Source organism: Brevibacillus sp. DP1.3A, from assembly GCF_013284245.2.
In the GTDB taxonomy this organism is placed as follows: Bacteria; Bacillota; Bacilli; order Brevibacillales; family Brevibacillaceae; genus Brevibacillus.
Genome location: NZ_CP085876.1, coordinates 4,402,187 through 4,458,702, shown reverse-complemented (window position 1 = coordinate 4,458,702; position 56,516 = coordinate 4,402,187). Strand labels below are relative to the sequence as shown.

The 56,516-nt window shown below is 46.2% G+C and carries 61 protein-coding genes (2 of these 61 running past the window's edge); 36 read left to right on the top strand and 25 right to left on the bottom strand.

Going from position 1 to position 56,516, the window contains the following annotated elements; all coding sequences use genetic code 11:
* On the top strand, positions 1–824 hold the 3' portion of the coding sequence (locus HP399_RS20265) for an ABC transporter permease (protein ID WP_173620888.1). The gene continues 355 nt to the left of window position 1, outside the view; 824 of the gene's 1,179 nt are visible here — the last part of the coding sequence; its start codon lies beyond the left edge, outside the window; the stop codon is at positions 822–824.
* Positions 825–1,009: 185 nt separating this feature from the next.
* A complete protein-coding gene (locus tag HP399_RS20260) occupies positions 1,010–1,522 on the top strand; it encodes a YpuI family protein (protein ID WP_173620887.1) in 513 nt (170 codons plus the stop codon).
* Between the two features lie 115 nt (positions 1,523–1,637).
* Here the strand turns inward: HP399_RS20260 and HP399_RS20255 are convergent, their stop codons facing one another.
* Together HP399_RS20255 and HP399_RS20250 are read right to left on the bottom strand one after the other, a co-directional pair.
* Positions 1,638–1,784 (bottom strand): anti-repressor SinI family protein, encoded by a 147-nt coding sequence (locus HP399_RS20255; protein WP_173620886.1) that lies wholly within the window; start codon positions 1,782–1,784, stop codon positions 1,638–1,640.
* Between the two features lie 195 nt (positions 1,785–1,979).
* Positions 1,980–2,309 (bottom strand): helix-turn-helix domain-containing protein, encoded by a 330-nt coding sequence (locus HP399_RS20250; protein ID WP_173620885.1) that lies wholly within the window; start codon positions 2,307–2,309, stop codon positions 1,980–1,982.
* 680 nt (positions 2,310–2,989) lie between these two features.
* Here HP399_RS20250 and HP399_RS20245 point away from each other — a divergent pair.
* From HP399_RS20245 to HP399_RS20210, 8 genes are all read left to right on the top strand, one after another.
* Positions 2,990–3,736, top strand: a complete 747-nt coding sequence (locus HP399_RS20245; RefSeq protein ID WP_228088297.1) for a hypothetical protein — start codon at positions 2,990–2,992, stop codon at positions 3,734–3,736.
* Positions 3,737–3,758: 22 nt separating this feature from the next.
* Positions 3,759–5,162 carry a glycosyltransferase family 2 protein gene (locus HP399_RS20240; RefSeq protein WP_173620883.1) on the top strand — a complete coding sequence of 468 codons (1,404 nt, stop codon included), beginning with the start codon at positions 3,759–3,761 and terminating at the stop codon, positions 5,160–5,162.
* A 27-nt stretch (positions 5,163–5,189) separates the two neighbouring features.
* Positions 5,190–5,993, top strand: coding sequence for a response regulator transcription factor (locus tag HP399_RS20235; protein ID WP_173620882.1), 804 nt, complete (start codon positions 5,190–5,192; stop codon positions 5,991–5,993).
* A gap of 26 nt (positions 5,994–6,019) precedes the next feature.
* Complete coding sequence (locus tag HP399_RS20230; protein ID WP_173620881.1) at positions 6,020–7,381, top strand: nucleotide sugar dehydrogenase; 1,362 nt, start codon at positions 6,020–6,022, stop codon at positions 7,379–7,381.
* Positions 7,382–7,423: 42 nt separating this feature from the next.
* The gene (glmS, locus tag HP399_RS20225) at positions 7,424–9,256 is read left to right on the top strand and encodes a glutamine--fructose-6-phosphate transaminase (isomerizing) (RefSeq protein WP_173620880.1); all 1,833 of its coding nucleotides are present in this window, start codon (positions 7,424–7,426) and stop codon (positions 9,254–9,256) included.
* 113 nt (positions 9,257–9,369) lie between these two features.
* Positions 9,370–9,528 (top strand): YwzD family small protein, encoded by a 159-nt coding sequence (locus HP399_RS20220; RefSeq protein WP_157966782.1) that lies wholly within the window; start codon positions 9,370–9,372, stop codon positions 9,526–9,528.
* Positions 9,529–9,550: 22 nt separating this feature from the next.
* Positions 9,551–10,927: a bifunctional UDP-N-acetylglucosamine diphosphorylase/glucosamine-1-phosphate N-acetyltransferase GlmU gene (gene glmU / locus HP399_RS20215; protein ID WP_173620879.1), complete on the top strand. Its 1,377-nt coding sequence runs from the start codon at positions 9,551–9,553 to the stop codon at positions 10,925–10,927.
* A 39-nt stretch (positions 10,928–10,966) separates the two neighbouring features.
* On the top strand, positions 10,967–14,008 hold the full coding sequence (locus HP399_RS20210) for a hypothetical protein (RefSeq protein ID WP_173620878.1): 3,042 nt from the start codon (positions 10,967–10,969) through the stop codon (positions 14,006–14,008).
* 125 nt (positions 14,009–14,133) lie between these two features.
* Here the strand turns inward: HP399_RS20210 and HP399_RS20205 are convergent, their stop codons facing one another.
* The 5 genes from HP399_RS20205 to HP399_RS20185 all read right to left on the bottom strand — a co-directional run bounded on the left by HP399_RS20205 (position 14,134) and on the right by HP399_RS20185 (position 19,676).
* Positions 14,134–15,534, bottom strand: a complete 1,401-nt coding sequence (locus tag HP399_RS20205) for a S8 family peptidase (protein ID WP_173620877.1) — start codon at positions 15,532–15,534, stop codon at positions 14,134–14,136.
* 85 nt (positions 15,535–15,619) lie between these two features.
* Positions 15,620–16,390 (bottom strand): Cof-type HAD-IIB family hydrolase, encoded by a 771-nt coding sequence (locus HP399_RS20200; protein ID WP_173620876.1) that lies wholly within the window; start codon positions 16,388–16,390, stop codon positions 15,620–15,622.
* A 108-nt stretch (positions 16,391–16,498) separates the two neighbouring features.
* Positions 16,499–17,614 (bottom strand): ABC transporter ATP-binding protein, encoded by a 1,116-nt coding sequence (locus tag HP399_RS20195; protein ID WP_173620875.1) that lies wholly within the window; start codon positions 17,612–17,614, stop codon positions 16,499–16,501.
* Positions 17,615–17,726: 112 nt separating this feature from the next.
* Positions 17,727–18,734, bottom strand: a complete 1,008-nt coding sequence (locus HP399_RS20190) for a PucR family transcriptional regulator (protein WP_173620874.1) — start codon at positions 18,732–18,734, stop codon at positions 17,727–17,729.
* Between the two features lie 42 nt (positions 18,735–18,776).
* Positions 18,777–19,676, bottom strand: a complete 900-nt coding sequence (locus tag HP399_RS20185; RefSeq protein WP_173620905.1) for a metallophosphoesterase — start codon at positions 19,674–19,676, stop codon at positions 18,777–18,779.
* A 163-nt stretch (positions 19,677–19,839) separates the two neighbouring features.
* Here HP399_RS20185 and acsA point away from each other — a divergent pair, with 163 nt between their 5' ends.
* Positions 19,840–21,555, top strand: coding sequence for an acetate--CoA ligase (acsA, locus tag HP399_RS20180; RefSeq protein ID WP_173620873.1), 1,716 nt, complete (start codon positions 19,840–19,842; stop codon positions 21,553–21,555).
* Positions 21,556–21,602: 47 nt separating this feature from the next.
* Here acsA and HP399_RS20175 read toward each other — a convergent pair whose 3' ends face one another.
* From HP399_RS20175 to HP399_RS20165, 3 genes are all read right to left on the bottom strand, one after another.
* A complete protein-coding gene (locus HP399_RS20175; RefSeq protein WP_173620872.1) occupies positions 21,603–22,592 on the bottom strand; it encodes a cation diffusion facilitator family transporter in 990 nt (329 codons plus the stop codon).
* A 29-nt stretch (positions 22,593–22,621) separates the two neighbouring features.
* Positions 22,622–23,662, bottom strand: coding sequence for a flavin-containing monooxygenase (locus HP399_RS20170; RefSeq protein WP_173620871.1), 1,041 nt, complete (start codon positions 23,660–23,662; stop codon positions 22,622–22,624).
* Positions 23,663–23,804: 142 nt separating this feature from the next.
* The gene (locus tag HP399_RS20165) at positions 23,805–24,218 is read right to left on the bottom strand and encodes an ArsR/SmtB family transcription factor (protein WP_173620870.1); all 414 of its coding nucleotides are present in this window, start codon (positions 24,216–24,218) and stop codon (positions 23,805–23,807) included.
* A gap of 155 nt (positions 24,219–24,373) precedes the next feature.
* Between HP399_RS20165 and HP399_RS20160 the strand changes: the two genes are divergently transcribed.
* From HP399_RS20160 to HP399_RS20150, 3 genes are read left to right on the top strand one after another with little or no spacing between them, the layout of a single operon-like run.
* A complete protein-coding gene (locus tag HP399_RS20160; protein ID WP_173620869.1) occupies positions 24,374–25,378 on the top strand; it encodes a permease in 1,005 nt (334 codons plus the stop codon).
* Positions 25,379–25,388: 10 nt separating this feature from the next.
* Positions 25,389–26,387 carry a TIGR03943 family putative permease subunit gene (locus tag HP399_RS20155; protein ID WP_173620868.1) on the top strand — a complete coding sequence of 333 codons (999 nt, stop codon included), beginning with the start codon at positions 25,389–25,391 and terminating at the stop codon, positions 26,385–26,387.
* A gap of 17 nt (positions 26,388–26,404) precedes the next feature.
* Entirely contained in the window at positions 26,405–26,860 is a 456-nt protein-coding gene (locus HP399_RS20150) for a GNAT family N-acetyltransferase (RefSeq protein ID WP_173620867.1), read from the top strand.
* Between the two features lie 114 nt (positions 26,861–26,974).
* Here the strand turns inward: HP399_RS20150 and HP399_RS20145 are convergent, their stop codons facing one another.
* The 3 genes from HP399_RS20145 to HP399_RS20135 form a co-directional block, all read right to left on the bottom strand.
* Positions 26,975–27,379, bottom strand: coding sequence for an SET domain-containing protein (locus HP399_RS20145; RefSeq protein ID WP_012685826.1), 405 nt, complete (start codon positions 27,377–27,379; stop codon positions 26,975–26,977).
* An 81-nt stretch (positions 27,380–27,460) separates the two neighbouring features.
* Positions 27,461–28,108 carry a response regulator gene (locus HP399_RS20140; protein ID WP_173620866.1) on the bottom strand — a complete coding sequence of 216 codons (648 nt, stop codon included), beginning with the start codon at positions 28,106–28,108 and terminating at the stop codon, positions 27,461–27,463.
* Positions 28,105–28,911 (bottom strand): sensor histidine kinase, encoded by an 807-nt coding sequence (locus HP399_RS20135; protein WP_173620865.1) that lies wholly within the window; start codon positions 28,909–28,911, stop codon positions 28,105–28,107. Before HP399_RS20135 ends, HP399_RS20140 begins: the two co-directional genes overlap by 4 nt.
* Before the next feature lie 108 nt (positions 28,912–29,019).
* On the opposite strand from HP399_RS20135, the gene thiD reads away from it, so the two are divergent.
* The gene (gene thiD, locus HP399_RS20130) at positions 29,020–29,814 is read left to right on the top strand and encodes a bifunctional hydroxymethylpyrimidine kinase/phosphomethylpyrimidine kinase (RefSeq protein WP_173620864.1); all 795 of its coding nucleotides are present in this window, start codon (positions 29,020–29,022) and stop codon (positions 29,812–29,814) included.
* Between the two features lie 61 nt (positions 29,815–29,875).
* On the opposite strand, the gene HP399_RS20125 is transcribed toward thiD, so the two are convergent.
* On the bottom strand, positions 29,876–31,207 hold the full coding sequence (locus HP399_RS20125; protein WP_173620863.1) for a DUF4179 domain-containing protein: 1,332 nt from the start codon (positions 31,205–31,207) through the stop codon (positions 29,876–29,878).
* Between the two features lie 5 nt (positions 31,208–31,212).
* Positions 31,213–31,737, bottom strand: a complete 525-nt coding sequence (locus HP399_RS20120; protein ID WP_173620862.1) for a sigma-70 family RNA polymerase sigma factor — start codon at positions 31,735–31,737, stop codon at positions 31,213–31,215.
* 126 nt (positions 31,738–31,863) lie between these two features.
* On the opposite strand from HP399_RS20120, the gene HP399_RS20115 reads away from it, so the two are divergent.
* The 4 genes from HP399_RS20115 (at position 31,864) to HP399_RS20100 (ending at position 34,770) form a co-directional block, all read left to right on the top strand.
* Positions 31,864–32,091, top strand: a complete 228-nt coding sequence (locus HP399_RS20115) for a hypothetical protein (protein WP_173620861.1) — start codon at positions 31,864–31,866, stop codon at positions 32,089–32,091.
* Between the two features lie 74 nt (positions 32,092–32,165).
* On the top strand, positions 32,166–33,239 hold the full coding sequence (gene splB, locus HP399_RS20110; protein ID WP_173620860.1) for a spore photoproduct lyase: 1,074 nt from the start codon (positions 32,166–32,168) through the stop codon (positions 33,237–33,239).
* Positions 33,240–33,393: 154 nt separating this feature from the next.
* Positions 33,394–34,035 carry a deoxynucleoside kinase gene (locus tag HP399_RS20105; protein WP_173620859.1) on the top strand — a complete coding sequence of 214 codons (642 nt, stop codon included), beginning with the start codon at positions 33,394–33,396 and terminating at the stop codon, positions 34,033–34,035.
* A gap of 42 nt (positions 34,036–34,077) precedes the next feature.
* Positions 34,078–34,770: a deoxynucleoside kinase gene (locus HP399_RS20100; protein ID WP_173620858.1), complete on the top strand. Its 693-nt coding sequence runs from the start codon at positions 34,078–34,080 to the stop codon at positions 34,768–34,770.
* A 70-nt stretch (positions 34,771–34,840) separates the two neighbouring features.
* Here HP399_RS20100 and HP399_RS20095 read toward each other — a convergent pair whose 3' ends face one another.
* Positions 34,841–35,431, bottom strand: coding sequence for a TetR/AcrR family transcriptional regulator (locus tag HP399_RS20095; RefSeq protein WP_173620857.1), 591 nt, complete (start codon positions 35,429–35,431; stop codon positions 34,841–34,843).
* Positions 35,432–35,464: 33 nt separating this feature from the next.
* The gene (locus tag HP399_RS20090; RefSeq protein ID WP_173620856.1) at positions 35,465–35,890 is read right to left on the bottom strand and encodes a VOC family protein; all 426 of its coding nucleotides are present in this window, start codon (positions 35,888–35,890) and stop codon (positions 35,465–35,467) included.
* Positions 35,891–36,066: 176 nt separating this feature from the next.
* Here HP399_RS20090 and HP399_RS20085 point away from each other — a divergent pair, with 176 nt between their 5' ends.
* The 7 genes from HP399_RS20085 (at position 36,067) to HP399_RS20055 (ending at position 40,230) form a co-directional block, all read left to right on the top strand.
* Positions 36,067–36,804, top strand: a complete 738-nt coding sequence (locus HP399_RS20085) for a class I SAM-dependent methyltransferase (protein ID WP_173620855.1) — start codon at positions 36,067–36,069, stop codon at positions 36,802–36,804.
* A 75-nt stretch (positions 36,805–36,879) separates the two neighbouring features.
* Positions 36,880–37,164, top strand: a complete 285-nt coding sequence (locus tag HP399_RS20080; protein WP_048032351.1) for a 4a-hydroxytetrahydrobiopterin dehydratase — start codon at positions 36,880–36,882, stop codon at positions 37,162–37,164.
* Between the two features lie 111 nt (positions 37,165–37,275).
* Positions 37,276–37,596, top strand: coding sequence for a hypothetical protein (locus HP399_RS20075; protein ID WP_173620854.1), 321 nt, complete (start codon positions 37,276–37,278; stop codon positions 37,594–37,596).
* Positions 37,593–38,357, top strand: a complete 765-nt coding sequence (locus tag HP399_RS20070) for a DUF3109 family protein (protein ID WP_173620853.1) — start codon at positions 37,593–37,595, stop codon at positions 38,355–38,357. The genes HP399_RS20075 and HP399_RS20070 overlap by 4 nt, the downstream gene beginning before the upstream one ends.
* A 56-nt stretch (positions 38,358–38,413) precedes the next feature.
* The gene (locus tag HP399_RS20065) at positions 38,414–38,923 is read left to right on the top strand and encodes an acyl-CoA thioesterase (RefSeq protein WP_173620852.1); all 510 of its coding nucleotides are present in this window, start codon (positions 38,414–38,416) and stop codon (positions 38,921–38,923) included.
* A gap of 75 nt (positions 38,924–38,998) precedes the next feature.
* Positions 38,999–39,919 (top strand): aldo/keto reductase, encoded by a 921-nt coding sequence (locus tag HP399_RS20060; protein WP_173620851.1) that lies wholly within the window; start codon positions 38,999–39,001, stop codon positions 39,917–39,919.
* 14 nt (positions 39,920–39,933) lie between these two features.
* On the top strand, positions 39,934–40,230 hold the full coding sequence (locus tag HP399_RS20055) for an RNA polymerase alpha subunit C-terminal domain-containing protein (RefSeq protein WP_173620850.1): 297 nt from the start codon (positions 39,934–39,936) through the stop codon (positions 40,228–40,230).
* Between the two features lie 60 nt (positions 40,231–40,290).
* On the opposite strand, the gene HP399_RS20050 is transcribed toward HP399_RS20055, so the two are convergent.
* From HP399_RS20050 to HP399_RS20035, 4 genes are all read right to left on the bottom strand, one after another.
* Complete coding sequence (locus HP399_RS20050; RefSeq protein WP_173620849.1) at positions 40,291–40,731, bottom strand: thiol-disulfide oxidoreductase DCC family protein; 441 nt, start codon at positions 40,729–40,731, stop codon at positions 40,291–40,293.
* 79 nt (positions 40,732–40,810) lie between these two features.
* Positions 40,811–42,325: a histidine ammonia-lyase gene (gene hutH, locus HP399_RS20045; RefSeq protein WP_173620848.1), complete on the bottom strand. Its 1,515-nt coding sequence runs from the start codon at positions 42,323–42,325 to the stop codon at positions 40,811–40,813.
* A gap of 329 nt (positions 42,326–42,654) precedes the next feature.
* Positions 42,655–42,846, bottom strand: a complete 192-nt coding sequence (locus HP399_RS20040) for a hypothetical protein (protein WP_173620847.1) — start codon at positions 42,844–42,846, stop codon at positions 42,655–42,657.
* A gap of 6 nt (positions 42,847–42,852) precedes the next feature.
* Positions 42,853–43,326 carry a hypothetical protein gene (locus tag HP399_RS20035; protein WP_228088296.1) on the bottom strand — a complete coding sequence of 158 codons (474 nt, stop codon included), beginning with the start codon at positions 43,324–43,326 and terminating at the stop codon, positions 42,853–42,855.
* 173 nt (positions 43,327–43,499) lie between these two features.
* Here HP399_RS20035 and HP399_RS20030 point away from each other — a divergent pair, with 173 nt between their 5' ends.
* Positions 43,500–43,817: a hypothetical protein gene (locus HP399_RS20030; protein ID WP_217367894.1), complete on the top strand. Its 318-nt coding sequence runs from the start codon at positions 43,500–43,502 to the stop codon at positions 43,815–43,817.
* Here HP399_RS20030 and uvsE read toward each other — a convergent pair.
* Complete coding sequence (gene uvsE / locus HP399_RS20025; protein ID WP_173620846.1) at positions 43,776–44,702, bottom strand: UV DNA damage repair endonuclease UvsE; 927 nt, start codon at positions 44,700–44,702, stop codon at positions 43,776–43,778. The genes HP399_RS20030 and uvsE overlap by 42 nt on opposite strands.
* Before the next feature lie 190 nt (positions 44,703–44,892).
* Between uvsE and HP399_RS20020 the strand changes: the two genes are divergently transcribed.
* The 9 genes from HP399_RS20020 (at position 44,893) to HP399_RS19980 (ending at position 54,181) form a co-directional block, all read left to right on the top strand.
* Positions 44,893–47,310, top strand: a complete 2,418-nt coding sequence (locus HP399_RS20020) for a bifunctional diguanylate cyclase/phosphodiesterase (protein ID WP_173620845.1) — start codon at positions 44,893–44,895, stop codon at positions 47,308–47,310.
* Positions 47,311–47,455: 145 nt separating this feature from the next.
* Positions 47,456–47,599, top strand: a complete 144-nt coding sequence (locus HP399_RS20015) for a hypothetical protein (protein WP_173620844.1) — start codon at positions 47,456–47,458, stop codon at positions 47,597–47,599.
* Positions 47,600–47,603: 4 nt separating this feature from the next.
* A complete protein-coding gene (locus tag HP399_RS20010; protein ID WP_173620843.1) occupies positions 47,604–49,136 on the top strand; it encodes an amino acid permease in 1,533 nt (510 codons plus the stop codon).
* 158 nt (positions 49,137–49,294) lie between these two features.
* Positions 49,295–49,765, top strand: coding sequence for a hypothetical protein (locus HP399_RS20005; RefSeq protein WP_173620842.1), 471 nt, complete (start codon positions 49,295–49,297; stop codon positions 49,763–49,765).
* A 277-nt stretch (positions 49,766–50,042) separates the two neighbouring features.
* Positions 50,043–51,218, top strand: coding sequence for an amidohydrolase (locus HP399_RS20000; RefSeq protein ID WP_017247829.1), 1,176 nt, complete (start codon positions 50,043–50,045; stop codon positions 51,216–51,218).
* 27 nt (positions 51,219–51,245) lie between these two features.
* Positions 51,246–52,076 (top strand): DUF3100 domain-containing protein, encoded by an 831-nt coding sequence (locus HP399_RS19995; RefSeq protein WP_173620841.1) that lies wholly within the window; start codon positions 51,246–51,248, stop codon positions 52,074–52,076.
* Positions 52,073–52,510: a hypothetical protein gene (locus HP399_RS19990; protein ID WP_048032367.1), complete on the top strand. Its 438-nt coding sequence runs from the start codon at positions 52,073–52,075 to the stop codon at positions 52,508–52,510. Before HP399_RS19995 ends, HP399_RS19990 begins: the two co-directional genes overlap by 4 nt.
* Before the next feature lie 93 nt (positions 52,511–52,603).
* Positions 52,604–53,392 carry an ABC transporter ATP-binding protein gene (locus HP399_RS19985; protein WP_173620840.1) on the top strand — a complete coding sequence of 263 codons (789 nt, stop codon included), beginning with the start codon at positions 52,604–52,606 and terminating at the stop codon, positions 53,390–53,392.
* A 99-nt stretch (positions 53,393–53,491) separates the two neighbouring features.
* Entirely contained in the window at positions 53,492–54,181 is a 690-nt protein-coding gene (locus tag HP399_RS19980) for an MBL fold metallo-hydrolase (protein WP_173620839.1), read from the top strand.
* A 52-nt stretch (positions 54,182–54,233) separates the two neighbouring features.
* Here HP399_RS19980 and HP399_RS19975 read toward each other — a convergent pair whose 3' ends face one another.
* The 3 genes from HP399_RS19975 to HP399_RS19965 form a co-directional block, all read right to left on the bottom strand.
* Positions 54,234–54,881: a SurA N-terminal domain-containing protein gene (locus HP399_RS19975; protein WP_228088295.1), complete on the bottom strand. Its 648-nt coding sequence runs from the start codon at positions 54,879–54,881 to the stop codon at positions 54,234–54,236.
* Positions 54,882–54,989: 108 nt separating this feature from the next.
* Positions 54,990–55,676 carry a tetratricopeptide repeat protein gene (locus HP399_RS19970; RefSeq protein ID WP_048032371.1) on the bottom strand — a complete coding sequence of 229 codons (687 nt, stop codon included), beginning with the start codon at positions 55,674–55,676 and terminating at the stop codon, positions 54,990–54,992.
* A gap of 80 nt (positions 55,677–55,756) precedes the next feature.
* On the bottom strand, positions 55,757–56,516 hold the 3' portion of the coding sequence (locus HP399_RS19965; protein WP_173620837.1) for a beta-propeller domain-containing protein. Its footprint extends 1,199 nt past the window's final position; 760 of the gene's 1,959 nt are visible here — the last part of the coding sequence; the start codon falls outside the window, past its right edge; it ends in the stop codon at positions 55,757–55,759.

Genomic DNA, 56,516 nt, shown 5'->3' with positions numbered 1-56,516 from the left:
TGACTGTTATCGACGGCAGTAACATCATGATTTCGAATACGGCAGTTCGAGCAGCGAATACAGCAATTAAGTCTGTTTCAGCAGGAACCACGCTGAAGAAGATGGAAGCACTTGGCGGCTGGGGAGAAAAAGGGAAAAACATGTTTACGGGTATCGACTATCGATACAGAGTGTTGTATAACCCGACCTTCAGTTATCTGTCCTTCATGGTATTCGGACTTGCAGGTACAGTGCTTCAGCAAGTGCTGTTCCTCGGAATCGTATTGTCAGTAGCTCAACAAAAAGAAGAGGGTACCTGGAGGGATACACTCTCTCGCCATAGCTTCTTCGCGATCACCGCAAGCAAATTGTTGCCGTACTTTCTGGCAGGAACCCTCAATATGTTCCTAGCGTTTACACTGATGTTAAAAGGTTTTGATATCCCTTATTACGGAAGTACGTTCGATCTGATGCTACTGGCTACTATGTTTAACTTGGCGGTGTTGGCTATCGGTTATGCCATCTCCTTTGTGTCCAGCAGCCAACTCCAGGCTACTCAGATCGGGATGATGATTGCAGTACCTTCGTTCATGTTATCTGGCTATACTTGGCCACTCATGTCGATGCCGACCGGAATTGTCGCGATTGCAAAATCTTTGCCGCTGACGTATTTCCTGAATGGTGTCAGAGAAATCTTGACGAAGGGACATGGTCTGTCAGCTGTCATGAACGACTTTGTCGTTCTCGGCTTCATGACAATCATCGGGTTGTTCGCAGCCTATCTCATTTATTTGTTGCAGATAAGGAAGATTAAGGGAAAAGTTAGTGAGCAATCAGCGGTATAAATTGCAATTGCATAGTAGAAATTGGCTACGCTAAAGCTTTGGCGTAGCCTTATTTGTGCGTATATGATGCTCCATATCATCTTCTGAAGCAGTCTTCTTGCATAAAAATAACCCTTGTGTAATAAATAATCTTTCCTTTATACTTATTATAAAAAAGGCAGATTCTTCAACATTAGGGGGACTTTATGTCAGCGACTCATCTAAAGCAATTGTGCGAGGAGACGTACACCAAGTTGAAAAAGGTCAGCATGGAAGTGGAACGTTTTTTGAATCAGGTTACCCTAGCTGGTCTTGTATCCGCGTCAGGTGATCCTGAAGAATTTGAAACGTATTACCGTAACTATCTTTCCGACTTGCGCCACCTTTTGGTTTACTGCGAAAATGCATACGAAAGGCTGGGAGTATCTCTCCGACGCGCACGATTTCATGAGGAGTTTGCCGAGGAAGTATTGTATCAGGTATACCATACCTGTATAAATAACTTCTACTATCCCAAAGGTGAGGTTTACGAAGAAGATGGGCGGTTGGCCTATACGGGTCAGGACTGTATCATTTTTCGCAAGCAGGCGGTCCCTGAGTTGCAGCAGTTGACCTTGTCCTTATCGAGAGTATTCGAACCGATGCGTAATGATCTTCAATATTACGAGACAGACTATATCGCGAAAAAAAATATGCAAATAGAAAAAGCACAGGCCTAATAAGCCTGTGTATTTCTATGGTTTCTCGATCGGGGATGAACCCTGATGGAAGTCCTATTATTTATAAAAGTGTAGCGTAATGGATAATGGCTGTTTACATTATGCTTCGAAGTAATCACTTTTTCTCCTCATCAAAAGAGAGAGGAGAGTTCACGAGAAAAAAACGAATTTCCTCAATGCTTAATCCCATTTTTCGTGCTGTAAGGATTAAATCGATCCATTCCTTATCCAGGAGATCTTTAGGAGACGGAGTGCTTTTCATGTTAGTTCCCCTTTTACCCTCCTTTTGTAAAAATAAATAAAATATCCAAAAAATGGTTGGAAAAAGATAGGTAAAAAGCTTATATCAGAAATGATACTTAATTCAGTTTCATATGTAAATCTAGTATTTGTGACTTTTGTTTTAAATTAATGCAAAAAATAATAAGCCACCACTATATCAGTGCTGGCAACAATGTTATTTATGTCGATTTAACCGCCATTTATTGTACTCCAAAAACTCCCGAAACTGTTCTTTACTTACCCCGGATTTCATAGCCTCTTCGATCAGCTTGTACCATTCTTCATCAACATTCTCGCTTGAAGGAACAACTTTTTCCTGAAGCAATGTGTCTACTGTCACATTTAATACTAGTGCGATTTTCTCAAGAAATTGAATAGAAGGATTTCGCTGAATGCCGCGCTCGATTGAGCTCAGATAAGACTTGGCGACACCAGCGCGATCAGCTAAATCAGAAAGAGAAAGGCCTTTGTCTATTCTAAGCTGCTGTATACGCGAGCCGATCATGTAATAGCCACCCCTTTAAATCTCTTCGTTTATTATAACGTCAATATAGCTGAAACACAACTTTTTGTGGGACTAGTCCTGTATCGTTTGGCTCATTTATTCGATTTGCCCCTACTGACATTGCTAAAAAATTACCTTTCTACTAGATAAAATGAAGCGTCATTATGGCTAAGTATCTATAATTGCGGTCGTTCTTTATAAGAAACATAGTGTTCGTTATTAAGGTTGAGTAAAAACGAGATATTCAGACGATATTCTACAAAATAGTCGATTTTCGCTGTTTTTGGTCTATTTTTGGAGAAAATTGATATTTTACATTCCATAGCCCGTACAGGATACTAATTTCAAATCGTTCTTTATAAAGAACAAAACGAACGGAATGTTCTCTATAAAGAAAACTTCGAGCTTGAATGGCGCTTAACGCTGTCGACTTGAAATGGATAGGAATGTACAGAAAAACTTACAAACAAACTGGAGAGGAGAGATCCATTCTGCATGCCATTTTGTCAGAAGCAGTCACGGTAATCTGCCTGTTAATTGTAATAATTATACTATTTTTTATGGGTATCTTGGTGATTAAATCAAGGAATTTGTTGTTAGAAAGGAGAACGCGCGTTTACCTGAGACAGTTTCAAGACTACTTCACGTATATCCAGTCTCATATGGACTCGCCTGAGAGGTTGAAACCGCCTTACTGGCAATTAAATCGCTTGGAAATGAGAGTTCTGCAACAAAAACTCACTGAATGGATCGAATCTCTTACAGGAAGCCACCGAAAGAAAATGATCACACTCTGTGAGGATACAGGGCTCGTCAAGCAAAACCTCCAAAGGCTGTATAGTCGCTTCCATTGGATAAGGATCGATGCGGCCTATCATGTAGGAACAATGCGATCCGAGGAAGCCGTACCAAGACTTCTGCAATTGCTGCAGACAAAAAAACTCGATCCCACTCATTTTATCATCGCGAGATCTATCGCCAAGTGTGCAAGAAATCTGGACGATATAAGGAACATGCTGATGCTCCTTATAAAGCATCGAAAAAGCAATCATTTCCTTGCAGTTGACATCATGAAAGAGACAGAGCTGGATTGTACACCATTATTGCTTGAATGTTTGCGAAGTACGGACAAGGATTTGAATAAAATCGCTTTAATTGGATGGTCTGCTCCTTTAACCGCGGAGATTGCCGATTTGGTATATCGGCAGATCGATTCGGAGGACAACGAAGTCCGCATCCAGTCAGTGAGGTTGCTGTTCGAATATGATGCTGTTTTGGCAACGGCATTGTTCGAGTCCTTGATGAAGACGAACGATACGGAAGTCTGTCAGAATACTGAAATGATTGAGATGTATGCCAGTTGCAGAAAGCAAATCAATGAGGATGAGCAGGCGGACAAGAAAAATCATTATGTTTATGCCGTGTAACTATACCTGAAAGGAGATTGACATGAGGGACTTTTTGCAAGCATACGGGATCTTTGCTGTTTATTACGTAATCGTGATTGAGACGCTCTATTTAACGATTCTAAGCCTGTCCATCAAAAATATTTTTTCCATCATCAAAAGCTCCATGTATTCTCGCTTTCAGTCACTCTCTGGATCAGAGTACGTACCACAAATATCCATCCTCGTTCCTGCTTACAATGAGGAATTGACGATCATTGAAAACGTTCGTTCGCTTCTCGCGCTAGATTATCCCAAGTATGAAGTGGTTGTTATTAATGACGGTTCGAGAGATGAAACGTTGCAAGTTTTGTTGGATGAGTTCCAGTTAACCCGCACAGAGTATGCAGGGGGCTCCAAAGTATTGGAAACCTCCAACGTACGAGGCGTTTATTACAATACGCAATATCCCAATTTATATCTCATTGATAAGGAAAACGGAGGAAAAGCCGACTCGCTAAACGCCGGGATTAATCTTTCCCATTATCCATTGATTGCTTCCATTGATGCTGATTCATTATTGGAAAAGGACGCGTTGATCCGCATCGCCAAGGTGTACATGGAAAACCCTGAAGAAACGGTCGCGATCGGCGGCATCGTCCGAATCGCAAACGGCTGTGAAATCGAGGACGGAATGATAAAGAAAGTCAATCTTCCTACCAAAATTTTGCCAATGTTCCAATGTGTCGAATACTTAAAGGCATTCCTAGGGGGGAGGATTGGGTGGAGTTCAATCAACGGACTAATCATTGTGTCGGGTGCCTTTGGGGTATTTCGAAAAGATGTTGTTGTCAAAGCTGGTGGTTATCGAGGGGGATATCCTGGCGAGGACATGAACATCATCATCAAGCTTCATAAATATATGCTTGAAAATAAACTTCCGTATCGAGTGGCTTTTTGCCCCGATGCCGTTTGCTGGACTCAGGCTCCTGATACGCTGAAAATACTTGGCAGCCAGCGAAGAAGATGGGGACGCGGAAACCTCAAAAACATGCTGGAGTACGGCATTTATATAGTAGGCCGTCCTAAGTACAAAGTTATGGGGCTGATTACATTTCCCTATAACATCATTTTCGAAACGCTGAATCCTTATTTCAGGTTTACCGGCTTTTTGGCTCTGCTGGGATATACATTGATGGACATGACTCAATGGAGAATACTGGTTATCTATGCGCTGTTGAATCTCTTGTTTGGCGTGCTGCTCGGGATCGGCTCTCTGTTTATGGAAGAGTTGGCCTTCAAGCGTTATACAAGAGTTCGCGACAATCTCAAGATGTTGGCATTCCTCTTCTTCATGTTTCTTGGATATCAGCAGTTGGGAGTCATTTGGAGATTTTTGGGTCATATCGAGTTTATGCGCAACAATAACACATGGGGAACCATGACGAGAACAAGCTGGAAAACATAGAGAAACAGGGCACAGGAGGGAGATACCATGAGTCAGATTGCAAAAGCGTATTCGTTTCCTTTATTTCAAGCCTTTGAGCATGTGCTTACCTTCTATGAATCGAGTCAGTTGCCATGCGGGATTATTCTGGCTGTCACGAATGGAAGCAGTAAAGAAAAGATCCAAGATTTGAAAATGTCTTTGGCAAAAGCAGAGGGGTTTACGGATATCCATTGTTTTTACGACAAACAGAGCAGCATTCTAGGTATTCTCCTTGGCGACCAAATGCTAGGCAATACTCATTTCCATTCTCTCTTCATCAAGGAACAGCTACAGACCCAACATATGTTGGCAGGGCCAGTATTCATCGCCAGTTTCCCCGAACAGGGGGAATCAGCAGCACAAGTCCTCAGTGGTATGGTACAGGAGATTACTGCTGAAAAGGGAGTCGCTGGTGATATTCACATATACAGCGGTAAAAGATCATCGGAAGCAAAGAGAAGTCTTTTGCTTGTTTCGCAAGATGAAACTGTGAATGAGTTTTTACGCATCTATTTACAAAGAAAAGGTTACTGCGTTTATTTGGCCGACAACGGGAGAGAAGCGTGGGAAAAATACAAGCGATTTTTACCAGACGCTGTTATTACCGATGTCAATTTGGCCATTGAAGACGGTTACCAGCTCATCAGCAAGATCAATACAGTTGAGCGTGGCACCAAAATCGTGGTATTAACCCACAAGCGGTTGGAAGACGACAAGAAAAGATCATTCGAGCTGGGAGTCTCAGATTATATAGCGAAGCCATTTTCACCCGTAGACTTGGAAGCACGAGTGAGAAGTCTATTGTCTTAAAAAACAGAGAAAAGGGAGGAAGAAAAATGAGCTACTTCACAAAATTGAAGCAAAAAATGGAATCAAAAACCGTAAAAGTTGGGGTAATTGGACTTGGGTACGTTGGTCTGCCCCTCGCAATGGAAATGGCCAAAAGCGGTTTCTCTGTTTATGGGATCGATTTGGATCAGCGAAAGGTAGAAAGCTTGCTCGCAGGCAGATCATATATCCAGGACGTTCCTTGCGATGTGATCCAATCAAGCCTTTCTGCTCAGCGATTCTTCCCGACAACTGATTATCGGGTGCTCAAGGAGCTGGATGCCGTCAGCATATGTGTTCCAACACCGCTCAGTGAAAATCAAGACCCGGATACCTCCTTTATTAAGGGAGTTGTCCGTGAAATTATCAAATACAAAAAGAAAAACCTTCTGATTACGCTTGAAAGCACAACTTACCCTGGAACGACAGAAGAATTGATCCAATGGGAGTTCGAAAAGCTGGGTCTGACCGTCGGACAGGATTTCTTCCTTTGCTTCTCTCCTGAGCGTGTAGATCCAGGTAACTATTCCTTTAACACACATAATACGCCAAAAGTAATTGGGGGAACCACGCCAAAGTGCTTGGAGTTGGGGGCCCTGCTGTATAGCAATTTGGTTACCAATGTAGTAACGGTTTCTTCCCCGAAAGTCGCTGAAATGTCTAAATTATTGGAAAATACATTCCGGAGTGTAAACATTGCTTTTATTAATGAAATGGCTATGATGTGCGACAAAATGGGCATCGATGTGTGGGAGGTTATCAAAGCTGCGTCAACGAAACCGTTTGGCTATATGCCGTTTTATCCAGGTCCTGGAATTGGGGGACATTGCATTCCGCTTGATCCGATGTACCTCTCCTGGAAGGCAAAGGGCTTCCGTTTTCATAGCAAATTTATCGAACTGGCACAATCGATTAACGACAATATGCCAGACTATGTGATCAATAAAACCGCACAGGTACTGAATCTTTATGCCAAATCAATCAAAAACTCGCGGATTCTCATTTTGGGGATGGCCTACAAGCCTGACATTGATGATCTGCGTGAATCCCCAGGCTTGCATATTTACGAGCTGTTCCAGGAAAACGGAGCACGTGTCGATTACTACGATCCTTATGCACAAAGCTTTGTAGACAAACGCGGGAACACCGTTCGTTCCATTCCGCATGACTTGGAACAAATGAAAAATTACGATTGCATGGTACTCGTTACGAATCATAAGAGCTTTGACTACCAGAAGTTTGCTGATCTGGGTGTAGCCATCATTGATACACGAAATGCTTTTGACAGCATAACGGGTCAACACATATACAAGCTTGGAAATCCGGCAAGGATGCACATCGAGGAAGAACGAGTCGTACTCCTGGCTTAACTAGAAAACTTGCTGATGATTACGGAATAGGGAGGCAATCGTATGTGCGGTATCGTGGGATATATTGGTGAGGGACAAGCGCAACAAATCCTGACAAATGGTTTGCAGAAGTTGGAGTATCGCGGCTACGACTCGGCTGGTGTCGCAATATTTAACGGTGAAAAAATGGAGATTTGCAAATCGAAAGGAAGGCTGGCCGTTTTGGAAGAACGGCTCAACCAATCTCCTATTCAAGGTTGTTTGGGAATCGGACATACGCGTTGGGCCACTCACGGCCGTCCGTCAGATGAGAACTCACATCCGCATACGGATGAATCAGGAAAGTTTTCTGTTGTCCATAACGGTATTATCGAAAACTATCTGGAAATCAAACAGGAGCTTTTGGACCATGGGGTCACGTTTACATCCGAGACCGATACAGAAGTCATTGCTCATCTCATTGCTGTCCTATACGAAGGCGATCTTGTCGCCGCAGTTCGAAATGCAGTGCTGCGTATGCGCGGAGCGTATGCTCTCGGTGTTGTTTGCGAGTACGAACCAGATAAAATGGTGGCAGTCCGATTGGCAAGTCCATTAATTATCGGGGTAGGCAAAGGCGAAAACTTCATTGGTTCCGACATCTCTGCGGTTCTTGAGCACACACGCGACATTGTCATCCTGGAAGACGGGGAAATGGCGGTTCTCAAGCAAGACAGCGTTTCTCTCATGAAAGTGGAAACTAGCGAACCGTTTCAGCGAGAGATGTTCCGCGTAGATTGGAATGTGGAACAGACGGAGAAGGACGGCTTTGAGCACTTCATGCTAAAAGAAATTTACGAGCAGCCAAATGCATTCCGTAACACACTGCTCAACCGGATTGACGAGGAAGGAAAGCAAATTGTATTGAAGGATTTTCAATTACAGCCTGAACAAATCAAGCGGTTTGAGAAAATATTCATCGTAGCGTGCGGAACCGCATTTCATGCAGGGTTGATCGGCAAGAATGTGATCGAAGAATTGGCGAGGATACCCGTAGAGGTCGATGTCGCTTCAGAATTCAGATATCGACGCCCTATTATATCTGAAAAAACGCTGGTCATTGTCGTGAGTCAGTCGGGTGAAACAGCTGATACGCTGGCAGCGTTGCGGGAGAGTCAACGCCTGGGAGCCAAGGTCTTGGCCATCACCAATGTTCAAGGTAGCTCGATTGCCCGTGAAGCCGATTATGTGCTTGCTACCTTTGCCGGACCGGAAATTGCTGTCGCTTCAACGAAGGCGTACACCTCTCAGGTCATCGTTTTTTATCTGCTTGGATTGTATCTGGCTCAGGTGAGTGAGACGCTTACGACAACAGAACGGGAATTCATGATTGCCAATCTGCGACAACTGCCTGAGCAGGCTGAAAAGGCACTCCAACATGCGGATGATATTCGCGTCTATGCCGAGTCCATCAAAAATCATGCCAGCCTGTTCTTTATCGGTCGAGGTATTGATTATGCTGTGGCGCTGGAAGGGTCCTTGAAGCTGAAGGAAATTTCCTACCTGCACTCAGAGGCATACGCTGCAGGGGAATTGAAGCATGGAACGCTGGCTTTGATCGAAGAGGGTACACCTGTCATTGCCTTGGTGACACAAAAAGAGCTGGAAGAAAAAATGGTTAGCAATATTACAGAAGTGAAGGCACGAGGTGGGAATGTGTTAGCGATCACATTGGAAGGGAATGTGGAATTGCACAGAAATGTAGATGAAGTGTGCTTTGTGCCTGCGACATTGCCTGTGTTTACCCCCATCCTGTCCGTTATTCCGCTGCAGTTGATCTCTTATTACACTTCTCTGGCATTGGGCAATGATGTAGACAAGCCACGGAATCTTGCCAAAAGTGTAACCGTTGAATAAAAAAATATGATTTGAAAGAATCCCGGAACAGCCAGTTTATTGGATAGAACGGGATTCTTTCCCCATTTTGACTTGTCGGATTTACATTAATTCCGTAAGGGGCTGAATTGTCCATGATGGATTCCACTGACCAAACTCTTGATCAAAAAACGTTGATAGAAATCATGCTTCAGGTTTACGAGAAAGGTCAACAGACAACGACAATGGGAACCAGAGATATTGTTGAGGATATTGTCAACAGAGTAAGGCCGTACTTCAAAGAAGCCAAATAAGTCGATCTGTTGGGAGGATCATATGAGTAGTCGTTATGCAATTGTATTGGCAGCGGGAAAAGGGACACGGATGAGGTCTACGCGGTGCAAAGTGCTCCATGAGGTTTGTGGAAAACCAATGATCCAGCATATTGTCGACCGATTACATGGACTTGGCATCCATGAGATTATTTTGATTGTAGGGCATGGGGCCGAGCAAGTGAAAAAGCAGTTCGGTGCTTCTGTCCGCTATGCTTACCAGTCCGAGCAATTAGGAACTGCCCATGCAGTGATGATGGCGGCTGACCTCCTGCAAGACAAACAGGGGACAACGATCGTGTTGAGCGGGGATACACCATTGGTGAGGGAGAAAACGCTGGAGCAACTGCTTGCGCAGCATGAAACGCAACGTGCAGCTGCAACTGTCTTAACGGCACGAGTAGACGATCCTACAGGGTACGGGCGATTGATCCGCGACGCAAACGATCTTGTAAAACGGATCGTGGAGCATAAGGATGCAACAGCCGAAGAACGGCTCGTATGTGAAATCAATACAGGAATGTATTGTTTCGACAACCAAAAGCTGTTTCAAGCCATATCCCGAGTGAAAAATGATAATGCCCAGAAAGAGTATTACTTGCCTGACGTTTTGACTATTTTAAACGAGCAAGACGAGCGCATTGGGGCTTTCATGACCGATGATGCGGAAGAGGGGGGCGGCGTGAATGACAGAATCCAGCTGGCTTGCGCCGAGAGATTGCTCCGTATGCGAATCAATGAGGAGCATATGCAAAACGGGGTCACGTTCATTGATTCAACCTCCACCTATATTGATGCCGATGTGTGTATCGGACCTGATACGGTTATTCATCCGGGAACGTACCTCCGTGGGAAAACAACAATAGGATCCAATTGTGTCATCGGACCGAATGCAGACGTAAGGGATTGCGAAGTAGGGTGTAACGTAGAAATTCGTTATGCAAATGCATGTAACAGCATAATTCGTGACGGGGCATTGGTTGGCCCTTATGCCTATATTCGTCCAGGTTCAGATGTAGGTGAGGCGGCAAAGGTCGGAGATTTTGTCGAACTGAAAAATTCACGTCTCGGGAAAGGTGCAAAGGTTGCTCACCTCTCGTATATTGGTGATTCTGATATTGGTGAACATGTAAACGTAGGGTGCGGTACAATCACTGTCAACTACGATGGCGTCCGCAAGCATAAAACGATCGTTGGCGATCACGCCTTTATTGGTTGCAATGCCAATTTGATAGCTCCAGTTACCATCGGGGAGGGCGCTTATGTAGCGGCAGGCTCTACGATCACAGATGATGTTCCGAACGACGCTTTGGCCATCGCCAGAGAACGCCAAAGCATCAAAGAGCAGTATGCCAAACGGTTGATGGCAACCCGCACATAATCGTAGTCAGTAGGAGGATGTCTTATTTTTACAGACAGCATGGAACCAGAACAGAATCGATTAAGCAAAAAAAAGCTACTGCTTGGTTTTGTGATCATCATCATACCAGTCATCGCAATCATCGCTTATTTGTATAGGACTCCGCCGATCATCGCGACCTGGATTTGGAATACGCAGCTCATTGTCACAGAAAGAGAGGAAATCATCGCATTTGCCAAGCAACATGACGTCAATCTCATTTATTTGCATATTGATCAAGAAAATGTTGCCCATCAAGATTATCATTCCTTTATTAAGGCAGCAAATGCATCCGGCATTCGCGTGGATGCTCTTGCAGGAGATCCGGTCTGGTCTCTCGTTTCCAATCGAAAAAGTATTACCACCTTCTTAAACTGGGTTCAGACCTATAATAAATCAGCAGGGGAAGGTGAAAGATTTAGTGGCCTTCATCTCGATATTGAACCTCACGTACTACCCGAATGGAATGAGAACAAGGAAGTAATCAAAAACGAATGGGTAGCCAATATCGAGTACTTGTCCGCAGAAATCAAAAAGGATCCGGCGTTGGAGTTAAGTGTCGATATTCCGTTTTGGATGTACGAGCTGTCGCTGGCAGACAAATCGGAAACTGTTAGCAAATGGCTGGTCAGCACGCTAGATCATGTAACGTTAATGGCCTATCGCGACAGGGTAGAGGGACCGAACGGGGTATTGGAAATTGTGAACCCGATCATGAACGAAGCGGACGATCAAAAAAACAAAGTGGTCGTTGGTCTTAACCTGCTGCAAAGCGCAGAGGGAGAAAACACCACCTTTTATGAGGAAGGGCATGGAGGATTGGAGGAGCAACTGGCCGTTCTCGAAGATAACCTCGAAGAATTTGCAGGCTACGCCGGATACGCCATCCATGATTATGAAAAGTGGAGGGAACTGGTCAAAAAAAGCGAAGCACAAATGGAAGCAAGCAAAGCGTCAAAACCGATGCCTGTATTCGAAAGTGAAGGCAAAAAGCTCGTTGCCAAGGTAGATGGTGGGGATATTGCCCTCTATAACGGGCAAGGCTGGAAACCCGTGTTTTGGGCGGGAATCAATCTGGGTGCAACGACACCAGGACACTATCCTGGAGAGCTCTCCCCGACCCGCGAGGATTACTTGCGCTGGTTTACGCAAATGAAGGAAATGAATAACAAAGTAATTCGCATTTATACGATTCTACCTCCGATCTTTTATGAGGCTTTACACGAGTTCAACCAAAAACAGGAAGAGCCGTTGCTCCTGCTGCAAGGAATCTGGTCGCCGGATGAAGCGCTCGCGGGTGAAGATCGGAAAGGACGGGATGCATTTACTCCCGAGATAACCAAAGATTTTCGCCAAGAGATTAAAGACGCTGTACAAGCAATCCATGGAAACGTGACACTCCCAGAGCGGTACGGTCGTGCCAGCGGTGAATATCGGACAGATGTGTCGCAATACTTGGTAGGGTGGATACTGGGTACCGAGTGGTATCCGTATACGGTACAGGTGACGAATGCATCTCATCCGGACATGCCTCCTTATCAGGGAAAATATATCAAGACAACGGAAAAAGCGTCTCCTTTTGAAAGCTGGCTAGCCTTCATGCTTGATTATTTGGCTGAGGAAGAAATGAAATATGGATGGCAGCATCCGGTATCGTTCACAAACTGGCTGACGACCGATCCGCTGTCGCATCCTAACGAGCCGCTACCGCAAGAGGATATGGTCTCGATCGACCCGATGAATCTGAAAGCATCGGTGGAATGGACAGCAGGTTACTTTGCCTCTTATCATGTCTATCCGTACTACCCGGACTTTTTGCGATATGAGGAGAAGTACCAAAAGTACCGGGATGCCAGCGGCAAGTTAGACCCATATGCGGGATACTTGCGTGATCTGCGTGCCCACCATAAGGGAATCCCGTTGTTGGTTGCCGAATATGGCGTACCTAGCTCACGGGGAATGGCTCATTATGGGCCTGCTGGACGGAATCAAGGAATGCATACGGAACAAGAGCAGGGCGAGATGAATGCCGATATGCTGCGTAATATTTATGAAGAAGGTTATGATGGCGCACTTTTATTCGCATGGCAGGATGAATGGTTCAAATTTACCTGGAATACGATTGACCTGGAACTGCCTTGGGAACGGAGGGCGATGTGGAGCAATACGTTAACCAACGAGGAAAAATTCGGCGTCATCGCGGTGGAACCCGGTAGTTACGCGTCTGACCAGATCGTTCTCGATGGGAAAACAGCAGATTGGGAAAAAAGACTTCAGCGCGTCAAACGTGCTTATCCGGGATTTGATCTATCTGTTACACACGATGAAGCGTACTTGTTTCTCATGCTAAAGAAGAGCGAAGGAGAGTGGGATTTCTCAAAGGACACGCTGGATATTGGCTTCGATACGCTGAGTGGTGGGAGTCGAACTGCGGATAAAGCACCAGGTATTACATTTTCCCAAGAGATCGAATTTTTGTTGCGAATGCAAGGGGAAAGCAATTCTCGCATTTTTGTCAATAGTGCCTATGATCAGCATAGTTGGCTATACGGGTACCTCAAGGGAATGCTGCCATGGGACGAACGTTATGATCAAGCAGATAGCGGCATATTCTTGCCGTGGAAGCTGGCGCTCAACAAAGCATTGTATTTACCAGAAACGAAGAAAACAGTACCTTTCGAAGAGCTGGAAGTGGGCATCATGAAGCCAGGGATTTCTGATCCGCAAGATCCGGCGTACAACTCACTGGCAGATTGGTATGCAAAGGGCAATGTTTTGGAAATACGCATTCCTTGGATGCTTTTAGGGTATACTGACCCGAGCAGCAAACAGGTTTGGAAATATCCGTATGAGGCGAAAGGAACAGTACCAACCGAAAGTAAAGGTGTCGGAGTGGAAGTATTTGCACATTCCAATCAGAAGCCATTCTCGCGCGAAGCCTCCAAACCACTCTTGTACCAATGGGACAAATGGGATTTACCAACGTACCATGAACGAAAAAAGCAAAGCTTTGAGATACTGCGCAAGGCTTATGAAGCCTATGGTACGCCAAAGTCTGAGTAACAAACAAAGGTGGTCAACAGCCACCTTTTTTCTATTCGTACCGCACCGAAAAGTATATAAAAAAAGGCGTACAAACCTTGGATCGGTACGTACGCCTTTTTGTCCATGGAAGTTTATCACTGAACTTATTGCCCACCAAAGCGCAGACGTTGAAAGAACTTATTAAGCAAGCCGCCGATTGTTTTTGGAGGTTGTTCTGATTTGACTTGCTCGGCCGGCTGGGCTTGGCGAAGAGCCTGGTTCACATTGATCATACCGTATCCGTATAACTGATCGTGCCCAGGAGCACCGAGGTCAGTCGAGGATTGTCTAATGAGATTCATCACGTCTTGGGAATTCATATTGGGATGAACGGAACGGATGAGCGAAGCGAGTGCAGCGACATGAGGGCACGCCATCGAAGTACCTGATAGGGAGGCATAGTCGCTAGAAATGTACGTACTCGGAATATCGACCCCAGGAGCAGATACATCCACATAATCACCAAAGTTGGAAAAATCGGCGCGTTCTTTACGATGATTGACAGCGGCAACGGCGAGAACTTCATCATAGGCAGCAGGAAAGCTAGGCTGATCGCTCGCATCGTTTCCGGAAGCAGCGACTAACACAACATTTTTATCAAAGGCATAGCGACATGCTTCCCGCAGAGCAGCAGAGGAGGTATAGTTACCTACACTCAAGTTGATGACATCCGCTCCGTTATCTGTCGCCCAATAAATGCCTTGTGCGATGTCCACGGCTGATCCCGAACCGTCTGCGCCAATGGCTTTGATCGGCATGAGCTTGCTATTCCAGGACATCCCGGCAATGCCATCTCCGTTATTCGTTTTCGCCGCTATGACACCTGATACGTGTGTACCATGACCATTATCATCCTCAGGTTTGCTACTGCCATCCAAAACGTTGTAGCCTTTGACCAGCTTACCAGCAAATTCTGGATGCTTCATATCCACACCTGTATCGACGACTGCAACGATGACATCACTGCTGCCTTCGCTGACGTCCCAACTTTGCTCCATGCCAATCAGAGGAAGATTCCACTGGTATTCTGTGTAATACGTATCGTTTGGTTTCACGTTCGGGAGTAAGAGGTAATTTGGCTCGGCAAATACGGAGTCAGGATGTTCAGCCAGTTTTTTCATGAGCTGCTTGGTAGTCATGCTCTTTGATTTGATAATGAGAAATTTGTCAAAATCACGTTTGATCTTGGCATCTAATGAAGAAACGAGCTGATCAATTTTTTCTTGCTTGGGGCGTGGTGAAAAGCGCACGACGACTTCATTTTCTACATAATGGCTGCGATCACGCTGGTTATGATGAAGCGTTTGAATATGGCTTTTTTTCTCCAGGTCACGACGAATGTCTTTCACCTGTTCAATGTAGTTAATACGAGGAATTCTCGCTTGAACCGATGTCACGCGGGGATGAGGTTCGCGCATTTCTTGTTCTGCATTCTGATTCATCCGATACGGGACAACGACGAGACCGAGCAAGGCAACAGCGGCAACAAAAGGCCAGACGCGCAAAAAAACTCACTCCCTCCAGTGCTGTTGTCTATAGCGTGCACATGAAGGGAGTGATTATGAAGGAAATAGCTTACAGTTAGTGTGACTAGATTAAACCAAGCTGTGCTAAGCCATGCTGGATGCCACTATCGTTTACGTGGCGTGTAATCATATTGGCGAACGGCTTCAGCTCTTCATGAGCATTACCCATCGCTACCCCCATGCCAACATAGGAGAGCATCTCTTTGTCGTTCAATCCGTCTCCAAAGGCAACAGCATCGGTAGGAGATAGTCCAAAATGTTTTAAGACGGCTTCAATTCCTTTTGCCTTGGAGCCGTTTGGGGGCAAAATATCCATGCAGTGTTCATGCCAACGAATGTAAGAGACGTCATGGAATTCACCCGTGTATCTCGATTCATCAGCGCCACAGTAGAGAAATGCTTGATAAATCGACGTTTCCTCCCAGTAGCGATGGCGATACGCTGGGGATTCCAGTCGCAACCAATCAAACGACTCGATGATATGTGGGTGGTCCGTGGCATTGGCATAGCAGTGATCTGCGCTCAAAAATACCATGGGATGGGAATGACCCTCCGCCATTTGTTCGAGCTTTGCCAATGTATCTGTAGCAATTGGCGTGTGATGGATGATCTTCCCTTCGCTCTTCACATACGACCCGTTAAAGCCCACGAATGTCTCAATGCCCAATTGCTCAGCGATTGGCATCAAATGATAAGGAGCTCGACCGGTTGCGATCGCGACATGGACACCGTTTTGTTTTAATGTTTGTACGGCGTCCACCGTTGTTTGTGGAATGATGTGATCGGTGTTCAGTAAGGTTCCGTCAATGTCAAAAAAGACGATTTGATAAGCCACTTCTTATCCGCTCCTCTCCACGCTACCTCTAGTTGTTCTCTCTATATAGGTTTTGCACAAAAAAATAGGAAAAGGAATGCCGATGGGACACTCCTTCTCACTTCGCTATTAGAATACAGCTACTTCTGTCTCGCTGTCAAATACATGACATTTGGCAAGATCCATCGCTAGTTTTACCTTCATCTTTGGTTTTAGCGCTTCACGAGAATCCACGCGCGCTACCATCTGGGTATCCCCGATATTGTGGAAATAGACGTACAATTCGGAACCCATGTTTTCTACGACTTCAACTTCTGCTTCCAGTGAACTCTCAAATGGATTTGCTTCCATAAAAGAGGCGTCGCTGTAAATGTCCTCCGGGCGAATACCAAAAATAACCTGCTTATTTACATAACCTTTTTCCCGTAAAGTCTTGGCTTTATCTTCTGGGAAGCGTACATGAATATTTTGCGCATCAAAATAGAGCGCCCCGTCTTTCTCGGAAAGATTCCCTTTCACAAAGTTCATCGCAGGCGAGCCGATGAAGCTCGCTACAAACAGATTGACTGGATGATTGTAGATTTCAGTCGGGGTTGCCACCTGTTGGATAAGGCCGTCCTTCATGACGACGATCCGGTCTCCCATGGTCATGGCTTCCGTCTGGTCGTGCGTCACATAAATAATCGTGGTATTCAAACGTTGATGCAGTTTCAAAATTTCCGTGCGCATTTGTACACGCAGCTTCGCATCGAGGTTGGACAATGGTTCATCCATCAAAAATACTTGCGGCTCACGCACGATCGCACGACCCAATGCGACACGCTGTCTTTGGCCCCCGGAGAGAGCTTTTGGCTTGCGGTCTAGTAAATGCGAAATATCGAGGATTCGAGCTGCATCTTGAATTCGCTTATCAATATCGGATTTGGAGAATTTGCGCAATTTCAGGCCGAAAGCCATATTTTCGTATACATTCATATGCGGGTAGAGTGCATAGCTTTGAAAAACCATGGCGATGTCGCGATCTTTGGGAGCCACATCGTTGACTCGACGATCACCTATGTATAGATCACCTTCCGAAATCTCTTCCAGACCTGCAATCATGCGCAGCGTGGTAGATTTTCCACAACCAGATGGTCCGACTAGAACGAGGAATTCGCGATCTTGAATTTCCAAGTGAAAATCGTCAACTGCTGTTACGCTGCTTCCATATCGTTTATAAATGTGGGAAAGACTTACCTTTGCCATGAAAAAGGCACCTCCTCGGGTTTGTGAAGAGAGCAAATTCTTGGATGACTGTAAGGGTAGGGTACCAATTCACTAGCAAGAAGGATATGGACAGTATATACGAAATGTTTTGTTAATTTTGACGAAAGAGAAGGTAGAGCTGCAGCATGACGGCATCAGGAAATAATCGCGGGTCTAAACCGGTTTGTTCCGTCAGCTTGTCCAATCGATACAACAGTGTATTCCGATGAAGGAAAAGCTGCCGTGCTGTATCGCTTACATTCAATTGTCTGGCGAACAACGTATCTAATGTTTCCAGTTGTTCATCTGTCATGTGTGGAACGGTTATGACAGCGGCCAACTCGTTAGCGATTGCGGCTGCTATTTCTTTGGGGAGAGAAGCTGCCCATCGTTCTAACGGATACGACCAGTCCCCAGCAACCATCATTTGTGGTCGATAGGATTGAAGGGCACGCGAGAGTGATACTTGTCGTAAAAGAGTGTCGTCCAATGCAAGTGGACTCGTGATTGGCGATCCGACAACAAGGCGAACGGGTTCCATCCATTCCATCGAAATCAGATCGTGTAAGCCAGATGCCCACTCCAAAAGCTCTGAAGCTGTTTTTTGATGATCGAGCATGGAGACAGGGACGATGAGAAGGGCATGTATTTGCGTCAACGGAATGAAATCGGGTACTCCTTCAAAAAAATCATGCAACAAGGGCTGCAAAGTATCCCATTCTCCCTTGCGATCTGGTCTGCATCGCTCTAATAAAAAGGAGACGCGGGCTTCTTTCCACGGCCATTTCGCTTCCAGCTGAGCAGGGATCGCTACAGGGGAGCCGGAGACAATGCCCGAAAGCCAATGGGATATCTGTTTAGGGAAGGGAAGCGTTGCTGGATCATTCACTTGAGGAAAAATCAGATCCAACAACGCTCGGGCTGAAGTATGCCAAAATGCCGTTTCAATAAGGATCATTGTCATTACACCGTTGCTCGAATGGATGGCAACTTGCTCCCAGCCTTTTTGTACCCAATCCTGCTGGGCTTGTACTGCATCTGTTTGTGAGACTTGTACATATTCGATAGGTAAATTTGTCGTTTGTCGGATGTGCTCGACATCTCTCTTCCATTTTTCCACAAGGTGACCCCCATCTCGACACGAAAGTAAGGCTATTATACCTTAGTCGAGAGCGAGCGTGGCAGCTGTTTCTTGTAGAGCAACAGCTGGAGTGGCCATCTCGTTGAATGGAGAATCACTGCCCAGTACATGCAAAGTTATCTCGGGACGGGAACGCAGACGGATGTTTACCCCTGTTTGCCCTAGGCCCTCACTGATGTAAAAGGATCGACCATCCATCTCGTGGAGACCTTTAACGATATTCAGTTTAGGCAGCTTCCCCATCGTTGCGAGATGAAAGGGGCGAGGCCAATGGATCTGTCCGCCGTGAAAATGCCCTGACAACAAATAATCGTAAGCATACTCTTTCATGTGCAAAACTATATTAGGATCATGAGTTAAGACGAGCCTTGCTCCTGTCTCGGGTACACCGTAGAAAGACTTGGCCAGGTTGCTATGGCGTGTGCTGAAATCATCCACACCTACTATGTGCAGGGGCTGCCCCTTGTGATAGATGGTTTCATTTTCGTTGATAAGTACACGACAGCCAATTCGCTCCAACTCTGATTTCAACTGTGCGAGCTTGAAAGGGGTAAGAACGTAGTCGTGATTGCCAAAAACCACATAAGTTCCGAGTGCTGGCTGTAATTGCTGGAGACATTGCACAAAAGCAACTGCCTTCGGAATGTTTTTTTCGCGGTCGAGCAAGTCGCCGGTAATCGCAATCAGGTCTACCTGACGCTGCGAGAAGTCATCGACAATACTCTGGGGCAGTACAGATAAGTTTTCCATGTGCAAATCAGACAAATGTAAGATCGAAATCGGCTCAAACTCATGCGGTTGTTGAAGGTGCCGGGATTTTTGCAAGGGTATCGCTACTTCTTTTATTTGAACATCAAATGTATTGCGATAGGCTCGAAAAAGCAACAAGGCGATAGCGCCAAGTAAAATAAACCAGATCATCATGGTCAGCCATCTCCTTCACAGTAAGAGTACCGTCATTATACAAGAAAAAGTTCGCGATCGAATAAGTAGGTTCTGGCAGGAGGAATTATGCAAAAAATGTAGAAATATTATGAATGTTGCGTAGTGAGAAAAACGATATGTAGAGTGGGAGAGTGAAGACATGAACGTAGAGAAAATTCCAGCAACGGAAGGCACTTATAATCTGGAAAATTATGACGAAGCATATGCGAATTTTGATTGGGCGGATGTGGAGAAGCAATTCTCTTGGTATGAGACCGGGAAAGTGAACATGGTGTACGAAGCCATTGATCGACATCTCGCTACTGATCGGAAAGACAAAATCGCTTTGATGTACAGCAATGCGACGAGAGACGAGACTTATACTTTCGCGCAATTAAGCGAATTATCCAATAAATTCGGAAATGTTTTGCGGAATTTGGGCATTGTGAAAGGGGACCGCGTTTTCGTCTTTATGCCGCGTTCGCCGGAGCTTTATGTAAGCGTTTTAGGCACGATTAAGGTTGGCGCAATCGTAGGACCGCTGTTCGAAGCGTTCATGGAAGCGGCTGTGCGTGATCGCTTGGAAAATAGCGAAGCCGTTGCGATCGTTACGACACCTGCACTCTTGCCACGCATTCCGGTAAGTGACCTGCCTGCATTAAAACACGTGATTGTTGTAGGTGCAGAAGAGGAGCTAAAAGAAGGTCACATCCGTTTTGAAAAAGCGATGGAAGAAGCCTCCACTGAGCTGGAAATCGAATGGGTTGATCGTGAGGATGGAATGATCCTCCATTACACTTCAGGCTCAACGGGCAAGCCAAAGGGTGTTCTGCATGTTCACAATGCCATGATCCAGCACTACCAAACTGGGAAATGGATTCTCGACTTGCAAGAGGATGATATTTATTGGTGCACAGCCGATCCTGGCTGGGTAACGGGTACTTCTTATGGCATTTTTTCACCTTGGTTGAATGGAGCAACGATTGTCGTACGTGGCGGACGTTTCACTCCCGAAGACTGGTATAAAGTCATTGAGAAAAACAAAGTATCGATTTGGTTCAGTGCTCCGACTACGTTCCGCATGTTCATGGGGGCAGGGGATGAACTTGTCAAGCAATATGACTTATCCAGTCTGCGTCACGTCCTGAGCGTTGGCGAACCACTCAATCCGGAAGTCGTTCACTGGGGTATGCGCGTGTTTAATCAACGCATTCATGACAACTGGTGGATGACGGAAACAGGTGCTCAGCTGATTTCTAACTATCGCTGTATGCCGATCAAGCCTGGATCGATGGGTAAGCCGTTCCCAGGTATTTATGCAGCGATTATTGACGACCGTGGAAATGAGCTGCCGCCGAATCGAATGGGGAACCTGGCAATCCGTACAGGTTGGCCAGCCATGATGAGACAAATCTGGAACAACCCAGCGAAATACGAAGAATACTTCAGCATCCCAGGCTGGTACGTGTCCGGGGATTCTGCATACAAGGATGAAGAAGGCTACTTCTGGTTCCAAGGCCGTATTGATGATGTGATCAATACTTCCGGTGAGCGAGTCGGTCCGTTTGAAGTCGAGAGCAAGCTCGTGGAGCATCCAGCAGTAGCGGAAGCGGGTGTCATCGGCAAACCGGATCCGGTTCGTGGTGAAATTATCAAAGCGTTCATCTCGCTGCGAGCTGGCTATGAGCCAAGTGAAGCGTTGATGGATGAAATTCGCAAGTTTGTGAAAGAAGGACTGGCTGCACATGCTGCTCCTCGTGAAATTGAATTCCGCGACAAGTTGCCAAAAACGCGTTCCGGAAAAATCATGCGCCGTGTCTTGAAAGCGTGGGAATTAGGTCTACCAACTGGTGACCTGTCTACGATGGAAGATTAATCACAAGAAAAACCATCTCTCGAAAATGTCGGGAGATGGTTTTTTTGTTAGGAATGGCTATGTTGTTTATGATCATGCGCATGGTCATGGTCGTGATCGTGAGAATCGGCTGTTGCCTGACAATGTAAGCCACCGTGTGTAGTAGACGAGTTCTCAATCTGGATGGTAGCGTGTGTAATGCCGAATTCTTTTTCCAAAAGGGCCAATGCATCATTTAACACAGGGTAGCTAGGTAAGTCGTCCTCAACAACCAAATGGCATGTCAGTGAATCGAATCCGGAAGTAACCGTCCAAATATGGAGGTCATGCACTTTGCTAACTCCAGCTAGCTGACTGAGTCGTTCTTCGACTTTTGTCGTATCCAGCCGTGAAGGAGCGCCTTCCAGCAAAATATTGACGGATTCTTTCGTTACGCGCCATGCGCTCAGCATGATCAGGACAGCCACGACGATACTGATGATCGGGTCGGCAATGTACCAGCCAAAAGCCCACATCAGGATACCACCAATGATTGCACCGACAGAACCGAGAAGATCGCCGAGAACATGGAGATATGCACTGCGTACATTGACGTTGTTCTTGGTATCGCCACGCATGAGTACAATGGCGGCAGCAATATTTGCCAAGAGGCCAACTGTGGCGATGATGATCATGGAGCCGCTGGCAACCTCAGGCGGATTCCACATGCGTTGGAATCCTTCCCAGAAAATGAACAGGGAAATCAGTACAAGTGTCACACCATTGGTCAGTGCAGCTAAGATTTCAAAGCGCTTCAGCCCGAAGGTTCTCTTGGCAGAAGGTGGTCGTGCAGCGAAATGAACAGCGATTAAGCTCAATAGAAGCGCCAATGCATCGCTTAACATATGCCCAGCATCAGAGAGCAACGCCAAACTATTGGTGAGGAAGCCCCCGATGGTTTCTACAACCAAAAATACAGTAATGATGAGGAAAGAAATGAGAAGAGCTCGTTTACTGGCTCCTTTTCCATGGTGATGGTGATCGTGACCATCTCCATGATCGTGATGATGAAAGCTCATGATTGTGTCCTCCTTATAAAACGAATGATTTATAGATGCTCTGCTAAATAAAGCGCGTCATTCCCGACACCGCCCATTAGCGCTGATCCTCGCGTATGCTGCCAGGGGAGCCCGAGAAAGGATAGCCCAGGAACGTTTGTTATCCCTCGATTATGAATCGGTCGGCCATGGGAATCGAGCACATTGGGGACGCTTAGCCAATCGTAGTTCGGTCGAAAACCGGTAGCCCACAATATGTTGTTGACCGTTGCTTGTGTTCCATCTGCAAAAGTAGCGGTATTTCCGTTCACCTGTAGTGCTCGGGAAACCAATCGCAATGCTCCGGTTCTGGACAGTTCTTGGACCTGCTTTTTGTAACCGAATATCGGATCAGGTGATTGACTCAATTTTTGGCCAAGCCAGGTGGAGCGGGGGACATCAAGTAAACCGAATATCCTCATGTAATCAAATATAGGTTTTCCAAAAATGAAGAGCGGCAAGTAAGAACGTGATTCTCCTTGAGAAAAAACAACGGGTCGATGAGCGGCAAGCTCTACTGCAATTTGTGCGCCAGAGTTGCCACTGCCTACGACGAGGACAGGACCGTCAATGAGCTGGCTTTCATTTTTGTACTGTGCGGTGTGCCATTGCCGAATGGTCGGGTCTAGGCTGTTTGCGATAGCCGGGATATAGGGTGTATGAAAGGGACCCGTAGCAATCACTACTTGGTTCGCGAAGAGCAAGCTATCTTGTGTCCGAACCTGAAATCTAGATTCGGCATGGCTAAGTTCCAAAACGGTTGTTCTCAGCATGACTGGCAATTCGAAATGTTTCGCGTACATTTCCAGATAGTCTGCTGCATCGTCTTTGTTTGGGAGTGAATGCGGCTTTCCTGGGAAAGCGAGACCAGGTAGATGATTATATTGGCGTGGTGTAAAAAGCACGAGTGAATCGTACCGCTGCCGCCAACTATCCCCGATCCGTTTGTTTTGCTCCAAGATGACAAAACGGCGATTTTTACGCTTGAGTGCATATCCGAGAGCAAGTCCTGCCTGCCCTCCACCAATTATGATGACGTCATAGTCGTTCATGATTAGGGCCTTCTTTCGGTGAGGATTAACTAAATCATACCATATTCATTATTATATTCAATTAATTGTTTGAATGTTTTTTTGAGCATCAGCAAAAAAAGGCCGCCACTCATAGTGACGGACCTGTATGTAGCCAGTGGATTTACGGTTTTGATTGCTTCAATTCGGCAGCATGCTCAATTCCACACATGATTAAATGACGGACATGATCATCATCGAGTGAGTAATAGACAAGCTTGCCGTTTTTACGGTAGCGGGCGAGACCCATATTTTTTAGCAACCGCAGATGGTGAGAGGTATTGGGGATCGAGCTATTGATGGTTGCAGCGACATCACAAACGCATAGCTCTCCTTCAAGTGCCAGCGCGTAAATGATTTTTGCTCGCGTATCGTCTGCGAGAGCCTTGAAGAGAGGGGCGACACCTTCCGTCTCCATCATTCTGGGCCGAAGCCTGTTTACTTTTTCTTCATCGATCGTCTGTACTTCACAAACCTCTAGATCAGTGGGAATGCGCTGAATGTCTTCGCTCACTTCATTCACCCCGAACGGTTCCATTTTTCACCATTATAAGACGGATACAGGGGGAAGGGAAGGCTGTACAACCTGTTCATCTTGCAAAAAAAAAAGTAAAAGGACAAGAAGGAAATATAGATACCTTTATATAAATAGGAATGATACCTATTTGCAAATAGAGAGGAGAGAACTCCCGCTTGATTCTGAAAATTCGCCAATTCCTGGTTGAAATAATCGGGGCGCTCCTGCTTGGACTAAGTGTCGTTTGGTTAACCATGGGTAGAGAAAGCAGCTTGTTTTCCGGTTGGAGCATAGAGTGGTCCCCTTTGTGGCTTGATGTGAAAACCTTTTTCCTTAGTATTTGGTTGGAAGCAATCCCGTTTGTCCTCTTGGGTGTATTCTTTTCTGCATTTATCCAGACGTTTGTGACAGAAGAGCAGGTGAGGCGCTGGACACCGAAGCATCCACTCGTGGCCCTACCGTTTGCTGGGTTACTCGGGTTTTTGTTCCCTGTATGTGAATGTGCCATTATCCCTGTGGTTCGTCGCTTGATCCAAAAAGGGATGCCGCTGTCAGTTGGTATTGTTTTCTTATTGGCGGGACCGATTGTGAATCCCGTTGTTTTGTCATCGACCTATGTGGCTTTCGCCCGTCAGCCGGAAATGGCTCTCTACCGGGGCATTGCGGGATTTATTGTTGCCCTCATTGTGGGCATGCTTGTCTTCCTGTTTGTCAAAAAAAATCCAATACGGCTCGGCATGGAATCGCAAATCAGTCATGAAGCCGACCATGTAAAAGCGACGAGTGGAAAGCTTTCCTCGACATTTGCCCACGCGGTGGACGAATTTTTTGATATGGGGAAATATTTGTTGTTTGGTTCGCTTATCAGCGCGCTTTTACAGGTGTACATCAGCCGGGATACGCTCATGGACATTGGTCAAACACCGCTCACCTCTAATTTGGTCATGATGGGGATGGCGTATTTGTTTTCGCTTTGTTCAGAGGCAGATGCGTTTATCGCTGCTTCCTTTGCCAATACGTTCTCAAGCAGCTCGTTGCTTGCATTTCTGATTTTCGGTCCCATGCTCGATTTAAAAACAACGTTGATGCTATTTGGAACGTTTCGCTTTGGTTTTGTTGTCAAGCTGGTCGTAGTTATTACGCTTTTGGTAATTTGTGTCACCATGCTTATACCGATGTAAGGAGGAGAATATGGATCAGAACAAATTGAAGCGTCATCATGTCATGCGCAGTTTGATATTGGCGGGCATTACAGCGTTGTTGGCCTATTTGATCCTGTCGGAAACGCTCAGTCACTATCTCGCACCACGATTACACATGTTCAGCTATGTCACGCTCGTCATCCTGGCTCTGTTGACAATTGTCAGCATACGGCAAATTTTTGTCGGCAGTAGTGTTTACGATTGCGATTGTGAGGAGCAGCACAAAGTTCCGCGTACACCCATCGGCTCCCTTTTGGTTTATGGCTTGTTTGTGCTCCCAATTGTGATGGGATTTGTCATGCCGGATAAAATTCTTGGTAGTGATGTAGCGGAGAAGCGGGGAATCACGCTTCTTAGCAATGATGTACGAAAGCTGGCGGATGTTACGGCGAATGCGAATGCGAACGTGAATACAACAGAGAATGTGAAGCAGACAGCAGAGGTAAAAGAAGATGCCGTGCCAAGCGTGGAACCACAGCCAGAGGCTACCAATCAAGTAGCAACACCCCCAGTACAAGCGACAAACGACGAACAATTGCGGCAGCGATTCTCGAACGGGGGATTTGGTGACTTTTACACAGATATCGCCGTCTTTTTACATAAACAGCCAGTGATTGAACTGAATGACAAAGTGTTCTTGGACGGACTCACCACAATGGAGCTATATGCAAAAGAATTTGCTGGGAAAGAGCTTGAGACGATGGGATTTGTTTATCGGCAGCCTGATTTTACGAAGCAGCAGTTTGTCGTAGCGCGTTTTTCCGTCACCTGCTGTACAGCAGATTCCAGTGTTTATGGCGTTTTGGTGGAAAAAGAGGACGCGAACAAATGGGCAAAAGATAGCTGGGTAAAAGTTCGCGGAAAGCTCGAGCTGCGTCAGTTAGATGGATACGACATGCTTGTTCTCCAAGCATCTCAGGTAGAAGCCGTTGCCGCACCGAAAGATCCTTATGTGTACTATAGCTTTGAAGCAGCACCAGACAGTTAAATGCGGGGGAAAACGAAATGATCGTGCGACTAGATTTACAGGATGAACAAAAGGTACAAAAACTTTGGAACATGCAGCAAAGAGCGTATCGTGTAGAGGCGGAGTTAATTGGAACGGAAGATATTCCACCCCTGCGAGAATCAGTAGAACAACTGAGGACATGTGGAGAAACGTTTTATGGCTACATAGAGGAAGGCGAGCTGGCAGGGGCGGTTTCTTTTTTGATCGAGGGACAAACGTTGGATATTCATCGGATGATTGTGGATCCTGTTCATTTTCGCAAGGGAATCGCGAGTAAATTACTTGCCTCTGTCCACGAGCATGGCTGCAGCAAGATCATCGTTGCGACTGGTTCCTTGAATGAACCGGCTGTTAGATTGTATGAAAGACATGGATTTACCTTGACGGATCAAAAAGAAGTGAAGCCCGGTCTGAGGCTGTCTTTTTTCGAGAAAACGATTTATCCATCTTAAAGCGAAAGCCCGCCCCAATAGTTGGGGAGGGATATAGTTGCACAAAATAACCCGGAGGACGGGCACTTTTTCAAGTGTCTGTTTCCGGGTTTTCATTCTTATGAAAGCATATTCTTACTTGGTATCATCTGTTTCTTTCTGTTGGTCTTCATAAAACCAGAGAGGATCATCGCAATCCTCATCACCATTGTAATTGATTAAGATTTCTTCACCCGCTTGAATGTCCGTATAGGCATAAAAATCAAACGTGTGGTTGTCGAAGTTAATCTCATACGTGGCATTTGGCGTGTAGGAGTGATTAAATAGCATGCCATACCCTAACAAGAAGGCTGTGTGATTGGCACCGTACTCAAATGCATAATCCGCGAGTAAGGTTTTCTCAATATGCTCATGCTCTTCGTTCAAATAGGGCAGCACGGGCGCTTCATGAATCAGATCGCCTTTTCGGATATCTTGTGTTGCAAATACACCTCTATTTAATTCTCCATTGCTTAGTTTGGAGGTCTTGACTTCGATCATGCGGATCACCTGCATTTCTTATGTCTGTGGAAAACGTATCTTTCTAAGGATGACAGTTGATCGAGCATAAAGCAATGTTTTTTATTTTAAAACCAAATGATGGCGAACGGCATAAGCAGCGAGTTGGACGCGATTAGCCAATTGCAGCTTTTCAAGAATGTTTTTTAAGTGGTTTTTCACAGTGTTTTCTGCGATGATCAGCGCTTCGCTTATTTCCCGATTCGTTTTTCCGGCTCCCACGTACATGACAATCTCTCGCTCTCGCGGGGTCAGAACATCTGGTACCATTTCATCTGTAGCCTCTTCTTGACGGAAGCGGTACATGAGCCGAGTTGCCATTTCGCGAGTCAATTCACTGTCCTCGCCGAGCAAGGCATGCAAGTAGTTAATCCAGTCGTCAGGCTCTAAATTTTTCAGCAAGTATCCTTGGGCGCCGAACTGAATGGCCGTGATCAGGTCAGCAACGTCATCGGAGACGCTGAGAATGACAACCTTGATGTGCGGGTATGCTTTTTTGACCTCGCGGGTCGCTTCGAGTCCGCTCCATTTCGGCATGTTGATGTCCATGAGCACAAGGTCCGGTTGTATTTGTCCGCATAAGAGAAAAGCTTCCTCGCCATTTTGCGCTTCTCCGATGACTTCAAAAGAGGGATCGGGATCAAGCAGGCTGCGAATGGCCATACGAGCCATCGGGTGGTCGTCGGCGATCAATACACGGTAAGCGTTCATAGGGTTTTTCCTCCTGAATGAGAAGATAAGCGGATGATCGTACCGCCTGCCGGTCGTAACTGAATGTCGATGGAGGCGTTCAACTGGCGTGCTCGCTCGCGCATCATGGACAAACCGTATTTTTTCGCATCGGGAGAAGGGTTGGAAATCCCAATGCCATCGTCCTCAACGGCGAGAACCCAGCCAGTTGTTTCATCCGTCGTGAGGTGAATCCACGAATGCTTGGCCTGAGAATGCTTGCGAATATTGGCAAAAGCTTCTTGGATAATCCCGAACAGTTGTACTTCTGAGGTGGCAGTAAAAAAGCCATCTTTGACATGCAATTCGCTAACAACGTCGATTCCAGATAAAGCGCTCCATTGCGCCAGCCATTTCTCAAGGCGTTGATCCAGACTGCCTTCTTCTGGCAATGAGCGCAAGTTAAAAATGGCTTGGCGTACATGATTGTCGATGGCAGAAACAGCGACCCGTGCATCGTCCAAGTGTCCCTGTTTCAGCTTTACGTTGAGGAAAAACAGAGACTGCGCAATCCCGTCGTGTAATTCGCGGGCAAGGCGTTCACGTTCTTCATAAACAGCGCGACGAGCTTGTTCCTCGACAATTCGTGCATTCATTTGTTTAAGCGTGTGAAACATCCAGGTAGCGAATAAAAAAGAGAGAAAGAGCGTCAAGAGGGTAATGTACACATTCCCGGCTTCCATAGACATATAGGGCAGCAGAAAGTCGTGACGGATGAATTCAAAACCCCCGATGATGATGGTTGGAATCAAAAAGGTCAACCAATAAAAAATACGATAGGACATGCAGATGCCTCCTTGCATGACTGCTGGCAAACATTCCTTTAGTATACCGAATGGGACGAGCGGATGGTATACTCAGGTGAGAAAAGGTGGAAAGCAGGAGGGAATATCATGAGCACGATTGCGAAAGCATTGACGATAGCGGGTTCAGATAGCGGTGGGGGAGCTGGGATTCAGGCGGATCTGAAAACCTTTCATCAACTCGGTGTGTACGGAATGAGTGCGATCACAGCAATCACTGCACAAAATACACTAGGCGTAGCAGGCGTTTATCCGTTGCCGACAGAGGCAGTTGCACAGCAAATGCATGAGGTGCTACGTGATCTAGGCGCTGACGCGGCGAAAACGGGAATGCTATTTAACGCTGATATCATTCGTGCTGTTGCGGAAGAGGTAAAAGCATTTGGCCTGAAAAAGCTGGTGGTAGACCCAGTGATGATTGCCAAGGGAGGTTCAAAACTCCTGCTGGATGAGGCGATCGTTGCATTGAAAACAGAGTTGTTGCCTCTTGCAGAAGTCGTCACACCTAACTTGCCGGAAGCAGAATGCTTGACTGGCATGAGAATCGAGACGACAGACGAGATGCGCGAAGGGGCAAAAGCGATACATGCGTTAGGCGCTCGCAATGTCCTGATGAAGGGGGGACATATGCAAGGGGACGTTGTCGTGGACATTTTGTTCGATGGTACGTCATTCCATGAATTGTCCCATGAGCGTATTCATACACGTCATACGCACGGCACGGGTTGTACGTTCTCAGCGGCTCTTACAGCAGAGTTAGCAAAAAATACACCGCTCATCACTGCGGTTGAAAAAGCGAATCGCTTTATCTTCGAAGCTATTAAGACAGCTCCGCAATTGGGTGGCGGGCATGGGCCGACCAATCACTGGGCGGTTGTAGACTAAGGTTATCAAATTAAGAATGCCCCACAGCGATGCCGTACAAGCAACCGCTGAAGGGCATTTTTTATTTAACTTCAATAGAAAAAGTACCTTGAAGTCGTTCAGGATAGCTGGACAGAGGAAAGGAATAGGAAGTCGGCTTACCTTTGTTTGTTTTTCGCTTGAATAGCATGGAATAGTTTTGAATGGATTCATCATCTGTGGAGGAGGAGCTTGCTTGCACAGAATCATATTCATTTCCCACGTCGTCAGTCAGGTCATTCCCTAAGGAGATATAAGAGTGTTTATCTTGTGGCGGAACCTTCAAGGAAAAGTCCATGCCAACGACATCATCAACTTGACGCAGTGCCGTTAATTTTAGGCGATCATTTGGCACGTTTGTTAATGTGCCTGTTTTCGCGTCGATTACGATTTGCAATTTATCTTTGTCTATGGCACGAATGCCATCGGCTTTGAGAATAAGCTTTTCGGGCTCTACAAAATAAATACTCTCCAGATGGTATACCCTCCCATTCTCACCGTTGTCCCGAACAGGAACGCCATTTCCCCAAAAAGCGAATGTTTCTCCTTTTTCATCTTCGAGCCTCAGCTTATCAAAATCAAATACGTGCTTTTGGTTAGCTGGATCAAAGCGAATGCTTACTTCAGTCTGAGTAGGAAAGACTGCGATTTGTTCAATCGTGAAGCGCTGACCGTCAACCGTGACTTCCTTCATCACCGGATACACTTTTTTCTCAAAGGTCTTAAATTTGTTTTTATCCACAGCAAAGTCAATCAAAAGAGGAGTCTTTTGTTCGAGATTATCGATTTCTAGCGTGACTTTTGCAGTCATCGCATCGGGTATCTCAGTGGCTTCTTCGATCACAATATCAATACGATTCTGAATCACAGGGTCTTCGCTCTCCATGCTTGACCAAGACATAACTCGTTTCCATTTATTTCCTGTTTGGTCTGACAACTCGATCTTGTGCAAGGCTACTTTTTTATCGGTGAAAGGATGCTTTAGTGTATAGAAGAGGACCATCCGTTTTTCGTCGGCCAAAACTTGATCGATGGTAAACGTCACATCTCCCGTTGAACCACTGGCGCCAATATTTTGGACAAGATTGTGTTCTGCTGCCTTTTGCAAGCCTTTATCATCCCGAAGAAACTCAACGATCTTCTCCATCCCGGGAATGGAGCTGACATAAGCAGCAACAGCAGGTGAAAGTCGAACGGAAAAAATAAACACGAAAATGAACAAACAAGCAACCAGACTAGAACCAACGCGTACCCACCGATTGCGGCTCCGATTTTGACGCAGCTCTTTTGCTTGTTCCATCCCTCTGCGAATGTATTGATCAATCTCAGCGGGAACCATGAATGGACTCGCATTCTTTTTTTCATTATCACACATGCAGCTCACCAGCCTTTCCCGAGATCTTTGCGGAGTGCACCCAAAGCCTTGTGCAGCCATGTCTTGATGGTGCCTTCCGGATGACCGAGTACCTCTGCAATATCGCGTATCGTCCGATCTTCAAAATATTTCAAAATAATGATGTGGCGATAATTCGGACTGAGACGAGCGAGAGCCTCTTCGATTTGAATACGCTCGACATTTTGGTCGTCTATAGGAATATTTTCACGACTTTCGATGTCATCCTCCATGGGATCCAAGATGATCCGTTTTCGGCGCTTTTGCTCATCCAGACAAATATGAATAAGGATGCGAGTCAGCCATGTGCGAAAATACGCAGGCTGTTTCAATCGTGCCAGCTTGAGATAGGAACGGCACGTCGCTTCCTGAATGGCTTCCAATGCATCTGTCTCGTTACGAAGAAAGGCGTAGGCGATTTTATACAGTTGTTCTTTATGAAGGCTGACGAGCTGAAAAAAGGCATCATCATCCCCATCTTTTGCGTACGAAACGAGCTGTTCCAGATTCACTTTTCCCCCTCCTCTAGCATTAGACGGCGCAGGTACCAAAACGGTTTTCATAAATTGTCAGCCAAGCTGTTTTTTTGAACCAATCACCTGTCCACTGCTTACTGTAAAAGAAAGAAGTGTGTAAGGATGGGGTGCAGGTGCATGTGGATCAAATGGGTTACGATTCATGAATCGTATGGCCTTCCGCGGATTGCTCAGGAATGTCGGCATTATTTAGAAATGAAAGGAATTCGAGTCAGGCTTTTGTCCAGACAGACCAAAAAAGCAGGACATGTCTATACACTGCAAGTACCACTAGCTCAACAGGAGCAAGCAAAGGCGCTGCTACGCGATTTTAAGAACACCCTGAAATAATGGAACACAGCCATACTTCCCCTTACGTCCAGTCAAATGGCACGGGCATACTAGGTGAAGGGGGAATGATAGCTATGGGAACGACCCTGTTGGAAAGACCTGAAAAGAAGGAACAGAAAGGCAGCAAGCTATTTGTTCCGGATTATATTTTCGTCGAGCCAAATGCACTGAATTATCCACTTGGCCAAGAGCTGTATCGCCGTTTTCAAACGGAAGGGATTCCAATGCAGATGACGACCAGTCATAATCAGGTCCGTGGCATCCCTGGAGATACAGAAGTGGAGAAATATCGCAATGCGAAGCGGACGTTGGTCATTGGTGTACGCAAAACATTGAAGTTCGAGACCTCCAAGCCTTCCGCAGAATATGCCATTCCACTGGCAACGGGATGTGCTGCCCACTGTCACTATTGCTATTTGAACACAAATATCGGGACAAAGCCGTATGTTCGGGTGTATGTCAATACAGATGAGATTCTTGCTCAGGCCGAGAAGTACATCCAAGAACGCCCGGGAGAGATCACTCGTTTTGAGGCAGCCTGTACATCCGATCCGGTTAGCATTGAGCATCTTACGGGCAATCTGAAACGAGCGATTGAGTTTATGGGCCAGCAGGAGTTTGGGCGGTTGCGGTTCGTGACTAAGTTTCATCACGTGGATTCCTTGCTAGATGCTAAGCACAACAAGCATACCCGATTTCGCTTCAGCATGAATGCCGACTATGTCATCAAAAATTTTGAGCCAGGCACCTCCAGCTTTCATCAGCGACTGGAGGCGGCAGGGAAGGTAGCCAAGGCCGGTTATCCGCTCGGCTTTATTTTAGCGCCTTTATATTGGTTTGACGGATGGGAAGCGGGGTATACCGATTTGCTGGAAAGGCTCCGTTCGCAGTTGGTTCCCGAAGCGATGGAGGATTTGACGTTCGAGCTGATCCAGCACCGTTTTACCAAGATCGCTAAAAACTTAATCCTCCAGCGCTATCCGAAAACGAAGTTGGAGATGAAGGAAGAAGAGCGCAAGTACAAATGGGGGAAATACGGGAAAGGGAAGTATGTCTATCCCGACATCCAAGCAAAGGCGTTGCAGGCCCATTTAGAAAGTGAAATTGCCCGACTATTTCCACAGGCTCGCGTTGAATATTTTACGTAAGAACCAGACTGCTCTTGATGAAGAGCAGTTTTTCTTTTAGAAAAATGAATACCAAATGATACTAAACGACAGGATGCGAATGTTTTCGACAAACACTTACATACGTGCTAGAATATGGAGTGCTCTCATTTTCTTGAAAGGAATCGAAGCATACATGAAGTCCATATTGATTACCGTTGAGGGACCTATTGGTATTGGGAAAACCTCTTTATCGCGGGAACTAAGCCGCGCATGCAACTTGCAGCTACTGGAAGAGATCGTCTACGAAAATCCGTTCCTGGGTAAATTTTATGAAAATATTGCCGAATGGAGCTTTCAACTAGAGATGTTTTTCCTCTGCAACCGTTACAAGCAGTTGCAGGATATTCATTCTCAGTTCCTGAATCAAGGTATTTCCGTTGTTTCTGATTACAATATTTTCAAAAATACGATTTTTGCCAAACGGACGTTACAAGGAGATAACCTGCCAAAGTACCTCAAAATTTATGATATCCTAACAGAGGATTTGCCTCAGGCCCATTTGGTGATCTACATGACAGCTTCGATTGAGACCGTGATGAAGCGGATTTCGATGCGCGATCGCGAAATGGAGCGCAGCATGGATGTCACCTATATGGAGAACCTGATTGCTGATTATAACGAGTTTATGGAAGCGTTTGAAAAGCATCATCCGGATACGCCTGTCATCAAATTCGACTGTGACGATTTGGATTTCGTACATAGACCAGAAGATTTGAAGGTTGTACTGGATCGAATTGCCCCACGGATCCAAGAGTTGATGGGACAAGAAGGTTAGGGAACAAAGGAAAAGTAAGCATGGGGATAAGGAGTTGCGTACATGTCGAGGTTTCAAAACAGCACGCTTCGTGAAAAATACGGGATACCGAACAACGCAGTGATTACGATCGGAGGGACAGTAGGGGTAGGAAAATCCACCTTTACACATGCCTTGGCAGGCCAGCTAGGATTTCGTGTATCTGTAGAGAAGGTTGACAATAACCCGTATTTGGGCCGTTACTATAACGATTTATCGCGTTGGGGTTTCCATTTGCAAATTTTCTTTTTGGCAGAACGCTTTAAGGAACAAAAACGGATGTTTGATTATGGCGGCGGTTTTGTCCAAGATCGCTCCATTTATGAGGATACCGGGATTTTTGCCCGCATGCTGTACGAGCAAGGCAACATGACAGAAGAAGATTACCGCACTTATACAGAACTTTTTGAAGCGATGGTCATGACGCCTTACTTCCCGCATCCGGATATTTTGATCTATTTAGAGGGAAGCTTCGATGATATTATTGACCGCGTAAAAGAGCGCGGGCGTCCGATGGAGCAACAAACGCCGGTGGATTACTGGCAGGATTTGTTTGGCCGCTATGATAGCTGGATTGCTTCCTTTACTTCCTGTCCGATTTTGCGGGTCAATATCAACGAATACGATGTTGTGGATGACCCATCTTCGGTAGAGAGCATTATTGCTCGGGCTGCTGAAAAAATTCGGCTTGGACGAGCTACCCGCTTTTCATCATAAAAAAACCTTTACAATAACAGAGCACCCCTACATTTTGCCGGTAAGAGGCGGAAGCAGGGGTGCTTTGCTTTTATTTGGTGCGATATCCTTCCAAGAGAAGAGTCATTGCTGTTGAAATTTCCTCAAGGGACTTTTCATGATCAGACGTCTCCGAAATCCAGAGCACCGCTTCATTCATCGCACCAGACAGCAAATGCGTCAGAGCATCGATGGAAACGGGACGAAGGTATCCTTGCTCCTGCATCGTTTGAAGCTGCTCCCTGAGATGCCTCATGGAGTTTTCCTCGTCCATCCGGCGCCATGTTTCCCACCCGATAACAGAAGGGCCATCGATAAGCAAAATCCGCTTGTTGCGATGTTCGACGGCCGAGGAGACAAAGGCCAAGCAACCCAAGATCAATTGTTGCCAAGGATCCTCACTTTTCGCAGCTTCAGCTTCTACGCGCTCACCGATTTCTTGTTGGACAGAAGCCAGTACTGCCTCAAATAATCCTTCTTTGCTCCCAAAGTTATGGTACAGTGCGCCACGGGTCACCCCGGCTTGCTTTACGATGTCTTCCATAGCGGCATCCGCGTAACCTTGCCTGGAGAACATCTCTCTTGCTACTTCGATCAATTTTTGCATCGTCTGTTGTTTTTGCTCTGCTTTGGACATCTTCATGCGGTACGATCTCCTTACTTATTTCATGCCAGATTATACAGGGTCAACATAACTTTCAGCAAATGCTTCAGAAGGCGGGATTACTTTTATGATATCAAGTAAAATGCCATTCGGATCGGATGTAATAAAATGCCGCTGACCGAACTCCTCGTCTCTAATATCCAGATGGAGAGGAAGTCCTGCTTTCACAATAAGTCTCTCGTATTCAGCGTCAACATCATCGACTTCGAAATTAAGGATAAGACCACCATCTACTGGCTTTCGGAATCCTTGTGGAATTGTGTTGTGAGAAGGATCTAAGATGGCTAGCTCAAATGCCGGATTGCTGCTCTGATTTTGCAGGCTCACATACCAGTCTGCTTCGAAAACAATTTCAAATCCAAAGTGTTCACGATAAAACTTCGAGCTAGCCTCAACTTGTTCTGTCAAGATGACAGGATAAAAGCTGTTCACTTTCATTACGGATCTCTCCCTCACGATTGGATGAGGTTAATTTAACATACATACAGTATGTATGTAAAGTTTTTTCTATATTTTTTAACAAAGCTTTTGTACACTTTGCCACATGCAAATCGGCTCCGGATAAACCCCGCTGTGGTATAATAAGAACATCTTGGAATTAAAGGGGCTCAGACATGGCAGAAGAATGGTTTGAACGCAGCTTTCGCGAAGATTATGTGCTTGTGTATCGTCATAGGGACGATTCGGCAGCAGATGGAGAGATCGCTAATCTGTTGGAAAGATTGCCGATAAAGGACACAGGACGCGTACTTGATCTTTGCTGCGGGAGCGGGCGTCATTCGCGTGCGCTGGCTCGCCGGGGCTATGAAGTAGTTGGTGTGGATTTGTCGCCTGTTCTCTTACAGTTGGCTGAGGAACAAAACACCTATCCACAGCTAAGTTTTGCCCGCTGTGACATGCGCGACATTCCGTTTCACGACGAATTTGATATCGTGGTGAATTTGTTTACCAGCTTTGGTTATTTCTCCACAGATGAAGAAAATGCTAACGTTATTCGTAACATGGCACAAGCACTCAAAACAAAAGGTGAAGTGGTCATCGATTTCTTAAATGCAGCGTACGTCATGGATAATCTCGTGTCGCACTCTACGAAGGAAGTCAGTGGAATGTTGATTAAAGAAGAACGCTGGATCCAGGATGGATTTGTGAAAAAGCGGATACTGATTTCCGACGAGTCTTCGAATGAACCGCGTGAGTATATGGAGCAGGTTCGCTTGTTTTCTGCCCAGCAAATGATTGCAATGCTGACAGAGGCGGGATTCGAAAAAATCCAAGTATTTGGAAATTATCGGTTTGACGAATATGTGGCGCATGAATCACCTCGTATGATTTTTTATGCCGTGAAGCAATAGGGAGCGGATAACCTGTACGTCTCGTGAATATGATGGTGTAACAACCATTCATCGGGTAAAGGGGGCATTGCGAAAATGAGCAAGCTGTCTTTGGAACAGGTCAAATTGTATCTGAGCAAGGTACCTGGCTGGAAGCTGGTAGAAGACCGAATGGCACTATCACGCACGTACCACTGTCGTGACTTTTCCACTGCGGTCAGTTTCGTTAACCGTGTGGCAGAGATGCTTGAGCATGACAATCAGCATGTGGAAATTCATCTGGCAGGGGGAACGGTTACGTTTACGTTAGCCACCCGCGAGGCAAAAGGTTTAACCGGCAAAGATTTTGCGTTAGCCCAGACCATTAGCAAAGTAAGCTAACAGGCAGAAGAGAAATAGCCGCTTCCCACAGCGAAGCGGTATTTCTTTTTGGCTTTTTAAGAGCTACTTTGTTATGATGGGCAGTATGAACCATTTCGGAGGGATTACAAGATGGACATTCAACAACACGAGCAATTGATTCAACTGTTGGCGGAGTATAAAAATCAAAAGGTTTCCGTGGCTTTTACCCAATGGGATACCGATAGCGAAGAAGAGGAAGAGGTAACACAATTTCAAGCTCAGCTCCTCGAAACCAAACTGACTGACAATGAATTTGAGGAAAAAGATCTCCTGCTCGTGTTTACGACAGTAGAGGGCGAAGAAATGGAAATCCTGATGGAAATTCCGGGTGATGAAGTAGATTTGGCTAGCTATGAGGAAGGCCATTTGCGCATTTTTGGAACAGAAGCGGAGATTGTTTTGCAAAAATGAAAACGAAGCGGGCTTTTCGTTATGTAGGCACGCCCGATCCCATGTCTGATAAAGAGGCGTACCACTGCGAAAAATATATAAAGAAAAACAAGCATTCCTTGGTGAGAGCGGGACAATATTTGGTTGATGTAACAGCCCTCCAAGCTTTGTTTCATTTGGACTGTTGGAATTGCAGGACGGTTCATCGTGAGACGTGTTGTGAGGGTGGACAACCATACGCAGTAGAAGAATGGCAGATTCCAATCATGGAGGGGGAAATCCCCTCTATCTCTGCTGGACTCCAGGATGAGTCTGAACGCAATCATTGGCTTCTTCATGGGGTTTGGGATCGCAATGAGCCTCCAGGAACCATTCGCATGCGGCATGGTAATTGTCTTTTTTATCAAGAAAACAATGGGCGTTACGGCTGTGCGATCCATGCTTATGCCGAACAGGCTGGTCGTGAAGTTGAGCCTCTCAAGCCATTTAGCTGTCAACTGTATCCAATCGATTTGATTGAGACAGGGGAAGGGATCCTGCTAACGGCGGTTACCACCGAAACGTCTTCCTTTTCCAGATGGGGTACGGATTATTTGGAGCAGTTTTACTGTGCCAGTCCGGCCCGCCGAAAGCTTGCCACGCATATAGATGACAAGCTGTTTGCTTTAGACGGCTATCGCCCAGCTTATGAGTGGAATCTCCCTTTGTTACGTTACATTTTGCAAGATGATGCAGAGAGAATAGAAGGCATGCTTGCGATCAGCTATCAATTGGAACGTTAAATGCCTTGTGATATGATGAAGTATGCATCAAGTAGATTGATAAAGGAGCAACAGCGATGAACATCAAGACAACTCAAGAATCTCGTACAATTCAGGCATCACTGGTTCAGCCATCTGATACGAATTACCATGGGACTATTTTTGGTGGTACGATGATGGCTTATATAGATGAGGTAGCTGCAATCGCTGCGATGCGACATTCGCGTCGCCCTGTTGTGACAGCATCGATTGACTCGATTGACTTTCTTGCTCCCGTCAAAATGGGACATTCCATCTGCCTGGAAGCTTTTGTTTCGTCAACAGGCAGAACGTCTATGGAGATTTTCGTAAAAGTCATCTCGGAAAATCTCCAGACCGGCAAGCGCATTTTGACCGCGACATCTTTTCTCACCTTTGTTGCCCTAGATGAGGAAGGGAATCCGACTGATGTGCCAGCTATTGCCCCTGAAACAGAGGAAGAAGAGAGATTGATGGCAACTGCGGAGGAGCGCAAGAAAATGCGCAAGGAACGAAAAGGGAATCTGCAAGATTTTGTGAGCCAATTGAACATCGAGAAAAGCATATAATTTTTTTAGTCTACACCCTGAGCGAACATTCGTTCAGGGGATTCTCGTTTATCCATGATGAGGAGGAATCGGGCAATGAAGTACCGCAGATTAGGAAAAACCGACTTGAACGTATCCGTAATCGGTGTAGGTACCTGGCAATTTGGCGGGGAGTGGGGAATGGATTTCTCGCAAGAAGCTGTTGACCAGATTCTCGACAAAGCAAAGGATCTCGGGATCAACTTGATTGATACAGCGGAATGCTACGGAGATCATCTGTCCGAACAGCTTATCGGAGGATATTTGAAAAAAAGCCGCCGGGAAGACTGGATTGTGGCGACGAAATTCGGGCATCATTTTCATGACAAATTTTCTCGAACCAATCATTACGGAGCAGCTGAAGTTCAGCAACAATTGGAAAAATCGCTGGAAGCCTTGCAGACCGACTATATAGACTTGTACCAATTCCACTCGGGACCTGACGAGGCTTTTGACAATGATGACTTGTGGACTTACCTCGACAAACAGGTGCAGGCAGGAACGATCCGTCATCTCGGCCTCTCGATTGCGAAAAATGACAACATGCATCAAACATCCGCCGCTACTTCGGTGAATGCAAAGGCAATCCAAGTGGTGTACAATCGTTTGGATCAAAAGCCGGAAGAAGGTGTTTTTGCTTCTTGCCAGCAGCAAGATCTGGGTGTGTTGGCCCGCGTTCCGCTGGCGAGTGGTTATTTGAGCGGAAAGTACAAGCCGGGTTCTGTATTCGGTGGAAACGATGTGCGACACCGACACGATCAGGAGCATGTCAACAAGCTGCTGCTCCAAGTAGAAGAAATCAAGAAAAATGAAGTTCCAGAAGGAATGGATATGGCGCAGTGGGCATTGGCGTGGTGCCTCATGCATCCGGCTGTTACGACCGTGATCCCAGGCAGCAAGAGCCCAGCGCAGGTAGAGGCAAATGCCAAAGCAGCTGACTATGTGAGCGATGAGCATCCACAAGCGACGTCGAATTAAAAAGGATACGTGCCATGACAACTTCCAAAAAAATGGTAAGAACTTGCGCGAATGGTCATCCATACATGAAAAGCAGTGATTGTCCGACTTGTCCAATCTGTGAGCAAGAACGCAAACCGGACACGGGATTTCTTTCTCTGCTCTCGGCACCAGCAAGAAGGGCATTGGAACACAATGGGATCACTTCCTTGGAACAGCTCGCAACCTACAGCGAAAAAGAGATCCTGAAATATCATGGGATGGGGCCCGCATCTATGCCGAAACTTCGGACTGCATTGAAGGAAAAGGGATTGTCATTTAAGAGCGAATGATTGGGCACAGCGAATAAAAAAGGAGGAGCCGCGATAGGACAACGGCTTCTCCTTTTTCTTTTAATCCAAAAAGCGGGATCTGATCTGCGGGGTAGGAAGCATGCATTGTTCAGCTTTGCCCATCCACCGATAGCGATTTCTCGCGACCCAATCATAAATCGGATTGCGGACAGGTCTAGGGATGAGCCGAGCTACGTTTGACAACAGAGGCCATCCACCTTGAAGCTTGCGACCGACGTGCAAGATCGCATCCGATTTTGTATATAGCTGTCCGTTGGCGATAAAGACCACGGATGACAAGTCTTTTTCCTGATACTTGTAATGAGACAAAATTTCCTGTGCTCTCTCTGACTGTAAGGATGCAAAGTGAATGTGCCCATGCGGATCACGCTTCAAAATAAACTGTACAGCACCGTGGCACAGATGACAAACCCCATCAAACAGTAACAGGTACTCAGGATGGTCTAGTTCTCTGCCTGCTTTCATGAGACAGCCCTCCATACTTCAAGTGTTTTGCTCTAAATGCTTATCCTTAGCTCCATCATAACAGAGAAAGACAATGCTTCCTATACACGAACGATTATTCTGTCACAAACGCGAGAGTCCCTTGCTGGATCAGCTCTTCTGCCTTTACGAGATCAGGATGCATTTCGCGGTCTTCATGCAGGCGGGGAATCACCCGGCGCAACTGCTCATAGGCTCGCGCTGTACCTGTCCCGAGATCTCCCGAGCCAAAATCGATAGCTTGTGCTGCTGCCAAATATTCAATGGCAAGCACCTTGGTGACATTCGATACGATCGTGCGAAGCTTGCGAGCAGAAGTCGTTCCCATGCTGACATGGTCCTCCTGATTGGCAGATGACGGAATCGAATCGACCGACGCGGGATGGCAGAGCACTTTGTTTTCAGAAACAATGGAAGCGGCTACATATTGCGTAATCATAAATCCAGAATGGAGTCCGCCATTTTCGGTTAAGAATCCGGGTAGACCACTTAGCTGTGGGTTGACGAGACGTTCTGTGCGTCTTTCGGAAATATTTGCCAGCTCAGCTATGGCAATGGCAAGAAAATCAGCTGCGAATGCCATTGGCTGACCATGGAAATTCCCGCCGGAGATGACGTCGCCTGTTTCTGTGAAAAGAATAGGGTTATCGGTGACGCTATTGCATTCGCGTGTTACCGTAGTCCATACATACTCCAGCGTATCACGAGTTGCACCATGCACTTGCGGGAGGCAACGAAGGCTGTATGGATCTTGGACGCGTAGCTCACCCTGCGCAGTTGTACGTTTGCTGCCGGATAAGTGCTGGAGCAAGCGCTTTGCTGACTCCTGCTGTCCTGGATGCGGGCGGACGAGATGGAGCTGTGGATCAAAGGCTTTTGGAATTCCACGCAGCGCTTCAATCGTCATCGCCGCAATCAATTCAGCGCTTTCAAGCAGAACTCGCGAATCATACAAGGCGAGGCAAAGCTGTGCAGTCATCGCCTGTGTCCCGTTAATCAGAGCCAGACCTTCTTTAGCCTCCAGTCGAATAGGGGAAAGCCCCACTTCATTCAGTGCTTCTTTTCCGGATAGCCGCTTGCCATTGACGAGCGCTTCACCTTTACCGAGCATGACCAGTACCATATGAGCGAGAGGGGCCAGGTCGCCGCTTGCACCAAGGGAACCTTGTTGAGGAATAATCGGATGAACCCCTCGATTGCATAGTTCTACAAGCTGAAGCAATGTTTCTTCTCGTATTCCCGAATAACCCTTTGCCAATGCATTGATGCGCAAAGCCATCATCGCACGGACAACTTCAACGGCATAAGGGTCGCCCATCCCGCAAGCATGACTCATAATCAAATTTTCTTGTAGCTTGCTTACGTCCTCGTCGTGGATCATGACATCGGAGAATTTTCCGAAGCCAGTGGTGATTCCGTATACGACTTCCTGCTGCGATACCATTCGCTCCACCATGGCACGTGAAGCACGAACACGATGCAATGCTTCTTCGGTCAATTGGACGTGGGTGGCGCTTCTTGCAATGGAAACAACATCTTCGATACGCAATTGATCCCCATCTACTTTTACAACGTTTACTTGCTGATTCATCAGTAATTTCCTCCTTTAGCAGAGCAGAGAACGAAAAGAGCGAGGGGTTAGGACATCATATCCTAACCCCTCGCTCGAAAGCATGTATGTGATTGGATGAAAACGTGTAAGCCTGCATTTGTCGCGGCATACGTTCTTCCTCACTTTCGTTCATTTGCAACTGTCTGATTATTTTAGCTATTGTTATCATTGTATCAAATGCCTACGTGCAGTCAAGATGATCTTGTCACGGCGGCTTCCCTAGAGAGCAAAAAACGGGCTTAGTCCATTTTTTCAAACTGGGCGAGAGTCGTCTCTCGAGTTGGATAAATGTCATACCATGTACTGTGTTAGTTCATCCGAAAGGACGTGTAGAATTCCGTGGAAAAGCGACGTAAGATGCCGCCTATGCCTACCGCACTCCCAAGGCGTCCTAAAGAAATGCCGAAACCGCCTTCTTCAGCGATGCCATTGCCGTCTCCATCGATGCCGTCACCTATGAAGCCTTCTCCTGAAAAGCCCAAGTCGGAAAGTCCAATCAATCCGAATCATTCTATTCCTGCTCGCCCAATGCCGCAAAAACCGATCATGCCAGCTCCCAATTTGGCTAACCCGAACGTGCCAAACGTAATGCCGCCAAATCGGATGCCAGCGAATCCCATGCCACCAAATCTCAAGCCGTCCAATCCAATGCCTCCAAATCCGATGCCACCAAACCTCAAACCGTCGAATCCAATGCCAATGCCACCGAACCGGATGCCCGCAAACCCTATGCCTAACACTTTACCGAATGTAAGGCCAAATGAGAGTCCAAACATGATGCCAAATGTCAGACCCAATGTGAGACCAAACGTGCGACCGAATGAGAGTCCAAACATGAGACCAAACGTGCGACCGAATGAAAGTCCAAACATGAGACCAAATGTCAGACCGAACGTAAGGCCAAACGAAAGTCCAAACATGAGGCCAAATGTAAGACCAAATGTCAGACCAAATGTGCGGCCGAATGAAAGTCCAAACATGATGCCAAATCTAAGACCGAATATCAGACCAAATATTAGACCAAATATCAGACCGAATGTCAGGCCGAATGCGCGACCGAATGAGAACATAGGAAGGGATCTGGAGATGTACTTGTTCAAATTCCAGTTCCATATGGATCGGATGCAGTACTTCCGCCACAAATGCGAGGAGCATGGTGAAAATCGCCGCAAATACATGGAATACCGCAGACATTACAAGCACCATGAACGGAGAATGCATCATTATCATGACCGTTGTCAATTATGGAATGACGGTAGCAGTTCCTTTGGTCGGGGCTCATCATCTTCATCTTCGGGTGGCAGTAGCTCCTCGGCCGGATGCAATTGCGGACGTAGACGGGGTCATAGACGAGGGCGTGGCTGCGGATGTTCATTTTGAAGCACTTGAGGAAGGACGCCAGCTAATTAAGCGGCGTCCTTTTCCAAACTCAATTCGTAAATGCCTCAACAGCGACTCCTTTTTTCTTTAACTCGCGCCTTAAAGTAAGCAAGGCATCATCTTTGTTTTTGCATTCCAATATAATGTCCACATTGTAATCTGCTAGCGCACTGACAAATGTAAGGAACGCGTCTGGGTCAATATCGTCTGCATGAGCGCGAAAGTCATTTGCTGACTTAGGCGAGGACATGTGCATTTTCGGTGTGCGCTCTCCCCAGGTTTGAATAATCCGGGGAAGGTATTCGGTCCAATCTTCGCCATCAGAATGGCAGTTATGGTGGTGAATATCGAGCACCATCGGCACACCGATCCGTTCGCATAGCTCCAGTACCTCGCGCATGGTAAAAGACATGTCGTCGTTTTCCACAACTAAACGACGTTTGACGTTTTCAGGAAGCTGCTCGAAGTTGGATGCAAAACGATCGAGAGAAGAGGCCTTGTCTTCGTATACTCCTCCCACGTGCGTTACCAAGACGGAATTATCGTCGAGCCCCAGTAAATCAAACACTTTTGCATGGTAGGAAAAATCGGCAATCGTCGATTCCAGCACAGAAGGCTTGTCGCTGTTCAATATGCTGTAATGTCCGGGATGAGCTGTCAAACGAATGCCATGATTGCGGATATAATTCCCTGCCTTTTGGAAGTCCCATGCGAATTCTTTTGCCCAATCCCATTCAGCTGCTACTGGATGAGTAGCCAGTGGAACAAATTCAGAAGGAAGTCGATACACAAAGATATGATTTTCTACATTATAAGCAAGCAAATCCATTAAATTGAAAAAGTTTACCTGCATAACTTGTCGCAGCTTTTTTAACCGAGCTTGGGGATCTAATTTATTTACTTGGGCAACCGTCGTTTTTTTGTTTGGATTGTTTTTCGTCTTTACACTGATGCAGGCATAGCCCATACGGATCAAGGAAATCTCCCTCCTTTGCAGCAGCATTCCTTTGTAGTATCTCCAAAACGGGAACGTCGTCGGCTTCTTGCCAGAGAATTATAAAACGGATAAGATGGGAGAATGTCACAGGCACGTCGATAAACAATCCCTAAAAGTGCGGACGTTCCTTGTGAGTAGACATCGGTAGAGGTTTTTGAAGGAGAATGCAATGAATAGTCTTGACCAATCCTATAGTATGACTCTGGTTTTTCTCTCCTATTTTATTTCAGCAATGGCGTCATACACAGCATTAGATCTAGGCGCACGTCTCCATTATGCAAAAGGCAGGGGACGTGTGTTTTGGTTATGTGCTGGAGCCGTCTCCATGGGGCTTGGTATTTGGGCTATGCATTTTGTTGCCATGCTTGCTTTGCATCTGCCGATTGCCGTCCAGTATGATAACCTGATTGTATTTTTCTCGATTGTTTTGGCGGTTTTATCATCAGCGATCACATTATGGATTGTGAGCGAGCAGTCCATGTCCAAAACGAGGGTAGTAACAGGATCAGTTGTCATTGGGTCTGGTATCGCCGGAATGCATTATACAGGGATGGCGGCGATGATGATGAACGCCATTATTCTGTACGATTGGCGATGGTTTACCGTATCCATTTTTGTTGCCATCCTGGTTTCGATGGTAGCGTTGATTTTTACGTTTCAATTGCGTTCGGTGGACCCAGTAGAAGGTCTCTGGCGTAAAATTTTTGCAGGGCTGTTGATGGGGGCAGCCATTACCGGTATGCATTACACTGGTATGTACGCCACCACATTCATCGCTCACGAGCACATGACAATCGCAGTGATCTCACATGATGATTCGGGGCTGATTGCTACCATGATTGGCATTGTCATCGTGTTGATTCTGGTCGTTACATTGGCTTCTGTATACGTGGACAAGCAATTCGCAGGGAAGACCTTGCGCGTGCTAGAAAGTGATCAACGCTATAAATCGCTATTTGAGCACAATTATGACGGGGTGATCTTTTACTCGATCGATGGTAGCCAAAGCGTCATGAATCCTGCGGCGATGCGATTGACAAAGGAGCAGAGCTTGCCACTCGAAAAATTAATGACGATGTGTGCTGCAACAGATGCCGAGCTCATATCGACACATTTTGCTAATGCAGTGCAAGGTCAGGCGCGTAACTACGAGATTACCTTGACCACGTGCGAGGGTCATCAGCTTCATCTGAATATGACCCATACCCCCGTATTTGTCGATCAGCAGATTACGGGCGTATTTGTGATTGTGAGAGACATTACCAATAAGAAAGAATACGAGGCAAAAATCAATTATCTCGCTTTCCACGATTCGTTGACTGGTTTGCCGAATCGCCGTTTTGTTGAACAGCAACTGGATCAGGTGATCATGGAGGCACAAAAAACGGATCAGCAAGTATACGTGTTGTTTCTGGATCTTGACCATTTCAAGCTGGTAAACGATTCCTTGGGGCATGATTTTGGTGACCTGTTACTCCAGGAAGCCTCCTTGCGATTGCAGGATTGTGTGGGTGAAAGAGGAACGGTGAGCAGGCTTGGCGGAGACGAATTCATGGTGATTCTTACGGATGTCACGGAAAAAGAAGTATCTTCCATGGCGAATGAAATCAACCAAAGGATTGAACAGGCATTTTTTATCCATGGGCACGAGCTGTACATAACGACGAGTATCGGGATTTCTCGATATCCAGAGGATGGGCAAGACAGAAGTGTCTTGATGCGTAACGCAGATGCGGCGATGTATGCAGCCAAAGACAAAGGGAAGAACAGTTTCCACCTGTATGTACCGAATCTGGAGCAAGCAGTGAATGACAAAATGAAGATTCAAAATGAATTGAATCGCGCTTTGGCCAGGCAAGAATTTTTATTGCATTACCAGCCACAGGTAAGTGCCAAATCAGGCGCAATCGTTGGTGTAGAAGCGTTGATTCGTTGGGACCATCCTGAACGAGGCTTGCTTTTGCCAGACCAGTTCATCTCTGTAGCAGAAGAAACCGGATTGATCGTACCGATTGGAGAATGGGTGCTGCGAACGGCCTGCAAACAGAACAAGCAATGGCAAGAACAGGGACTCATGCCGCTTCGAGTAGCCGTTAATCTATCTGCGCGGCAATTCCTCAAACAAGACTTTACCCTGATGGTCGCTGAGATTCTGCACCAGACAGGGCTAGCACCGGAATACTTGGAGCTGGAAATCACAGAAAGCAGCATGATCGACGTCCAACGCGCCACACAGGCACTTAAGGAACTGAAGCAATTAGGGGTGCACGTTGCGATTGATGATTTTGGAACGGGCTACAGTTCTCTCTACTATCTGAAAGAATTTCCGTTAAATCGTTTGAAAATAGATCGCTCGTTTGTGCGCGACCTGATCGAACAGCCTTCCAATCAGGCCATCGTGTCCACGATTATTTCCATGGCGCATCATTTGCAACTGCATGTGATTGCGGAAGGGGTCGAGACGAAGGAAGAGCTTGCGTTTTTGCAAGAGCATCTGTGTGAAGAAGTGCAAGGCTATTTATTCAGCAGACCGTTACCGAGTGAAGACGTAGCGCTTTATTTGCAAGCCCAAAAAGGCGCGAGTTAAACAAGAGGAGCAGCTCACATGAGTTGCTCTTTTGTTTTGCATCGGCCAGCCAAATGAGGTGGTATAGCTGTCAAATTGTCACGTAAAATGTACTATTCCTGCGAACTTGTCAAGGAATTGCATCTAGGACGAAAGGAGGGAGAGTATGCTGGCTCTAGGTGTCGTCTTATTGCTGTTTACCATTGGAGTTGCGATTGCCATTGGGTATCGGGCAAACGAAAGCGTCCGGCAATTTGATGAAAGCGCGCATGAGAGCTTTATCGGTTCCCAAGCAGAGAGGGAGGGATAACGAAATGCAGCAGGAAAAAGAACAGCAATTGCTCGAGGACAAGAGAGACCTGAACAAGTTTGGTTATGCGCAGGAATTACTGAGGGATATGGGTGGCTTTTCGAACTTTGCGATCTCATTTTCGATTATATCTATTTTGACAGGTGCAGTATCCTTGTACGGGCACGGATTACTGTATGGCGGTTCTGGCATGATGGGCTTCGGATGGACCTTGGTAGCGTTATTCGTCATCCTGATTGCAGCATCGATGTCTGAACTTGCATCTGCAATCCCTACAGCCGGAGCGTTGTATCACTGGGCAGCAATATTAGGTAGCAAACGGTGGGGCTGGTACACAGCGTGGATCAATCTCATCGGCCAAATCGGGATTGTCGCAGGCATTGACTATTCGTTCTCTTTGTTTGCGGACCCGCTGCTCGCGAGTGCGTTTGGTTATACCTCAACAGAAACGACGACGTTAATCCTGTTCGGGATCACACTCCTTTTGCACGGTACATTTAACCACATTGGAATTCGACTCGTTGCCCGGTTAAATGACTTCTCCGCTTGGTACCATATTGGCGTCGTCGTCATACTCGTCGGCAGCCTCGTCTTTTTCTCCCGTCATGATTTGCAACCACTTGATTACCTCTTTCAGGTCGGTCAAACTTTTTCAGACAAACCGTACGCGATTGCTTTTTTAATTGGGTTGTTACAAGCGCAGTGGACGTTTACTGGCTATGATGCATCGGCACATACGATTGAAGAAACGATTAACCCGCGGGTTCGTGCTGCTTGGGGGATTTATACGTCTGTGGCCTTTTCCTTTATTTTTGGATTCATCATGCTTGCTTTTGTCACCTTATCCATCAAAAACGCAGCGGCTGCGAGTGAAGCGGAAAATGCATTTATTTATGTGATTAGCGAGGCATTAGGCGGCACATTTGGTTCGGTCGTGCTGTGGCTGGTTACCTTTGCGATGTGGTTCTGTGGCTTGGCGTCCATTACTTCCTTTTCGCGAATGCTGTATGCATTTTCACGTGACAAAGGAATGCCGTGGAGCCACCAGTGGGCAGCAATATCGACCAAGTACAGAACGCCGGCAAAAGCAATTTGGCTGGTTATCATTCTTTCTTTTGCGCTTGCCTTGTTCGATTACATCGTGAAAAGCATCAATCCGAACACGACGTATACGACCTTGGCATTTCTTACTGCGGTTAGTGTCGTTGGGCTTTATGTCGCCTACGGGATTCCGTTGTACCTCAAGCTCCGGGCGGAATCGCGAGGACTTTTTCAGCGGAAGCATTACGGTCCCTGGCATTTGGGGAACTGGAGTAAACCCATTAATGTGTTGAGCTTGATTTGGATCATTTTCATCTCGATTATGATGGTGATTCCACCCAATCAGACAGCTGGGTACGCCTTGATAGCCATGTTTTTGGTGCTTCTGATCATGGATTTGGCTTATTACAGGAAGCATTTCAAGGGCCCGCAAGCTGCGCTGGGCAATTCGGAGGAAGACATTAAGCGTCAGGAAGCGAAATTTCGGGACTCCTAATGGAAAAGAAGTTCCGTTTCACGGAAAGTGAAGAGCCTCCCTTATGTCAGTATGGGCATAGGGGCTTTTTTTCGTTGAAGGCGGTTTTGCATAACGAATGGCAGAGGACGAAAAGCTATCAGTAGGAAGGAAATAGCAATACATATGGGAGGAACGCGATGAAAAGAATGAGATGGATGTTGCTTGCGATGGGAATCGCGCTGATGGCTCAAGCAATGACGAGTTTGGTTCCACAGGTGAGTGGGTATGACGGATATGACGGATATGCGCGTGAAGGAAATTCCTCGAATCGGTATGAAGTCGCGGGTATTACAAATGCAGGCGCATTTGAAGCCTTTTTTGGAAAACTTCAAGAAGCGGTCAAAAAAAATGACAAGACAGAAGTAGCCAAGCATATCAGGTATCCACTGCGTGTGAACAAAGACGGAAAAAGTCATTTTATCCGAGATGAGCAGCAATTTTTGGAAGAGTATGATCGAGTCATCACGGAGAAGGTAAAGGAAGCTTTTTTACAGCAAAAGGTAACGGATACGTTTGTCAATGATCAAGGAGTGATGGTAGGGAATGGAGAAATGTGGCTGGGGCAATTTTCGAATCGCTTTGTCGTTTTTGCAGTAAATGTAGAATAGGGACAAGGGCTTTTCTCTAGAAAAGCTCCCAATCTAGCAGCATAAATGTTTTTATTGTTCCAAATAGTATATTTTACATGGACATTATCGATGGAAAATTCTAAAATAACAAATAAATAAACAGCTACAGATGTAGATTCGACAGTTTTGTCCTTGTGGAATGGACATTTGTTATTTTCATCGTTCCGTGATAGAATTCACAAAACGATATTTTTTTTAGTTAAACTTAACTGACTCGGAAAATGTTGAGGAAAAAAGCAGAAAAAGGAGTGATTGTGTGAGTTTGGAAACGAAGAAATGGGCGGATGAAGTAGCTGAGCAGGTAGTCTCATGGCGACGATATCTCCATCAGCATCCAGAATTGTCTTTTGAAGAGGAGAAGACGTCTCAATTTATTTACGAAACGTTGGAATCTTTCGGGAATTTGGAGCTTTCGCGGCCAACCAAAACGAGTGTGGTCGCTCGACTGATCGGATCACAGCCAGGAAAAGTTCTTGGCATTCGCGCTGATATTGATGCTCTCCCCATCCATGAAGAAAATGATGTGCCATATGCATCAGGAAAAGCTGGCGTGATGCACGCGTGCGGACATGACGGTCATACAGCGATGCTGTTGGGAGCCGCAAAAATTTTGTCCCAGTACAAGGATCAAATCAAAGGTGAGGTTCGTTTCTTCTTCCAGCATGCCGAGGAGCTGCCGCCGGGTGGGGCTGCTGAAATCGTAAGAGCTGGTGCAGCGGACGGACTGGATTCGATTATCGGCATTCATTTGGCATCGTACATGCCTGTCGGGAAATTTGGCGTACTGTACGGGGCACTTACTTCATCGACAGATCGCTTCGATATCAAGATTCAAGGAAAAGGCGGGCACTCCTCGCAACCAGAAGCATCGGTTGACCCGATCGTCATTGGGGCACAGGTTATTACTGGCCTACAACAAATTGTATCCCGCAACGTCAGTGCGTTGGACAAGGTCGTTATTTCGGTGACGATGCTGAATGCAGGGACAGCTTATAACATCATTCCAGATTCGATGACACTGACGGGCTCCACGCGCTGCTTCGATGCGGAGATTCGCAAAAATATTCCAATGTGGATTGAACGAATTGTTAAAGGAATTACGGAAGCGCATGGCGCAAGTTATGAATTGACGTTCTCGCATGGCTACACATCGGTTGTCAACGACAAGCAGGTGACCAAGCTGATGGAGGATACGATCCGCGAGCGTTGGGGAGAAGAAGAGATTATTTACATTGATCCTTTGATGCCAGGTGAAGATTTCTCTGAGTATTTGAAAAAAGCTCCAGGCTGTTTTATTCAATTGGGCGCTGGCAATCCAGACAAAGGCTTTACGTATCCGCACCATCATCCACGCTTTGATTTTGATGAGGATGCAATGGTACGCGGCGTGGAATTGTTTGTTCGAGCAGCTCAAAAAGTCGTCATGGAGTAGAGCGAGATAGAATGAGGGGGATGTTGTATGGCAGAGGCACGCGTCAATGAGTACAAGCTGCATTTTCTCGTACTGATTCTCGTCGCATTGACAGAATTTATCGGGACAAAGAAAATCAGTATTGGCATCGGGGTTATCGCTCTGTTTCCGATGCTCTACGCGCTCGTTTTAGGTGGGGCAATTAGCTGGCCTAAGTTTAAATTTTTGAGTGAAAAAGAAATGAACGTCGCAGCCAATATTTTGGGTGTTTCGTTTTTGATCTTTATTGCGAAGCTGGGAGCCAATATCGGTCCTGAGCTGCCTAAGCTGCTCGGTTCTGGTGTATCCTTGATCGTCCAAGAGATGGGACACATTGTAGGGACAATCGCATTTGGTCTACCAATCGCATTGTGGCTAGGTCTGAAGCGTGAAGCAATTGGGGCTACTTATTCTCTCGACCGTGAGCCAAACTTGGCAATCATTGTTGATAAGTTTGGAGCAAACTCTGCCGAAGCTCGCGGCGCGCTGGGTGTATATATTTGCGGAACCTTGTTTGGTGCCATTTATATGTCGATTCTTGCAAGTATTTTAGGAAGCAGCGGGGTGTTTCACCCGATTTCTCTGGCGATGGGAGCCGCAGTTGGTTCCGGTAGCATGATGGCAGCAGCAACAGGCTCATTGGCTGTTATTTTCCCAGAAGCGCAAAAAGACATTGCCTTTTATTCCGGAGCGGCAAACTTGATGATGAGTATCGTCGGAACGTACGTATGTATCTTCTTCTCCTTGCCGGTCACACAAAAGCTGTACGCATGGCTTGAGCCTATCATTGGACGCAAAGGCGCTTCTTCTGCAGCAGAAGGGGGGAGAAAAAGCGCATGAATCAGATCTTGACGATTTTTATCATTGGCTTCATTGCTCTCATTGGTAACTGGATCGGTTATAAAGTACCATTCATGGAATCTTTGCCAGGTATTTTGCTCTTGGCGGTCATTACGTTGATCGGAATGGGCTTCACTCGCATTCTTCCGTTCAAATCTCCCGTCATTGTATGGATCTCTTTGTTTGCGATGCTTGCGACCTCCCCGTTTTTTCCAGGGAACGAATATACGGCTGCTGCGATTGCCAAGATCAATCTGCTTGCATTGGCCACGCCGATTCTCGCGTATGCAGGTCTGTCACTCGGAAAAGACGTTCATCTATTCAAACAGCTTAGCTGGCGTATCGTAGTCGTGTCTCTCGTCGTCTTTACAGGTACGTTCCTATTCGCTACGTTGTTTGCGGAGATTGTATTCAAGATTCAAGGCAAATTTTAACGAAACTGTTTTTGTGTTAGGGCCTCCGTGTGCTTCCATATGCCATGGAGGTTCTTTTCACATACAACTGTGAGAGTCAGGAGTGGAGAAAGCATGATCATTGATGTGAGAAAGGTTACCTGGCAAAGAGATGAAACAACCATTTTGCGAGACATTGCCTGGCAAGTGCAAGACAGGGAGCATTGGTGTTTAGTCGGTTTAAACGGCTCTGGTAAAACCAGTCTGTTGAATATCATTTGTGGTTATGTGTGGCCGACAAAGGGGGAGGTCAGTGTATTAGGTAATCTTTACGGAACAGTCGACTTACGCGAGGTGCGTAAATCAATCGGCTGGGTAAGCACGGCGTTGATGGCACAGCTTCACGAGCATGAAACCGCACTCCGTGTCGTCTTGAGTGGACGGGAGGCAACCATCGGCTTGTATTCCGTTCCAGAGGAGGCGGACGTAGAGAAAGCGTCGGACTTACTCGATACATTTGGATGCCGTGCATTGAAAAACAGACGTTTTGCCGCTTTATCGCAAGGGGAGAGACAAAAAGTGCTGATTGCTCGTGCATTGATGGCTTCCCCTCAGTTACTCATCCTAGACGAGCCTTGCACTGGACTGGACTTGCTTTCAAGAGAACAGCTGTTGGCCATGATTGAACAAATCGCCAAACAGCCAAACGGGCCCACTCTTCTTTATGTCACCCATCACATTGAAGAAATTTTGCCTTGCTTCACGCATACCTTGCTGCTAAAAGCGGGGGAAGTAGACCAGGTTGGAAAAACAGATGAGGTCTTAACGGCTGAGCGTCTGACAAGCTTTTTCGGTGTACCTGTTCATATTCAACGCTCGCAAGGAAGATCTTGGGTAAGCTTAGGCGAAGAGGCGACTGTTTGATCGTGTAGGATAAGTTTGGGCACGAGTCAGCACGGTTGTGCAGGATTGTGTATAATAGCAATAAGAAATGGTATCTGGGAGGAGAGGAGAGATGGAGGCATGAACAATGTGATTGCACCAATCACAGACTCCACCTGGGCGATCATCACCTATGAGGAAGCGTGGAATAGCTACGTGAACAGCTATGTGATCAAACAAGGGAATGCCTTTGTATTGATTGATTCTCACCAGCGTAAGCAACGCTCATTTTTTCAACAGGCGTTGGAAGAGATCGGGGTCAAGCCAGAGCGAACGGAATATGTCTACTTCACTCATCGACATGCTGATCATATTGGAAATGCCGATATGTTCCCTTCTCGAAACAATTGGATTCACCTCGAAGATTATTACGAACTGGACGATTTTTCACAGACGCTATTCGGCCATACGTTTACAGGGAGTGGGGGAGATCTGCCTTCACTGCGTTTCCGACAGCTTTCTTTTCATACAGAAGGCTCAGTTGCCTTCTTTGATCCCCAGTCGAAAATATGCTTTGTCGGCGATCATTTGTGCTTTGAAAACACAGAACTCGGCCAAATCGTTGGCGGAGAAGTGGACTGTCGGACAGCTTATCAAGAACACTTGAAGCAATGGGTAGCACGTGAACCGGAGCGAGCGGTGGAGTTTACGGAGGGCTTGGAGATTTTGCAGGATTGGCCCATTGAGTATTTAGCGACTGGTCATGGCCCCATTCTTCAAGGCGAAATTAAGGTGTTTCTGCAAGAGTTGATTGCGATTGCCCGTTCGTAACGAAAAAAGACTTGTGTGCCGCGTACTGCCGGCTTGCACAAGTCTTTTTGCATTACTTGCTGGAAGTTGTTGTTTCTTCTTCTTCCACTTCTTTTTCTTTTTCTAAATCTTTATCGAGGATTTGAACGTTGTGTTTTTTATACAATTCATCGATCCATTTATCCATATTATTTCGTTTGTTTCTGGTTTTTACTTTTTCGATCACTTTCGGGCGAGCTTCTTCAAATGTTCCCTCGAACTTATCTTTGTTTTTCTCATAGTATTCTTTAATTTGTTCTTCAGTGATCGGATTAGCCTTCTCGAACAGCTTGTCCCGCAGCATGACAGCACGCACGCCCTCACGGAGCTCTTGCTCAGTCATTTGCTTATCATCCAAATACTGTTGGAATCGCTCTGGTGATCCCATTTTTTCTTTAACTGGGTTCACGCGCGCATCGAGTTCTTGATCAGTTACAGTGACTCCTTGTGCAGCGCCTTCCTGCTTGTACAGCTCCAAGGTGATGATATCAGCCATGACACGCTTACCAGCATCTTTTTTCAACTTGTCGTACATTTGTTCTTGAGTGATCGTCACATTACCTATTTTGGCAACAGGGTTATCCGCAGAGAAAGCAGAATCTTTTCCAGGTGTACAGCCCGCTACAGCGAGACCGAGTACAAGTGCTGAGGCAGCAAGTATAGATACATTGAATTTTTTCATGAAAAATACCTCACTTTCTTGATAGTAATACGACTGTGTATAGAGCAGCGTTACGGAGACCGGAAAATAAAAACCGCACACATAAAGCAATGTGCGGTCGTCAATCGATTAGCTGGCTTGTGTAGAGGCTTTTTTCCACTCTTCCAAGCGTTTTTCCAGTACGGTGTGATTCAGATGCAAAAGACTGGCTGATTTGTCCATCAATTGCTTCAGATGGGAGAGGGCTCGCTCGTAATTTCCTTTGGCAGCTTCAATCTCTGCCAAGCAGAAGAGCTTCCAGTCTTTTGCCGATCGTTTGCTTGCGATCAGCTGGTAAGCTTCTATCGCACTCTCTACTTCACCCAGGCGGGCGTGCGAGCATGCAATAAGAGCTAAGGAATCAGTCATTCCTTGATCACGCTGGTAAATACGAAACGCCACTTCCAATGATTCGTTGTATCGTTCAGATGAATAGTAAACGATCGCCAGGTTGTAAAACAAGTAGTGAATCATCGCTTGATTGAATAACGTTGGTCGTTCTTTGCAAACGTTGATTCCTTGAACGATATATTTTTCGGCCATTTCATAATTGCCAAGCATGATCTCATGGGTTGATTTATCCAGCATAGCGACAGCACGGGAACGGTTCTTCCGATAGGAAGCCTCCAGCCAGCGCAATCGAATATTCAAACGTCGTTTGAAAAGATTGGCCATGTACTGAAAGCGGAAGGGCCAGTGCAGGCGAATAAACATAACCAGCAGCACAGCCGCAATCCCTGCCAGCGTTGATGTCAAATTAAAACTCAAATACTCCACGTAGTGACACCCTCTCTATTTACGCTGCATCTATTACCCCATCTTAGCACAGAACCTGTCCGCATGACAGAGCATTACCGCTATTTCGTCAATGGCAAGATATTCTCTTTTTGGGGGGAAGAGAGTTGCTGCGTTTTGAGATAATCGTCGGAAACGGTATAGAGCGTGTCGCCAATCGTGAGTATCCGTTTAATATTACTGGAGCTGTCGTACCAGCCTTCGCCTGCTTTCGCGACATCTTCCTTCGACAGATGGGTGATCTGATCTGTCAGTTGAAAACCTTTTTTCAGATCGAGCTGATAAACATAGGCACCTTGGAAAGTAAAGTGGCCGTACTCGCGCATATCGTTTTTGGCTTTTTGTTCAGCCGTACGTTCGTGAACGGATACAGGGAAGGCTAGCAGATTTTTTTCTTTGGAGAACAGCAGAGCCTTGTGATTGCGCAACAGCTCGGAGTCCGTTCCTCTGTCCCCGATAACAGTCTTGAACTTTTCCTTCGGTTTGGTTACATCACTGACGTCAAAGAGGGCAATTTTCATCCCTTGGTAGTACGCCCAGTCTTTATCTGATTCTGCTTCTTTGCCAAAACCGATGATATGGTTTTCATCATACGGGTGTAAATAGTCGCTGTAACCTGGAATTTTGAGGGCACCTAGTACGCTTGGAGCAGAAGGCTTCTTCAGATCGAGAACGAACAGCGGGTCGACTTTTTTGAAGGTGACCATGTAGGCACGATCTCCCATGAAACGGACAGAGTAAATGCGTTCTCCTGGAGCGATGCCTTCCAGCTTGCCAAATACCTCGAGTTTGTTGTCCAGAACATACAAGTTGTTTTTTGAC

What these genes read in the sequence shown, in the direction of transcription:
- HP399_RS20260 (WP_173620887.1), top strand. Translation starts at nt 1,010, where the DNA reads ATGTCAGCGACTCATCTAAAGCAATTGTGCGAGGAGACGTACACCAAG.
- HP399_RS20255 (WP_173620886.1), bottom strand. Translation starts at nt 1,784, where the DNA reads ATGAAAAGCACTCCGTCTCCTAAAGATCTCCTGGATAAGGAATGGATC.
- HP399_RS20250 (WP_173620885.1), bottom strand. Translation starts at nt 2,309, where the DNA reads ATGATCGGCTCGCGTATACAGCAGCTTAGAATAGACAAAGGCCTTTCT.
- HP399_RS20240 (WP_173620883.1), top strand. Translation starts at nt 3,759, where the DNA reads ATGAGGGACTTTTTGCAAGCATACGGGATCTTTGCTGTTTATTACGTA.
- HP399_RS20235 (WP_173620882.1), top strand. Translation starts at nt 5,190, where the DNA reads ATGAGTCAGATTGCAAAAGCGTATTCGTTTCCTTTATTTCAAGCCTTT.
- HP399_RS20230 (WP_173620881.1), top strand. Translation starts at nt 6,020, where the DNA reads ATGAGCTACTTCACAAAATTGAAGCAAAAAATGGAATCAAAAACCGTA.
- glmS (WP_173620880.1), top strand. Translation starts at nt 7,424, where the DNA reads ATGTGCGGTATCGTGGGATATATTGGTGAGGGACAAGCGCAACAAATC.
- HP399_RS20220 (WP_157966782.1), top strand. Translation starts at nt 9,370, where the DNA reads ATGATGGATTCCACTGACCAAACTCTTGATCAAAAAACGTTGATAGAA.
- glmU (WP_173620879.1), top strand. Translation starts at nt 9,551, where the DNA reads ATGAGTAGTCGTTATGCAATTGTATTGGCAGCGGGAAAAGGGACACGG.
- HP399_RS20210 (WP_173620878.1), top strand. Translation starts at nt 10,967, where the DNA reads ATGGAACCAGAACAGAATCGATTAAGCAAAAAAAAGCTACTGCTTGGT.
- HP399_RS20195 (WP_173620875.1), bottom strand. Translation starts at nt 17,614, where the DNA reads ATGGCAAAGGTAAGTCTTTCCCACATTTATAAACGATATGGAAGCAGC.
- HP399_RS20185 (WP_173620905.1), bottom strand. Translation starts at nt 19,676, where the DNA reads ATGATCTGGTTTATTTTACTTGGCGCTATCGCCTTGTTGCTTTTTCGA.
- acsA (WP_173620873.1), top strand. Translation starts at nt 19,840, where the DNA reads ATGAACGTAGAGAAAATTCCAGCAACGGAAGGCACTTATAATCTGGAA.
- HP399_RS20175 (WP_173620872.1), bottom strand. Translation starts at nt 22,592, where the DNA reads ATGAGCTTTCATCATCACGATCATGGAGATGGTCACGATCACCATCAC.
- HP399_RS20170 (WP_173620871.1), bottom strand. Translation starts at nt 23,662, where the DNA reads ATGAACGACTATGACGTCATCATAATTGGTGGAGGGCAGGCAGGACTT.
- HP399_RS20165 (WP_173620870.1), bottom strand. Translation starts at nt 24,218, where the DNA reads ATGGAACCGTTCGGGGTGAATGAAGTGAGCGAAGACATTCAGCGCATT.
- HP399_RS20155 (WP_173620868.1), top strand. Translation starts at nt 25,389, where the DNA reads ATGGATCAGAACAAATTGAAGCGTCATCATGTCATGCGCAGTTTGATA.
- HP399_RS20150 (WP_173620867.1), top strand. Translation starts at nt 26,405, where the DNA reads ATGATCGTGCGACTAGATTTACAGGATGAACAAAAGGTACAAAAACTT.
- HP399_RS20145 (WP_012685826.1), bottom strand. Translation starts at nt 27,379, where the DNA reads ATGATCGAAGTCAAGACCTCCAAACTAAGCAATGGAGAATTAAATAGA.
- HP399_RS20140 (WP_173620866.1), bottom strand. Translation starts at nt 28,108, where the DNA reads ATGAACGCTTACCGTGTATTGATCGCCGACGACCACCCGATGGCTCGT.
- HP399_RS20135 (WP_173620865.1), bottom strand. Translation starts at nt 28,911, where the DNA reads ATGTCCTATCGTATTTTTTATTGGTTGACCTTTTTGATTCCAACCATC.
- thiD (WP_173620864.1), top strand. Translation starts at nt 29,020, where the DNA reads ATGAGCACGATTGCGAAAGCATTGACGATAGCGGGTTCAGATAGCGGT.
- HP399_RS20125 (WP_173620863.1), bottom strand. Translation starts at nt 31,207, where the DNA reads ATGTGTGATAATGAAAAAAAGAATGCGAGTCCATTCATGGTTCCCGCT.
- HP399_RS20115 (WP_173620861.1), top strand. Translation starts at nt 31,864, where the DNA reads ATGGGGTGCAGGTGCATGTGGATCAAATGGGTTACGATTCATGAATCG.
- splB (WP_173620860.1), top strand. Translation starts at nt 32,166, where the DNA reads ATGGGAACGACCCTGTTGGAAAGACCTGAAAAGAAGGAACAGAAAGGC.
- HP399_RS20105 (WP_173620859.1), top strand. Translation starts at nt 33,394, where the DNA reads ATGAAGTCCATATTGATTACCGTTGAGGGACCTATTGGTATTGGGAAA.
- HP399_RS20100 (WP_173620858.1), top strand. Translation starts at nt 34,078, where the DNA reads ATGTCGAGGTTTCAAAACAGCACGCTTCGTGAAAAATACGGGATACCG.
- HP399_RS20095 (WP_173620857.1), bottom strand. Translation starts at nt 35,431, where the DNA reads ATGAAGATGTCCAAAGCAGAGCAAAAACAACAGACGATGCAAAAATTG.
- HP399_RS20090 (WP_173620856.1), bottom strand. Translation starts at nt 35,890, where the DNA reads ATGAAAGTGAACAGCTTTTATCCTGTCATCTTGACAGAACAAGTTGAG.
- HP399_RS20085 (WP_173620855.1), top strand. Translation starts at nt 36,067, where the DNA reads ATGGCAGAAGAATGGTTTGAACGCAGCTTTCGCGAAGATTATGTGCTT.
- HP399_RS20080 (WP_048032351.1), top strand. Translation starts at nt 36,880, where the DNA reads ATGAGCAAGCTGTCTTTGGAACAGGTCAAATTGTATCTGAGCAAGGTA.
- HP399_RS20075 (WP_173620854.1), top strand. Translation starts at nt 37,276, where the DNA reads ATGGACATTCAACAACACGAGCAATTGATTCAACTGTTGGCGGAGTAT.
- HP399_RS20070 (WP_173620853.1), top strand. Translation starts at nt 37,593, where the DNA reads ATGAAAACGAAGCGGGCTTTTCGTTATGTAGGCACGCCCGATCCCATG.
- HP399_RS20065 (WP_173620852.1), top strand. Translation starts at nt 38,414, where the DNA reads ATGAACATCAAGACAACTCAAGAATCTCGTACAATTCAGGCATCACTG.
- HP399_RS20060 (WP_173620851.1), top strand. Translation starts at nt 38,999, where the DNA reads ATGAAGTACCGCAGATTAGGAAAAACCGACTTGAACGTATCCGTAATC.
- HP399_RS20055 (WP_173620850.1), top strand. Translation starts at nt 39,934, where the DNA reads ATGACAACTTCCAAAAAAATGGTAAGAACTTGCGCGAATGGTCATCCA.
- HP399_RS20050 (WP_173620849.1), bottom strand. Translation starts at nt 40,731, where the DNA reads ATGGAGGGCTGTCTCATGAAAGCAGGCAGAGAACTAGACCATCCTGAG.
- hutH (WP_173620848.1), bottom strand. Translation starts at nt 42,325, where the DNA reads ATGAATCAGCAAGTAAACGTTGTAAAAGTAGATGGGGATCAATTGCGT.
- HP399_RS20035 (WP_228088296.1), bottom strand. Translation starts at nt 43,326, where the DNA reads ATGTTTGGACTTTCATTCGGCCGCACATTTGGTCTGACATTTGGTCTT.
- HP399_RS20030 (WP_217367894.1), top strand. Translation starts at nt 43,500, where the DNA reads ATGGTGAAAATCGCCGCAAATACATGGAATACCGCAGACATTACAAGC.
- HP399_RS20020 (WP_173620845.1), top strand. Translation starts at nt 44,893, where the DNA reads ATGAATAGTCTTGACCAATCCTATAGTATGACTCTGGTTTTTCTCTCC.
- HP399_RS20015 (WP_173620844.1), top strand. Translation starts at nt 47,456, where the DNA reads ATGCTGGCTCTAGGTGTCGTCTTATTGCTGTTTACCATTGGAGTTGCG.
- HP399_RS20010 (WP_173620843.1), top strand. Translation starts at nt 47,604, where the DNA reads ATGCAGCAGGAAAAAGAACAGCAATTGCTCGAGGACAAGAGAGACCTG.
- HP399_RS20005 (WP_173620842.1), top strand. Translation starts at nt 49,295, where the DNA reads ATGAAAAGAATGAGATGGATGTTGCTTGCGATGGGAATCGCGCTGATG.
- HP399_RS19995 (WP_173620841.1), top strand. Translation starts at nt 51,246, where the DNA reads ATGGCAGAGGCACGCGTCAATGAGTACAAGCTGCATTTTCTCGTACTG.
- HP399_RS19990 (WP_048032367.1), top strand. Translation starts at nt 52,073, where the DNA reads ATGAATCAGATCTTGACGATTTTTATCATTGGCTTCATTGCTCTCATT.
- HP399_RS19985 (WP_173620840.1), top strand. Translation starts at nt 52,604, where the DNA reads ATGATCATTGATGTGAGAAAGGTTACCTGGCAAAGAGATGAAACAACC.
- HP399_RS19980 (WP_173620839.1), top strand. Translation starts at nt 53,492, where the DNA reads ATGAACAATGTGATTGCACCAATCACAGACTCCACCTGGGCGATCATC.
- HP399_RS19975 (WP_228088295.1), bottom strand. Translation starts at nt 54,881, where the DNA reads ATGAAAAAATTCAATGTATCTATACTTGCTGCCTCAGCACTTGTACTC.